Here is a 55,956-nt window from a genome sequence, read left to right as displayed (position 1 = left end):
GGTGGGATCATCTCTGCATGGTAGCTTGTAATCGCGACATAGATGGCAGAAGTAAAAATAGTGATAAAAAGGGCAACCATCCTTAATGCTCTTGTAAAATTGCCATAATGAATCCTTAAATAATGGTCTTCAGGACTATGAAAGAATGACCAGAACGTCGCCGGCAGAATCAGGCAGTCTGGTGAATTATCCATTAATAAAGCAATATATCCGTCTTCCAGGAAGGAAGCTGCCCGGTCAGGACGCTCGGTTGTTAAAATACTGGGGAACAAAGAGTAATTCCGCTCCTCGATATACTCTTCGAGAAGGGGCAGATTCTGAATTGCATTCGTTTCGAGACTGCCCAGTCTCTCCTTTATATTGTCAATCAGTTTTTCATTAGCAAGTCCGCGAATGTAAAGGATAAATACATCATTATGAGAGCGCTGTGAGACTTCTGCGGCTTCCACTATAAGGTTTTCATTCCTGACCTTTTTCCTCAGCAGTGATATATTGGCGACTGCCTTTTCATTGAACGCCTCCTTTGGACCTTTGATCAGGATTTCATTATCAGGCTTTTCAATTGCCCTGCTTTGGAAATCAGGACAATCGAAAATGTATGCCTTTGCTTCCCCATCCACAATGAAAAGCGCATTTCCTTTATTTATGTCCCTGACAGCATCCTTCATCAATGAAATTTCATGGACCATTTGTACAGATACAACATCTTTAATCTTTTTATGTGAAGAGGTATTTTCAGTTAATGGCTTAAGGATGTTTTCCTCTATACTCTTAACATCCGAAATCGTGCTGATGAATAATAGAGCAGCTTCCCTGTTGAATCCATCAAGAAATAATTTTCTTAACTTTACATCCCTGTTATCCGGGATGCTGTAAAGCCTTTTAAGTACGGACAAATTATCTTGGAGATTGCTGCTGAATTCTTTTTCCTTTAGGGCTGTTTGCTCCCCCTCAATCTTTTTCGCTGGAGAAGATGACTTCTTTTGCTGTTTCTTGAACAGCCTCAACATTTCCTTCAACATCTGATATACTCCCTGCTGGTCCGGTTATGTCTTTTCCTTTTCTTAACTTTTACTAATCTGCTATGTTTTATGAGCCTTTTTAGTAAATACATTCACTTAGTTGGAAAAGAAGGCTCAGCTTGGCAGGAAAACAAAAAAACTCAGGTTCAACACCTGAGTTTATCGTCAGTTCTTTTTCTTTGAGGCTAGCAGATAGACAATACCTGCTCCCAGTGCAATGATGCTGACCGGGATAATGTACGGTTTTGCAACATCCTTGATTCCGGCCCAATTTTCACCCAGGACGATTCCCAGGTATAGAAAGAAAATTGTCCACGGAATGACTGCCGCAACAGTGTAAAGCGTGAATTTCAAAAACGACATTCTAGCAATTCCAGCTGGAATGGAAATGGCGTGCCTGACCACGGGAATGAATCTTGCGGAAAAGATCACACCTGGCCCATATTTGTTGAACCATTGTTCAGACAGGTCAATATGGTGCTTATTGATCAGCAAATATTTCCCGAATCTTTCAAGCACCGGCCTTCCTCCGTAATAACCCAGCCAGTATAAGAACAGCTGTGCAATCGTGCCTCCAATCGTGCCGGCAATGACCGCTCCCGTAAAACCAATCGTCCCCTGCGATATCATAAATCCCCCATAGCCAAGAACAATTTCACTAGGAATGACTTCAAGCATCAACCCGAGGGCAATTCCAAAATATCCAAGGCTGGATAGCCAGTCCAATACATTCAAAATAAACTCCTGCATGGAAAACCTCCACTCCAATCTTTGCATACTTGTTTCATTATAGTTCTTAATAGATTTTTATGTAAATAAGTGGGTGGATATTTTCGTGAGTTATTTAAAGCGTAAATAAGCACAATATGGTTATGAATTTTTTTATAGGAGTAGATGAGTTTGGAGAATGAGAATAAATTAGGTGTCTGGATTTTAACTGCGCTAGTGGTGGGCAATATGGTTGGGTCCGGAATCTTTATGATTCCACGTTCCCTTTCTGAGGCAGCAAGCCCGCTCGGTGTTTTGCTGGGTTGGATGCTTACTGGTTTTGGTGTATTGATGACTGCCCTCGTATTTGGTAATTTAGCTCTGCGCAAACCGAAGCTGACAGGAGGACCGCAAATTTATGCTAAAGAATTATTCCCTCCCGGTTCGCATGCCGGCACACTTTCCGGATTCATGGCTTCATGGGGCTACTGGATTGGAAATTTTGCTGGAAACATTGCAATCATCACTACCTTTGCCAGCTATCTTTCCACGTTCTTCCCGATTTTGACGAGCAAAACAGAGCTCTTTACAATTGGAAATGCTGTTGTTACTGACGGAAATCTAACGACATTCATTGTCTGTACTATACTTTTATGGGGAACACACTTCATCATTTTGACTGGAATGGAGCATGCCGGAAGAATAAATTTCCTTGCCACTGCTGCAAAGGTTTTAGGTTTCTTCCTGTTCATCATGATTGGTTTATTTGCTTTTCAAAAAGCGAATATCCTGCCATTCTCAGCACCTAGATATGATGAAGCTGGCAACTCCATCGGCTTGTATGGCCAAGTCAATAATGCAGCGATTACCACACTTTGGGCATTCATTGGAGTAGAATCTGCTGTTGTTTTTGCTTCCCGGGCGAAACGCCCTGCAGATGTTAAGCGTGCAACAGTACTGGGCTTAATCATTGCATTAGTCATATACATCGGAATCTCCATGCTGGTTATGGGAATGCTTGATCAAAAAACGCTCATTGCTTCAGAAAAGCCTTTGATTGATGCCATTGAAACAGTGCTTGGACCAATAGGGGGAAAAGTTTTGGCCATACTGGGCCTGATCAGCTTGTTTGGCTCTACCATTGGCTGGGTCTGGTTAAGCGCAGAAGTGCCCTATCAGGCGGCAAGGCAGGGCCTTTTCCTGCCGTCATTCTTAAAAGAAAACAAAAAGGGACTTCCTTCTTTTTCACTCGTTATCACCAACGTTTTAGGACAGCTGTTTATTTTTTCAACTATATCCAATTCGATATCCAATGCTTTTGACTTTATTATTTTTATTGCGACATTGTCCTATTTAGTCCCCTATTTTATCTCTTCTGTATTTCAATTAAAACTTGTCCTGACCGGGGAAACCTATGCTGATATGAAATCAAGAATTATGGATGGCATAATTGCCGTGATTTCGACGATTTACTCCATCTGGGTGATCATCGCGGGCACATCAGATATTAAAACTTTTACCTTTGGAGTCATTCTTCTCGCCAGCGGTATTTTCTTTTACGGCAGGGTCGCATCTCTGAGAAAGAAAGAATTAACATAAATTAAAGCAAGAACCTGCCACGCTGGCAGGTTCTTTTGTCTATTTAGCGCCAGCCGCCGCTAAACAGGACCCTGAGCCCAATATATATGATGACAAATGCAAATAGAACGATGACAATAACTCCGATCATTTTAAAAAAGGTTAAGCCAGCCAGTGTGAAGAGCAGCGGGCCGACTTCCATCAAAGCCCAGCCGGCAAGCATGCAGGCAAGGAACAACAGCACATTCGAACCAGAATTGAATGACATATCATTAATCCCTCCTTTACTTGTCAGCATATGTCCAGAAGGTAACTGAGGTACGTTCTGGTTTGGATTTTGGGCTTTTCAACCCAAAACTCCTGGTTAAAAATCTTCTTGTTCGCTAAAAATAGAATTACATAATTCTAGTTTTGGCTTGTTTTTGATAATGAGAATAGGGGAAAAGGATGAATAATTTTCTTACAAGATATAGGGGGAAAAAAATTGACGAACCAGATTTATATCCGTTTCATACGGCTGCCGATTTTAACGAGGTTTCTAGTCATTGCGGCCTTCATTATTCTTATATTTGGCGCGACGGTACACTTTATTGAACCGAATAGCTTTCCGACGATATTCGATGGAGTCTGGTGGGCTATTATCACAGCCTCCACAGTGGGATATGGAGATTTTTATCCGACAACATTGGCGGGGCGGATTACAGCAATGCTGCTTCTCCTCGTAGGAACGGGCTTTTTATCTTCCTACTTCATTCACCTTTCTGCTTCAACCGTCAACAAACAGAATGAATATTTAGAAGGGAAAGTCGCTTTTAAGGGAGACAGCCATATTATTATCATTGGCTGGAATGAGAGGTCTCGGTCGATTATCCGATCTCTTTCAGAAACTGGTCAACCAATTATTTTAATCGATGAATCACTTGGAGCAAATCCATTACAAAATGATAAATTGCATTTTATCAGAGGGAGAGCGAACAGGGATGATGTATTGCTGAAGGCAAAGATTCAGTCTGCAAAGAAAGTCATCATAACATCTGATCAAAACCTGGATGAACTCCAGGCCGATATGAACACGATTTTGACATTGCTTGCAATTAAGGGACTGAATCCGGGAATTCGTTGTATCGCTGAAATCCTCACAAGCGAACAGGTTAATAATGCACGAAGGGCCGGAGCTGATGAATTGATCCTGACGAATGCATTGACAAGCGCTGTATTCCTGAACAGCATTCCTTCCTCAGATTTCGTCAATCCGCTCCTTGATTTGTTGGGGAATTTTGATGGGAAGCATTTGTCGTACATTTCGGTTGGACCTGAATTGATTGATAAACAGTTTCACGAGGTGAGTGAGTTTTTACGAAGGGAACGCAATATTACATTAATTGGTGTAAAAAAAGGGGATGACATCATCGTCAACCCCATTAACAATATCAAAATTGATTTCGATGACCAGCTTCTGGCCATAACTAACGGTCAATGATTCAGAAGTGAAGACTCTACTTCACGGACGAGCGATTTCCCAACCTCTATATATTTTTCAGGAAAACTGGCATCCTTGTCCACCGGCTCCTGGAATTGATTGAAGGAAGCACTGGCGTTCCCGATGTTCGCATGGTCATCGATGCCCCGCTGATATTTATGCGAGAGCAAAAACGGACGCTGCAATTGGACCGTGCAGCCCCTGGAGTCCAGCTGCCCGTCGATTGATTTAAAAGGAATACGTAAAAATTGATAGCCCACCTCATCATCAATTTTATAATCAAATGCACCATGATCGTAATCCCAATTGCCGCCGATGGTGTATCCTAAAGGTTTAAGCATTTGTTCCAATTTAAAAAGGTCAAAATGTTTACCCTCAAGCTCAGATTTTATCTCAATCAATGGTCGTTCCGCCTTTCCATACGTTTTAGCTTAGTTTTAACCAAAACGGTGGATTTAATGAGCGGGGTTCATGTGAAGGATGCGGGAAAAGCTGTCTGGTCACTGAATGACGGACAAATTCGATTCACTTCTCGCCATTTCTGTCCGTCATGAGCTTGATGACGGACACTTTCGGGTTTCTTTTCGCCATTTCTGTCCGTCATGGGCTTGATGACGGACAGTTTCGGCTTACTTTTCACCATTTTTGTCCGTCATGGGCTTGAGGAAGGACACTTTCGTCTCGCTTTTCTCCAATTTTGTCCGTCATGGGCTAGATGACGGACAAATTCGATTCACTTCTCGCCATTACTGTCCGTCATGGGTTTGATGAAGGACACTTTCGGCTTACTTTTCTCCATTTCTGTCCGTCATGGGCTTGATGACGGACAGTTTCATCTTGCTTCTCTCCATTTCTGTCCGTCATGGGCTTAATGACGGACACTTTCGGCTCGCTTTTCGCCATATCTGTCCGTCATGGGCTTTATGACGGACACTTTCGGCTGGCTTTTCTCCATTTTTGTCCGTCATGGGTTAGATGACGGACAAATTCGATTCACTTCTCGCCATTTCTGTCCGTCATGAGCTTGATGACGGACACTTTCATCTCGCTTTTCTCGATTTCTGTCCGTCATGAGTTTGATGACAGACACTTTCGTTTCGCTTTTCGCCATATCTGTCCGTCATACACGCAGTGACGTCCAGGGCCATCTGATTTTCCTCATTATATGAAAAAGGAGTACCCGCTCGAATGGGTACTCCTTTTGACTATTATTTATTTAAGTCGCTTTTCCAGTTCTGCTTTCTTTTCCTCGAATCCTGGTTTTCCAAGCAGAGCGAACATGTTCACTTTGTATGCTTCAACGCCTGGCTGGTCGAATGGGTTTACGCCGAGCAGGTAGCCGCTCATCGCGCATGCTTTTTCAAAGAAGTATACAAGGTAGCCGAATGTGTACTCATCCAACTGAGGAATTGTCACGACAAGGTTCGGGACGCCTCCATCAGTATGAGCCAGCATTGTTCCTTCGAATGCCTTGTTGTTTACGAAATCAACTGTCTTGCCAGCAAGATAGTTCAAGCCGTCAAGATCATTGGCAGCTTCTTCGATCACCATTTCATGGCGAGGCTTTTCGACCTTGATGATCGTTTCGAACAGATCACGGCGTCCTTCCTGGACATATTGTCCAAGTGAATGCAGATCAGTCGAGAAGTTCGCAGAAGAAGGATAAATTCCCTTCTGGTCTTTTCCTTCACTTTCGCCGAACAACTGCTTCCACCATTCAGAGAAGTACTGAAGGGATGGCTCATAGTTGATCAGCATTTCGATTGTTTTACCTTTATTGTAAAGCGCGTTACGGACAGCAGCATATTGGTAGGCAACGTTTTCTTCCAGCTCAGAATTGCTGAAGTCTTCCCTTGCCTGTGCCGCTCCCTTCATCATTGCTTCAATATCAGAACCGCTTACCGCGATTGGGAGCAATCCTACTGCTGTTAGAACAGAGTAACGCCCGCCAACATCATCAGGAATCACGAATGATTCAAAGCCTTCTTCGTCAGCAAGAGTTTTCAGTGCACCGCGTGCTTTGTCAGTTGTTGCGTAGATGCGTTGGCGTGCCTCTTCCACTCCGTACTTCTCTTCAAGAAGTTTGCGGAAAATGCGGAATGCGATCGCTGGTTCAGTCGTTGTACCTGACTTGGAAATGACATTGATGGAAAAGTCTTTTCCTTCTAAAAGATCCATTACATCCGTCATATAACTAGAGCTGATGTTGTTCCCGATAAAGATGATTTGTGGAGTCTTGCGCTTCTCTTTCGGAAGAGCGTTGTAGAAGCTGTGCTGCAGGAATTCCAGTGCAGCGCGTGCTCCCAGGTAAGAACCGCCGATTCCAACCACTAGCAGCACATCAGAATCGCTTTTAATTTTCTCAGCTGATTTCTGGATACGTGCGAATTCTTCTTTATCATAGTCCACTGGCAGGTCGATCCAACCTAAAAAGTCGCTGCCTGCTCCCGTTTTTTCGTGCAATGAATGATGGGCTACTTTTACAAAATCCCTTAAGTATGTAACTTCGTGTTCACCAAAAAAGCTTAACGCCTTTGAGTAATCAAAACGAACATGTGTCATGTCTGATCCTCCATTTAATTGTATTCTCTATCACTTTAACGAAAGCTCAACCAAGAATCAAGAATCACACTGTAGTGTAAGCGTGACCAATTGTGAAATATTTTCTAAACTTAATGACTACGTTATTTTTTTCCTCGAAAATGATTTTTAAACCCTAAAAAGAGTCCGAATACACAGGACTCTTTTTAGGGCAGCTTGGCTTTGACAATTAATCGGTGCGTAGCTGTATCAATCGGTGTGCAAGTGATTAGTGTCAGGACTTTTTCATCGTCACTTCCATTGAGTACGGAAAGGTCATCTGGTTCGACCACCAGGGTTTCATACACTTCATATTGATATGTCTGATTTTTATCTTTTACGGTCACGATATCTCCTATGCGGATTTCATTTAGTCGGTTGAACATCTGGCCAAACGCCCTGCTGCGATGGGCTGCGATTGCACTGTTGCCGGGCATTCCCGGATTCGCAGTGCCTTCCAGCAGTCCCGAACCTTTATCCAAATTGGACATTGAAGCTCCATACAGAATCGGAAGTTTTAAGTCTATTTTATCGATTTGGATCACACCCACCATACCCGGGGGCAGTGTTTGAATATTTTCTTGGACAGCTTGCTGTTTTCCATCCTCATCAGACAAGCTTTCCGGTTCAATTGTGTCAGCGTGGGTTTTCATACTAAAAACTTCTTCCAGTTCACTTAAACTCTCAGCAGGTTTCACTTTAGATTCTTCCCACTGATCAATCATTTCCTTCTGGTTATTAGAGGTATAGAGATCTTTTATTGAAGGATAAAAAAAGATCGAAAAGCCTGTTAGAATCAAAATTAATGACAATGTTTTTTTCACGTTATCACCCCTTACATAATGAAAGAGGGGAATCTCTTCCCCTCCATTTTGTCTGTTTAATTCTTCAGTGGATTCTTGAACCTAAGTAAAACTCCTCCTGCAGCAATCAGGAAACCTAGTACATAGAACATCATCCTGCTGCTCTCTCCTGTCTGAGGAAGTTCCCCACTTGCCCAATCCTGTTGATTCGATGTACCACCAGAATCAGAATGATTCACTGGAACCGCTGTAGAAACATCCTCATCGTCTTCTGCCTCAATCGTTTCATTCTGCAGGGTCCATTTCATTTCGAGAGTCAGCACACCCCCTGCAATTTCAATCGTACTCTCTTGAAATTGCGTTAGCTGGATGAACTTGATTACGCTATTGCTTGTAATTTCGATTCCCCGAATAGCATCCAGTTCAATATCTTCCGGTAGACTCAGACTAAAGACGTTATTGGCTCTCTCGAAACCAAGCCTCTTTCCGTTCATCATTATCAATGTCATATTATCAATCTTTTCATGATTTTCATTCACCATGACATTAATTGTTGAAAATGCTGATAAGGTTTGGGCTGGTTCCTCTGGATCTGCTGCAGGGAGTTCGCAATTTTCGAGCCAGTAATTAACGGAGCCTTCTGCTTCCACTCCTTCTCGTACTTCATCGACTGGAATGACAAGCTCTTCCCCTGATGTAAAAACAAGTTTAAAAGCGGCGATATCATCCTTCACGAACTCTCCATCATCGAACATTTTGAATAACGGGGAACTCCCTGGGTTCGTCATTTCATGCCATTCGCTATTCACCAGGACAAATCCTGATTCGACTGGTGCCATACACTTATCTATATGAAGGTGAATTTGGGTGCTTTTGTTTGCATCCTTGCTTGCTGGAGGTGCAGGTGTTGAATCATTTTCTCCTTCTTCTGTTGAAGGAGCATTCTCATTTCCCTCATCTTCCACTGGATTATTATCTTCATTCCCTGGGTTTTCATCTTCTTTTGGCTCATTGGAAAATTGCTGGTTGGTTTCTTCATCTGCTTGCTCAGCATCTCCACTATCCTCATTAGTTGAAGAATTGCTTTCCTTCGATGGCTCAGCTTCATTTTTATTAGTGAATGCTTTAACGGCTGGCTGTGCCTTGTCCTTTTCAGGATCTTGCGGCGATTTTTCAGCTTGTTTGCCATTTTGATCCTTTTCTGCTTTTTGACTGTTAATATTCTGCTGTGCCTTGTTTTCCTCAGCAAACGTCCCTGAGCCTGGTAATGTAATCATAAACACGAGCAAAAATGCGAGAATCATGGAGAAAAGCTTGTACATTTTCAATTTCCTGCCTCTTTTCTTGTTAAAAATTTGAGCACACTAAATAAACTGAATATTCAGTCATTTAAAAATAAATGCACCCCTCCCTACATTTCAATTGAACTGTTATCATCGGACATAAAAGCCACAGGAATGAGTTCTGTTTCAATGGTGGCTGGAAGATCGTAGCTGGATTTTTGCAGCCTTAGACTCCTGGCTTTGCGTCACTGCTTTTCAACAGGTTTGCTTTTTACATGAAGGATGAAGGATGAAAGTTAATTATGTAAATTATTCCTCAGGCTCCATTGTCTTACATTTAGTGACTTACCACAGTTAGCCCAGCACTTAAACATTTAGACCTATAAAATAAATTGGTAATTTTTTCTCTAATTTCATTTTTCCACCGAAATATATGATTATTTAAGTGATAATTGAATATGTAACTTACTTTTGCAGAGAGAGTTTTGTCATGCTATATAGACAAAGGACCCAGGAAATATCCTGGGTCCTTTCAGTTTTTATAAAGACATGCGATAGATTTCAAGCACATCATCGCGTTTCAATTTAGCAAAATTGCCGAACTCTCCATTGACCATTGCCTTGTCAGCCATGATTTCCAGCTTGCTGTCATCAATATCGTAATCGGCAAGTCGTGATGGTGCATCAATGCTGTTCCAGAATTCCCGAAGTTTTTCGATGCCTTCCAATCCAGCTTCTTCATCAGTCTTCCCATCGGGATTCACACCGAAGACTCTGACAGCTATTTTCTTGAAACGTTCTGGTTTTACCTTGAGGTTATGCTTCATCCAGTTAGGGAACAGGATTGCCAGTCCGCCGCCATGGGGAATATCGTACACGGCTGATACGGCGTGTTCGATATTGTGAGTTGCCCAGTCTCCACGGTACCCCATGTTAAGGATTCCATTCAATGCCATCGTTCCTGCATAAAGGATGGTTGCACGGTATTCGTAATTTTCAAGGTCCTCTAACAGTTTTGGAGCTGTTTCCATCACTGTCAGCAGCAAGGATTCGCACATTCGGTCCTGGAATTCCGTATTCTCTGTCAAATGGTAGTAATGCTCGAGAACATGGGACATCATGTCGACAATCCCATAAATCGTTTGGTCTTTTGGAACTGTGAATGTATTTACAGGATCCAATATAGAGAATTTCGGGAATGTTACCGGGCTGCCCCAGCCGTATTTTTCATTCGTTTCCCAATTGGTGATGACGGAACCTGCATTCATTTCCGAACCTGTCGCTGCCAGTGTAAGTACGGTTCCGAAAGGAAGTGCTTCTGTTGCGAAGGCTTTCTTTGTGACAAGGTCCCAGGCATCTCCGTCATATTTTGCTCCAGCTGCGATCGCTTTTGTACAGTCGATGACACTGCCGCCGCCCACTGCCAGCAAAAATTCAATTCCTTCTTCTTTGCAAATTTTCACGCCTTTATGAACAGTCGACAGGCGGGGATTCGGCTCAACACCCGGAAGCTCGAATACCTCCGCATCTATTTCTTTTAAGTTGGTCATAACAGCATCATAAAGCCCGTTGCGCTTAATGCTGCCGCCCCCATATACAAGAAGAACCTTTTTCCCATACTGAGGGACTTCATTCTTCAATTCTGCAAGCTGGCCTTTGCCAAAAATCAGCTTAGTTGGATTATGAAACGTAAAGTTATCCATTTAAATCACCTTCCTCTAAGGGTAATTATGTTCTTTTTTAAAAGGCAATGCAAAAAATTACACTTCTTAATCTTCTCCAATGTGCTCTAAAATGTTACAGGTTTTTATTATGGGGAAAAATAGAATGAATAATTTTTTCGCAGCTGAATCACCCTATATACGAACCAAGTTAATTTTAAGGGAGGAAAGGTCCATGAGCGGTATTCAACGAATAGCATTGGTTCTAACAATTATCGGAGCCATCAACTGGGGCTTAGTCGGATTCTTCCAATTTGATCTTGTCGCAGCAATTTTCGGTGGCCAGGATTCTGCATTGGCCAGGATCGTCTACGGTCTTGTTGGACTTGCTGGTTTAATAAACCTTGGTCTTCTTTTCGCACCAAGTGAAAGAGAAGAAAGAGCTGCTGAACCACGGGCAACTCGTTAACAGAATGAAAAAATCCGCCTGGAATGGCGGATTTTTTTTGTTATGATAATACCTTTTGGATTCGTTCAATCGCCCAGTCCAAATCTTCCTGGCTGATGACAAGCGGAGGAGCGAAACGGATGACAGTGTCATGTGTTTCTTTGCATAGTAGTCCTTCTTCTTTCAGATCTTCACAATACTTGCGGGCAGGTTCTGTCAGTTCAACCCCAATAAACAATCCGCGGCCGCGAATATCCTTGATGATTGGGTTGTCGATTTCACGTAGCTTGCTGATGAAATATTCTCCAAGTTCAAGAGAACGATCAGCTAACTTTTCGTCAATCAATACGTCAAGGGAGGCAATTGAAACGGCACAGGCCATTGGATTTCCTCCAAAGGTAGAACCGTGGGAACCAGGGTTGAAGACGCCGAGTACATCATTGTCTGCTACGACACATGAAATCGGGAATACCCCGCCCCCAAGCGCTTTGCCAAGGATGTACATATCAGGCTCGATTCCTTCCCATTCGCAAGCGAACATTTTACCTGACCGCGCTAATCCTGCCTGGATCTCATCGGCGATAAAAAGAACATTGTTTTCTTTACATAGATTATGTGCAGCTTTCATGAAGCCTTCAGGCGGGATGACAATCCCAGCTTCACCCTGGATCGGTTCGATCAAGAAAGCAGCAGTATTAGGAGTGATGGCTTCCTTCAATGCTTCTAAATCACCGTATGGAATCAACTTGATTCCTGGCAGCATTGGTCCAAAGCCTCGCTTGTATTCTGCTTCTGAAGAAAGTGACACCGCCGTCATTGTACGGCCGTGAAAATTGCCGATGCATGCGATGATTTCAGCCTGATCCTCTGCTACCCCTTTTACATCATATGCCCAGCGACGAGCGGCTTTCACAGCCGTTTCCACTGCTTCTGCACCCGTATTCATTGGCAGTGCCATCTCTTTATTTGTCAATTTGCAAATTTTTTCGTACCATGGTCCGAGCTGGTCATTGTGGAATGCTCTTGAAGTAAGCGTCACGCGATCAGCCTGGTCCTTAAGCGCCTGGATGACCTTCGGATGGCGGTGCCCCTGGTTGACTGCAGAATACGCACTCAGCATGTCCATGTATTTATTTCCTTCAGGATCTTCTACCCAAACTCCTTCTGCCTTTGAAATAACAATTGGCAGTGGATGATAATTATTCGCACCATACTTTTCAGTTTGTTCAATCAGAGAATTCGTTTTTGTGGTCATGATACTTCCTCCGTTCCAATGAAAAAATCGGTTAGACATTCATATTGTAACCTGTAAGCTCTTTCATTTTAACCCCCTTGAGAAAGAAAAACCTGATTTATCTGCTTTTTCAAAAAGCACTCCTGATTGAGCCATAAAAAAAAACCGGATTTCTCCGGTTTTTTCATTACTTCTTAGCCATATCAGACTGGTCGATCCACTCTTGAAGCTTATCCTTCAATGTGTTAAAACCTTGTGCTGAATCATCCTGGTATTGGACAACTGCAGCTGGACGCTTGTTGCGTGGCTTCTTTGGTGCGCGTTGTACTTGTTCTGGTGCTTCTTCAGTAGCACGGATTGACAAGCCAATTTTTCCAGCAGCTTCATCAATTGACAAAACTTTCACTTTCACTTCATCGCCAACTGTAAGATGCTCGTTGATGTCCTTAACATAACCGTGTGTAATTTCGGAAATGTGAACTAGACCTTGTGTATTTTCATCTAATGCTACGAAAGCGCCATATGGCTGAATTCCTGTTACTTTTCCTGTTAAAACGCTGCCTACTTCGATTTTCTCTGACATGGAAACACTCCTAAATATTGTTTTATTTTATCCCATTAATACGCAATTAAAAATTATATCATATATTATAGTTTTAATCAAAAGGAATAAGATAATTCTTATTTAGGCTTCCATATTTAAACTATTGCAGCGGCATAAACCTTACTTTCCATATTCCCTTTTCCTGGACCATCTGGAATACCAATGAATCCTGGCCAGAGAAATGCAATTCTATCCCAGATATTTTTTCAGGCTCGTTGTCAGGATGGTAAAGTGTCGCATATTCATACCCTTTTAGTAGATCGCCAAGGTCAAAGCCTGCTTCCTGCTGTTCTTTTATATATTGCTTCTCAGAAGGCTTTGCATCGTCCTGGCTGTACAATGCATACTTTGTTCCAAAATCTTTTTGGCTGTCCGCTTGGAAGTACAGCTGCATAATTTCAAACGGACCATAGCTTTTTAGGATATTTGCATTCTTTTTAGCCGCAAATTCTTTGTAGGCTGACTGCAGTTCATCAGACAGCATGTGAATGCTCTGTGTGAACCCTTCCTCAGGTTTATTCAGTCCAGATGTAATGTGCAAGTATTTAGGATAGATTCCATCCACTTCAATTTCTACAATTTCCTTGAAATCCGTTTTTTCCAGCTGCTGATAGTATATTCTCAACGCTGCACCTGTATCGGTATTTGGATAATTGTTCATTACATGCTGATATGCCTTTTTAACATCTTCTTTTAGTACATTATTTTCATCAAAGATCGGATTTGATGGAGAGCCTAGAATAAATAGCATATATAGTGATTGGGCATCATTTGTTATCCATTGCGATACCTTATAATCGCGGACAATGTTGCTCTGCTTCTCAAGATTGACCAGAAGTTCACCCAAATTTTGATAGGACATTACAATCCCTTGCTGATTTTGGACTTTGTTGCTTCTCAACTTTAAATAGATGCGATAATCTTCATTATTGCTTTCCTTTAAACGATCCGCTACACCATTGAAATCAATATAAGGAACGATACTGCCTTCCTCTTCACGGAAAGCATAACCATTCTCCACGGCAGCTGCCGCCAATTTTCTCAAACCTTCATTCGAGAAGTCTTTTCCTCCTGCATTTAGTTTTCCGATGACAGATGATAGGCTTCCCTTTTCAATCGCCTGTTCCAAATCCCATTCATAAAGAACCATTGATTGAAATAATGCTCCCCAATATGATTCAAGCTGTCTAAGCAGATGCTCTTCTCTCAGTCCGACTTCTTGATGACTGTCATCTTTAGATATTTCCTCGATAATTTCAGAAGGAAGTGTGAAAGCATCATCAACTGTTCCTCTGAGCTGATTTAGCACCAGTTCAAATTTTTCCTGATTATAGTTCTCCGGATTTTCTAGCATGTCATATTCGGCTGCTTCGATTTCAAGAGGAATGTTCTGGTACAACCAGCTTTCATAACCATACCCTAGACCCAATTTTTCTTTTGTTTCCTTTTGTTTTTCAGAATAATATTTCCTCACACTATCAAATTCCGCTTTCACTTCTGATTCATCAAGCAGTTCTTCATTATGTTCCGAAGCCTTCGAAAACTCGGTTCTCTCAGGGTATGCATCGTTTTCCCCGATGTACTGCATCATTAAAATCCCGGCAATCATCCCTACTCCGATGAAGCTTGCGGCATAAGGGAGGTGAATCCATTTATTCTTCTTTTTACTCTTCTGATCTTTTTTAATGGCCGCAAGGATTGCTGAGCGATTTTCTTCTTCAGGTATATCGTTATAAGCCTTTTTCAGACTTTCCAGACGTTTTTCCAACAACTGATCATCCATGGTTTTCACCTTCCCTTTCCTCGGACAGGACAAGTAGCTTTTTCAAGTGTTCCTTCCCTCTTGAAAGACGCGTTTTCACATTCCCCAATGAAATCCCAGTTATTTCGGCAATTTCATCATAGCTTTTATCATGGAAATAAAAGAGGACGATCGGAATCCGGTACTTTTCATCAAGTTTTTGGATGCACTCATGGAGTGTTCTGTCTTCCTCATAACGAAGGACATTTTCTTCAGCCGTTTTCCCGTTGAACGTCCTTTCTTTACCGAATTTCAGAACCTTTTTGATTTGCCTTTGTTTATTTCGGGCAAAATCCCTGGTTACGTTCAAAGTAATTTTATAAAGCCAAGTTGTGAATTTCGCTTGCGAAAATTGATCAAGGAAGCGGTACACCCTGACAAACACTTCCTGGGTAATATCATCGATATCGTCATATTTGTTTCCGAGCTGGAAGGCAAAGCGTTTGACAGTGGGAGTGTGGATATCAATCAACTCCGCAAAAGCCTGCATATTGCCGTTCCGAGACCGGAAAACTAATTCTTCATCATTCATTTGGATCCCCCAAACTGATTTTCATCAATAATCTCTTTGTTTTTGTCGGCCTTGTATCGAATTTGTTAATACTGATACGAATAACGATTGAAAACTAACTATTTGTCTGTAAAACGATGGAATTCCGTATTTGTTTCAAAAAAATAACAAAAAATTAAAATATAGGGTATAGCATGAAATTGCTAGGATTTTATCAGAAAGAATAGTAACATGGAGAAATAATTTTCTGTTAAATCAGAAAATCGTTTTTGGAATAATTAAATTTTTTATAAAGGAGTTTTTTCATGAATAAGCACGAACAATGGACCTCCAAGCTTGGGTTCATCCTGGCTGCGGCGGGATCTGCCATTGGACTCGGGGCAATTTGGAAGTTCCCATATATGGCAGGTACGAATGGCGGCGGGATTTTCCTGATCTTCTTCCTGCTAATGACGATTTTTATCGGTGCGCCGATTCTATTAGCCGAATTCATTATCGGCAGGAACACCCAAAAAGATGCTGTCATGTCATACAAGCACCTCGCTCCCAAAAGCGCGTGGCCATTGCTGGGATATGGCGGCGTCATCGCATCTTTCATTATCCTTTCGTTCTATAGCGTAGTCGGTGGCTGGATCCTTTCTTATCTGGGCAGAAGCTTCACGGGATCTTTGTCAGGATTGACACAGGCAGAGTATGGAGCTGCTTTTGATAAAATTATCTCCTAGCCAGTCGAGGCAGTTGCTGTACAGTTCCTCTTCCTGCTGCTGACCATATGGGTCGTCCAGGGCGGTGTACAGCAGGGCATTGAAAAAGCCAGTAAATATATGATGCCAGCCTTGTTCATTCTTTTTATCATCCTCGTCATCCGTTCCCTTACACTTGAAGGAGCGATGGCAGGGGTCGAATTTTTCCTTAAACCAGACTGGTCCGCTGTTACTGGCCAAACCATCCTTTTGGCACTCGGACAGTCCTTTTTCGCCTTAAGCGTCGGGTTATCGGTAATGGTGACATACGCTTCATATTTATCAAAGGGTGAGAGCCTCGCCAAATCCGCTTTCTCAGTAGTAGGTCTGAACATCATCATTTCTCTGCTGGCCGGACTGGTGATCTTCCCTGCTGTATTTGCACTTGGCTTCGAGCCTGAAGCAGGTCCTGGACTAGTGTTCGTAGTTCTCCCGGCCGTGTTTGATCAGCTGGCATTCGGCGGAATATTTTTAACGATTTTCTTAATATTATTGCTGTTTGCGACACTGACTTCAGCTTTTTCCATCCTGGAAATCATCGTGGCTGTCCTCTCTAAAGGCGACAAAATGAAAAGAAAAAAATATTCCTGGATTTCAGGAATGCTCGTTTTTGCTGCAGGCATTCCGAATGCACTTTCATTTGGCGTATTATCAGAGGTGAAGTTTTTCGGTAAAACCTTCTTTGATCTGGCCGACTTCCTGACAAGCAATATCGCCCTGCCGCTTGGCGCCTTATTCATCGCCATATTTGTCGGCTATGCGCTGCCGGGAAAATTGGTAAGGCAAGAGCTGGAGGAAGGCTCAGGAAAAAGTGCATTACTATTCAGAATCTGGTACTTTTCCATCCGTTACATCGTACCAATCGGAATTGGCATGGTGTTCTTACAGTCAGTTGGCATCCTCTAAAGTTAAGAAAACGTTCACATCATTGTCGATATTTTCAAAAATTTAATGATAAAATTATAGTAAGAGATATTGATGGAGGTGAAGAGCAATGACTGCAATTGGCCAAAATATCAAGAGTTGCCGTGAAAGGGTCGGAATTTCCCAGGAGGAGCTCGCTTTAAAAATCAGGGTAGGTACGCAAACAATCAGAAGGTACGAAAGCGGTGAGCAGCTCCCTAAATTGCAGACCATTCTAAAAATCTCAACAGCCCTCGATGTCCCAGCGTCGGAGCTAATGGGAGAATTTTATTACGCAGCACCGCCAGAACATGACCAGAAGCATAGTACCTTGTAAGAGACCGCATCGAGCAGGCAGTGAAGTCCTGCTCTTTTTATTTTGAAAATTTTTTTAAAATAGGTATATCAGTCTTGCAAACTGGTTAACCTAATCCCATAAGGCTTTCTAGTATTCCCCCTTTTTTAATGGGCACCTGATCAGGTGTCCATCTTTTTTTGTTGTCTTCAGTTTAAATCACCAAATTTTGTGTGTGAACTTCCGATTCGCGGGGAAAATAAATGGCATACCTAACGAATTTCACAAAAATGTCAGGAGTGAAAGCCGAATGGAATTTGCCAGGAATAAAACGGTAAAAGGAATCGAGCTTTATTATGAACACTACCAGCACCCAGAGCCAAAGGAAACGCTCGTGCTGCTCCATGGTTTTCTTTCCTCTACTTTCAGCTTCAGGCATTTGATTCCCCTGCTGAAAGAGGATTATAACGTGATATCAGTGGACCTGCCGCCTTTCGGAAAGAGCGGAAAGGTTCCCAGTTTTAAATACTCGTATCATAATCTGGCGACTACGGTTGTTGAATTGATGAAGTCCCTCGGGATTCCTGAATTCAATGTTGTTGGCCATTCAATGGGCGGGCAGATTGCCTTGAATATTCTGTTGCATTACCCTGAACATGCGAAAAAGGGCATATTGCTTTGCAGCTCGGGCTATTTGAAAAAGGCGAAGCTCCCGCTTGTATTATCAAGCTACATTCCTTATTTTCACCTCTATGTAAAGTTTCACCTTGCCCGTTCAGGTGTGAAGCAAAATTTGCAAAACGTCGTATACGACCATTCGATGATCAATGACGAAATGCTGTACGGCTATCTGACTCCTTTTCTGGAAGATGATATTTTCAAAGCATTGACGATGATGATCCGGCATCGCGAAGGTGACCTTACATCCGAGGAATTAAAAAAAATCAATGCACCATGCCTGATGATCTGGGGTGAACACGATAAAGTCGTGCCAGTGAGTGTTGGAAGACGATTGAATAATGATTTGAAGAATTCGGAGCTGGTCATCCTGAAAGAGACCGGCCATCTCGTACCCGAGGAACGGCCAGAAGAGGTACATCAGCTGATTAACAGCTTCATTGCCGAAGAGAGAATAGTGGAAGCAACAGCAAACGGCAGCCACTGATGGCTGCCGTTTCAGTAATTTGTTTGAAAAATATTACTACAATGTTATAAAGAGCAAACATCCTCGTTTTTGATTTCCAGCAGTGTGTTCGCGATTGCAAGACAATCAGTGTATGGCAACACCTGTTCAAACGAAAACTCAAATACAGACTGGATTCTTCTTGCGATTTTATCCCCATCATCATAATCATGGACAGCCTGGAGGATATCCGCGATTTCCGGGTCGAATTCGCCTGCACCTATTTTAAAAGGATCCCATTTATTCAAAACATCAATTAATTTATAGGTAAGTTCTTTTGATTCCAATCCAATCACCTGATTATTTTTTAAAAATATTTTATCATAAACATAGGGTAAGATAAATTTTTCAGGAAAAGGCGGTGCGTACATAGTGGAAAGAATTGATTTTGACAAAGTGGTCGACCGTAACAAATCACATTCTGTAAAGTGGGACTCAATTGAAAAGGTTTTCGGGACAGGTGATGTCCTGCCGATGTGGGTTGCGGACATGGATTTTCATCCTCCCAAGGCCGTAATGGATGCCTTGAGAGCGCGGATTGAGCATGGTGTGTTCGGTTATACATTCGTTCCTTTATCAGTGACAGAAGCCATCCAGGACTGGATGAAGAAACGCCATAACTGCGATTTCAAAAAATCATCCATCGTTTTTAGCGAAGGTGTGGTGCCATCCATCAGCACAGCAATCCGTGCTTTCACAGAAAAAGGCGACAAAGTACTGGTCCATTCTCCTGTGTACCCACCCTTTTTCAATATGATTAAAAATAATGACCGTACGCTCGTTACTTCAATCCTAAAATATGATAACGGCCGTTACGATATCGATTTTGCTGACTTTGAAGCAAAACTGAAAGATGGCGTGAAAATGTTTATTCTCTGCAACCCGCATAATCCAGGCGGAAGGGTCTGGACAAAAGCCGAACTCGAAAAAATCGGGGACCTGTGCGCGAAGCATGACTGCCTGATCGTTTCAGATGAAATCCACTCCGATCTAGTATTCGAGCACAATGTCCATACGCCAATTGCTTCAATTAAAGATGAGTACAAGGAAATCACAACGACGTTCATCGCACCTAGCAAAACCTTCAATCTCGCCGGGCTGCAGGCTTCTGCCGCGCTGATCCCGAACAAGGAATTGAAGAGCAAATTCAAGGAAATCCAGCAGCAGCAAGGCTTCTTCACCTTGAATGCATTTGCTATAGCCGGGATGGAAGCTGCCTACCGGGAAGGCGAGCCGTGGCTTGAGCAGCTGTTAACTTATCTGGATGAAAATATGAAAGTGGCCACCGATTATATCAAGGATCACCTTCCTGCGCTCAAGCCAATGAAAGCCGATGCCACTTACCTGCTGTGGATCGACTGCCGCGACCTTGGATGGAGCGATGAAGAAATCAAGGAAAAACTACTGTACAGAGGGAAGCTCGGTCTTGAACCCGGGACGAAATATGGTGAAGGCGGAGAAGGCTTTGTCAGGATGAACCTCGCCTGCCCGCGCGAAACCTTGAATGAAGGACTTGAGAGGCTGAAGAAGGCATTCAGTTGATCGACTAATAGAAATGGAGCCTCCCTTACAAGGGATGGCTCCATTTTTATTAAGCACTGATTTCCAGCGCATCGTAATATGGCTGTAAGGAATAACGGATGATTGTATCCATGAAAGGATGCAGCTGCTCCGGGATCAGCTGTCTTGCGTATTCCCAAGCATTCTCCTCAATTCTGAGTGCGATTCCTTTTTTCGAGTATTCGTTGCTGCATGCATCCATCTGGTCGATTAATTCCGCGAGCTGACTGTCTTCGGCATGGCCAATTTCATGTGCGAAAACAACGGCCAGATAATCTTCAAAATGATCCAATGATGAGAAGATTTGCAGGCACTGGGCCTTAATTTCTTCAATATATAATGTGATAGTATGAGATCCAAAATTATATTTCCCGCCCGCAAACCGGTCTCCAGGAAAATATGACTCAAGCATAACTGTAACACTGCTGCCAGATTGGATAAGAATCTGTTCGACGACATTCTCTATGTGTAAATCCTTCAATTTTTACCCCTACTCATAGTTTTAGAATATAAAAGGTATTATAACGCGTTAGTAAAGTAAAGAAAACATGACTTTTACCCTGATTTTTAGACATCAAAACATTTCTAAAAATGAATCATATAAAAAAGATTCTATAGAGTAGTTATCGACAATTCTCATAAATTTATTCAACATATATTTATTGATGTAGATACCAAGTTATAAAATTTATCTTATTTAAATCGACTATTAGATAAGAAAATAAAATATAATATTCTCTATAAAGAACAAAATATTAAAGGAGGTATGAAATGCTGTCTTTAGAGCAAAAGAGAGAAATTTTAAATTCCTTCGATGAACTTAGAGAACACAAGGATAAGTTTGGACGTTACTTTTATTATTACGATAAATCGCCATCGCGAAAAAAGATTGTAGGAAGAGAGTTTGTAAAATCAGGTAACGGATATATATTTGGTTTATTAATACCTGAATGTAAGAATCAACTTTATAAAGATGGTTCTGTATGTGTAAAGAAATTTTCTGCACTCGAGTTAAGGGAGATCGTCAGAAAATCTATTAATTCGTTAAATATTAAATAAGAGAAGAAAAACTGTTTTAATTCCTATAAATATTTCGATAACAGGAGGTTTCCATATGAAGAAATCCTTTGATTCATTAGTAAAAATTTATAATACAATATTCGAACAAATAGCAAATACTTCACTTACAGTTTATGATAATGGTTGGCAAGAAACATTTGAAATTCGTTATCCTAATTCAACAAAGGCGTTTGGTTCTATTCAATTTTGTGGAGGAAATAAAAAGCGTCCTTATTTAGAATTGAGATTTAAGAGGGTTCATTTAAGAGCTGCAGATCTATTTGAAGTTTTAGACAGTATTAATGAAAAGCCCTTTAGAAGTGATGTAATTAGAAAAGATGGCAGTGAACCTGAAGCAATCAGATATCATTTTTACGAAGATTGCCTAGCCGCTAGACAAATAATTTGTAAGATTTTTAATCAATTTGATAAATTGGCTGGATAATTCAACACTACAAAACAAAGTACAGATTCAATAAAATTACTAAGTCCCTACCCAAAGGGTCCCCATAGCCCTTTGGGGTTGGTTATAAATCGTAAACTTTTGTTGCATTACCCTTAATTAATTTATACTGCAATTACAGTTAAATTCATCTTCCTAAAACATTATCAAGATTTTTAAAAAAAGTAAGTTTTCTCCTATTCCAGCTTTATAAATTGAATTAAAAAAAGAACAGCCGGTTTCAGCTGTTCTCTTTGGTATCTTCCATCTGTTTCATGACCGCCTGCTCGTATTCCTTTGCCTTCTGGGCTTCTCTCTTCGATACTTTGATGATGAATCGCATCGTCAGGATCGCACCCATCAGGAAAACGAATGAGGTAATCGCGGCCGGTATATATTCAGTCTTATCTTCTGGAAAATATAAAAACAATGAGATGACAAACCAGTTACTCATTCTCATCTTCCTTTCTTCTGCTGGGAACACTTTCTCCAAACATTATAGCAAGCTTTAGCATTTCGTCCAACATGAAGAAACTCCCTACTTCAGTACATTGATTTTTTCGATGACAACGTCTTTATCAGGCTTGTCCTGTGCGCCTGTTGGTGTCGAGGCGATTTTATCAACAACATCCATTCCTTCGACTACATGCCCAAAGACTGTATGCTTGCCATCGAGGTGAGGCGTACCGCCATTTTCATACATCTTGATGACTTCTTCAGGATATCCTGCCTGCTCCATTTGCCCTGGCAAGCTGGAATCAAGCTCTTTATTCTGGACAATGAAAAATTGGCTTCCATTTGTATTTGGTCCGGAATTGGCCATTGATAAAGCTCCGCGGATGTTAAAAAGCTGCCTTGAAAACTCATCTTCGAACGGCCCATCGTAAATGCTCTCGCCGCCCATTCCGGTACCTTCAGGGTCGCCACCCTGGATCATGAATCCATCGATGACACGGTGGAAGATAACACCTTCATAGTATCCTTCTTCGCTATGCTTGATGAAATTTTCAACTGTTTTTGGCGCCTGCTCTGGGAAAAGCTTGATTTTAATGCTGCCCATTGTAGTGACCATTTCAACAAGCCTTTCCTTCCCCTGCGTTTCAGGTGTCAGCTGAGGATAACTGATGTCCTCATCCGCCTGGCCAGCTTGTCCACCATTCGTTTCTTCCTTCGCTTTTTCCGCTTCCTGTTTCTCGCCGGATGTACCGCAGCCAGCAAGAACAAACATCATCGCAATTAATACTGCTACTATTCTTTTAGTCATTGTATGTATCCCTCCTATAAAACACTTTAATGGATTGCCAAAATTTTTGCACTTTGTTTTTTTCCATAGCATAATGAAAGAAGCACTCCCCTACCTGAAAGGAGATTTTAACATGGCCGAATTGAACATTGGCGATCAAGTAACCGCCATTTATAAAACAGGAAAATACATAGGTGAAATCACCGAACGCCGCCCGCTCCACTATCTTGTCCGAGTTTTGGCAGTCGTAAAACACCCGATGCAGGGCGATTTGCATAACCCCAAGGATGCCGAAGTTGGTTTTTTCCATGAAAGAAAGGCACTCGCCTTCCGAGAACAGGCCAACATTCCGGAAAAAATGGTGAAGCCATTCGAGGGTGAAATTCCGGATTACATTTCATCATTAAAAGAGGCGGCCAGCAAACTCCGCTCAGAGCTCGAGGGTGACGATTCCGCATGGGCACAGCATAGCTTAAGAAACCTGGATTCGCTTGAGAAGGATTACTTCAAAAGTTAAAATCCAGAACGCCAAAAGCCAGATTGTTTTTACCCAATCTGGCTTTTTTATGCGAATTTATTAAGCAGTTTAGAGAAATCCACCATGTCTCCGATTGTTGCAGGCTCCGGCTTGCGCAAATACTGTTTGTCTTTCTCTACCAATTTGTAAATATGATAGGTCGTCAGCGCATCATCAAGTGCGCGGTGATGTTTCCCTGTTCCCTCACGCCCGTACTCCTGAACAGCTTTCCAAAGCCCGGTCTGATTCTGGTCACCAAAGAAGCGCTTATACTCCATTGACAGATCGATCTGTTTTCCTGGCAGCGGAAAGGAAACGGAAGCCTGCTGGCAATTTTGCTGCAACACCTTCATGTCCATATTGCCCCAGGTAACAATTTCGCAGTCCCTGCTGCCTCCCATCGACTTCAGCTTTTCCACCAAGTCCTTGAACGGGATTCCTGAATTCACCTGCTCCTGGGAAATGTTCAAGAAGGACCTGCAGCGCTCTGTCAAAACAGGAAAGCGCATCGGCCGCACATAGGAAGAAAACTGCTCAACCACCTTGCCGTTTTCAACAAGGACAGCTCCGGCTTCGATGATTTCCTGGTAGAAGCCCCGTCTCCTGCTGTTCCGGTCAGGCATCGTAAATTCAAAATCGATGAATAATGTCCTTTCTTTTTCGCTCATGCTTCCCCAACTTTCTGAAAAGCCAGTAGTTGTATGTAACCAGTATATGCTTTTCGGTCGATTATTTTTTCTATTATAGCACGTTTCTTTAAAAATTTTTAAATTTTCTGCATTTTAATTTGTCCATTTTTTTATAATTTGCTTTGTCATTAAATTTTCGGTGAATGATTCCGATATTAATCGTATGTCAACCGAGAAATGTCTGATGATACATTGGACTGCAGAAAGGATTTATTGTGAGGATTATTACAGGTTATTTACTGATTTTTCTATTGGTACCCGCATTCATCGCGGTTGTCATTTTAACTTTTAACGAAGCTGGCAAGGCCAAAAGCTTCAGCGAAACTCTTGATAAAAAGATCAATTTGAATGAGACAAAGCTTTCACAGACAAGCAGGATTCTGGCAAACAACGGTGAGGTCTTTACCGAGATCCATCTTCCTATGAACAGAAGCTATGTAGCGGGCAATGAAATCCCCGATTTTATCAAAGATGTATTCATCATCTCTGAGGACCGCAGTTTTGAAAAGCACCCAGGTTTCGACTTACCGGCGATCGGCCGTGCACTTGCGATCAATATCCATTCCGATGGCATTGAGCAAGGTGCGAGCACGATTACCCAGCAGCTTGCGCGAAACCAGTATTTGAACCATCACAAGTCGTATAACAGGAAGCTGAGCGAAGTGTTGTATGCATATCAGCTGGAGAGAACTTTTTCAAAGGCTGAGATTCTGGAGCAGTACCTGAACGCGATTTATTTCCACAATAACGCTTATGGACTCAAAGCTGCGGCTTCCTTTTATTTTAAAAAAGAACCTGCAAAATTGTCAGAAGCAGAACAGGCTTTTCTTGCAGCCATCCCTAACAATCCATCATACTATGATCCAATCAGGCATTTTGAGCGGACCAAAAAACGGCAGGAGCTGCTCATCGACCAGTTTGCAGAGCACGGGAAAATTAAATTGGAAGAAGCTGAGAAGCTGAAAAAAGCGCGGATCCAGTTAAAGGTCACTCCGCGGAAAAATTCGTATCCGGATTACTCTTCTTATGCGCTGCACGAACTGAAAGAATTGATTTCCTGGCAGGAGAATATGGATGATCATGACAAACTTGATGGTAAGGTCGAGGAGTTGCTGCGCTCAGGAATCACCATTCATACCAGCCTGGATCCCGGTTTGCAAAAGCGCGCTGTACAGGCTGTTGCTGACCATATACCCGATGGTTCGATTCAGGGAGCTGCGGCTGTTGTAAATCATGCGAATGGACAAATTGTCGCTCTTGCAGGAGGCAAGCATTATCAAAGTGTTGACTTCAATCGGGCATACCAGGCATTTCGCCAGCCGGGCTCAGCGATCAAGCCTTTGCTTGTCTATGCTCCTTACTTTGAAAGGGTTGATGCCAGCATTGATGCGCGCATTAATGCCGGTTCGCTCTGCATCAAAGGGTATTGCCCCAAAAATTATGGAGGTTCCGTCTATGGAATGGTCACACTCGAAAGGGCGTTCATCCATTCCTATAACACTCCTGCCGTGAGGATTCTGCAGCAGGTTGGAGCGGACGAAGCATTCGGCGACCTGCAAGCATTTCAATTTGAAAAAGTAACCTTACAGGACCATGTACCATCATCGGCTGTAGGCGGATTCACGACCGGGGTGAGCCCATTGGAAATGACATCAGCCTATTCGGTTTTCAGCAATAAAGGTTTGTATCTCAAGCCCCGGGCAATCGTAAAAGTAACCAGTCATTCCGGTGAAGTACTTTATAAATGGAATGACAAACCTGTCCAGGTGTGGAAGCCGGGTACTGTGGAGAAAGTGAGAGAACTGATGCAAAAGACTGTTGCTTCGGGGACAGCAAGGAAAGCTGCGATTGCTGGCGCTGCTGCCGGAGGAAAAACGGGGACAACGAATGATTTCAAGGATTTCTGGTTCATCGGTTTCAACGGACCGCTCACAGCAGGAGTCTGGGTCGGCAAAGACCAGCCTCAAAGCATGGAAGCCATCAACAACCAATCGCCACATCTATTGATTTGGCGTGATATTATGAAAAAATGAACCTGGCTGAGTACCAGGTTCATTTTTTTTGGTATGAATTCTGTTTCCGTTCCCTTTGGAGCTTGCTTCCCCTTCGTTCGGGCACTGAAGGCCTGTTTCCGTTCCCTTTCAAGGTCGTTTCTCACCCGTTCGGGCACTGAAAACCTGTTTCCGTTCCCTTTCTAGGTCTTTCCCCAGCTGTTCGGGCACTGAAAACCTGTTTCCGTTCCCTCTCAAGGTCGTTTCTCACCCGTTCGGGCACTGAAAACCTGTTTCCGTTCCCTTTCAAAGTCGTTCCGCACTCCTTCGGGCACTGAAAGCCATTTCCCAAATCTCGCACGGACCAAATTACCCTAAACACGGCAAGTATACAATTTCTAAATCGGCAGGCTTGCGAGGATGCTGTTATAGACTTTTACGGCGAGATATATGATTCCCAGCACGAGTGTGCTCCAGATAATGACCTGGAAGAACACGGTGCCGAATAGGCCAGCCATTGTCAGGTTAGGGCTAATTTTATAAACAAAATAGATGAAATAGATCATCGTTGCGACAGCGAATATCACGCCAATTCCGATGAAGCTGTAGATGCTGAACAGAGAGGCAACGCTAGCAGCAAAATAAATCGTTGCACCGCTGCGGATCATTTTTAAGCTTTCTCCTTCACGATCCTTTGAAAATAACAACAAACTGACCTCGTTAATTGTATCGGCAATCAATTTCAGGGCAGCAAAAAGCATGAAGTATATGACCATCAACAGGGCAAGCAATGATAATTTAATTCCGGTTTCAGAGAAAAACTCAAGCATTCCTTCGTAAATTCCGGCATTCTTCAGAATCGAGATCAGCTCGAATTCTGTGCGCAAGGAAAAGGACAAACTGAACAAAATAATGGACAGGAGCGGAAAATAACTTGTTAAGTAAGGATTTTTCATGATAGATGCTTCACTCGATTCTTTCGTATTCCTACTGAGTAGTATGAAAGAAAAGGCGGCTCCCTGCAACAAAAAGAAAAAGCTCCTGATTAAAGGAACTTGAAACTTTTTGAAACCTATTTGCATTTCATCCGTAGAAATAGTTTGGTGCTATCTAGGCACAATCCGGACGTATTCCCTTGCACCAAAAGGAATATATGTTTTTGCTGTTTCAACCTCGTCCAAATCTGATTGCTGGATTCCCAGCACACCAGGTCCTTGTTTTGACAACTCCTTGTCATCCCTATTATCCAGGATTACGAATCCCATTAACAAACTAAGGAATATCCCTGTGCATACAATGAGTTTTCGGGCCATGGTTTATCCCCCCTATTCACTGTTAGTATGCAAAAATAACGTCAAAATTATTCAATGGTGTGAAAAACCCTTGTTTTTCAAAGTAGGATGACATGCATCCCCATCTTTTTTACGTTATAATTTTTACATCAGTGAGTTGAAAGCATGAACTTGGTTTAATTGGCAAAAATATAATGTTAAACCATGAAATTGGAATTATAAGGAGGTACTATCTTTTGTCTTTACTTCATCTTGCAGTTGTATCACCGCTTTTACTCGCGTTATTAATTCCATTTTTACATAAGAATTTCAGAAGAATTCATACCGGCTGGTTCCTTTTGCCGCTGCCTGCAGTGTTATTCGCTTATTTTCTGCAGTTCATCAGCACAACCAGACACGGAGGAACAGTCATGGAAACTGTTCCATGGATTTCTTCACTCGGAATTAATTTTACGTTGAAGGTTGACGGCCTCGGGCTATTATTCGCGTTGCTGATTACAGGTATTGGTGCTTTAGTTGTTCTTTATTCGATTTACTATTTGTCGCCGGAAAAAGAAAAACTGAATACTTTTTACATATACCTGCTTTTATTCATGGGTGCGATGCTTGGAGTGGTCTTATCGGACAACCTGATCGTGCTTTATACTTTCTGGGAGCTGACTAGCTTTTCGTCATTCCTGCTGATCGGTTACTGGAACCATCGCGAACGTTCACGTTACGGTGCGCAAAAATCAATGCTGATCACTGTTTTTGGGGGATTATCGATGCTGGGGGGCATCCTGCTGCTTAATCTCATCACAGGTACCTTCAGCATTTCAGAAACAATTGCCATGTCCAATGAGGTCGTGAACCATCCATTGTTTACAGCGACACTCATCTTATTCCTGCTTGGCGCTTTTACAAAATCTGCTCAGTTCCCATTCCACATCTGGCTTCCGGATGCGATGGAAGCACCTACTCCTGTCAGTGCGTATCTGCACTCGGCAACGATGGTAAAGGCGGGCATCTATCTTGTGGCCCGTATGACACCTGTGTTCGCGCATTCCGGAACATGGGTATGGCTCGTAGCCGGCATTGGCGTGCTTACACTGTTCTGGGGTTCTTTTTCCGCTGTAAAACAGACAGATTTAAAAGCGATCCTGGCATTCTCAACTGTCAGCCAGCTTGGTATGATCATGTCGCTGCTTGGTGTAGGCGCAGCAGCGCTCCATTACGGGACGATCAAGGATGGATACTATCTTGTCGCTGTCACTGCAGCGGTATTCCATCTCATCAACCATGCTACATTCAAGGGAAGCCTTTTCATGGTGACAGGGATCATTGACCATGAAACCGGGACAAGGGATATCCGCAAGCTCGGCGGGTTGATGAACTTCATGCCAATCACCTTCACGCTTGCGATCATTGGTACATTCTCAATGGCGGGGATCCCTCCGTTTAACGGATTCCTGAGCAAAGAGATGTTCTTTACAGGAATGCTCCGCGTTACTGAAATGGATATTTTCAGTTTGGAAACATGGGGAATCTTGTTTCCGGTCATTGCCTGGACAGCGAGCGTGTTTACGTTCTTGTACAGCATGATGTATGTATTCAAGACGTTCACCGGTAAATTTCAGCCAGAAAAATTGGAGAAAAAACCGCATGAAGCCCCGATTGGGATGCTGATTTCACCTGTCATCCTTGCATCGCTTGTTGTGATCATCGGTTTCTTCCCGGACGTCATTTCTGGACGCCTGATATCACCTGCTTTAAGAGCAATACTTCCATCTTTACTGGATGACGAAACTGCGTATGAAGTACATATTTCTCACTGGCACGGATTTTCGCCTGAATTGTTCATGACGATTGGCGTCATCGTAATAGGGTTCCTCCTGTACAAGACGCTTCCAAAATGGACAGGGGTTTATCAAAAGTTCCCTGAGCGTCTGGCTCTTAACCGTATTTATGACCGTGGCTTGGACGTTATCCAGCTAGCGTCAAGAAAAATTACCAGGACCTATATGACTGGATTTATCCGATCCTATCTGGTTTATATTTTTTCATTCTTTATTTTGATTCTTGGTTCAACTCTCATTTATAAGAATGCGTTCAAGCTTGATTTCAGCAAAATAGCTCCAATCCGTTTTTACGAAGTGGTGCTTGTCTTGATCATGGCTGTTTCCGCGATTACGATCCTGTTCGCTAAATCCAGGCTGACTTCCATCATCCTGCTTGGTGCAGTCGGCTATACGGTTGCGTTATTCTTCGTCATTTTCCGCGCGCCGGATCTTGCACTAACACAGCTGGTCATTGAAACTGTTTCTGTTGCATTATTCCTGCTGGCATTCTATCACCTGCCGCAAATGAGGCGTAACGAGGAACGTATCCGCTTCAGGCTGACGAATGCACTGATTTCTATTGGCGTAGGAGCGACCGTGACGCTGATTGCATTATCTGCACACAGCAACAAAATATTTGGGTCGATTGCAGAGTATTATGTTGAAAATACTTATAAGAAGGCCGGCGGGGAAAACATGGTCAATGTTATCCTTGTTGATTTCCGCGGCTTTGATACGATGTTTGAAATAACCGTGCTTGGCATCGCTGCCCTGGGCATTTTTGCGATGATCAAGCTGCGTCTGACAAGGGGGAAAGAATTGGATGAAAACAAATGATGTCATCCTCCAGACAGTTACGAAATTCACTTTGTTTGTCATCATCCTGTTTTCGATCCACCTGTTCTTTGCCGGACACTATTATCCAGGTGGTGGATTCATTGGCGGATTGATGACATCCGGAGCGATCGTCCTCCTGCTGCTGGCCTTCGATATTAAGACAGTAAAAGCGATTTTGCCAGTCGATTATATTAAGATCGTAGCTATAGGACTGCTTTTTTCCATTGGAACAGGTACAGGAGCATTGTTTTTCGATATGCCTTTTTTGACACATGCTTTTACTTATGTCGATTTGCCGCTCCTTGGCAAAACCTCTTTGCATACAGCTGTATTGTTTGATACAGGAGTGTTCCTCGTCGTCATTGGCGTGACAATGACCATTATTCAAACGATTGGAGAGAGCGAATAATGGAAATCTTAATGGCTTTTCTAATAGGAATCTTATTTATGACAGCCACCTATCTCATGCTTTCTAAAAGCTTGCTCAGGATCATCATTGGTACAGGCCTGTTGAGCCATGGGGCCCATTTATTGATTTTAACAATGGGAGGGTTGAAGAGAGGTGCTGCTCCCCTGCTCGGCGAGCATGCCCCATCATATGTCGATCCGCTTCCTCAAGCTCTGATCCTGACAGCGATTGTTATCAGTTTCGGAGTAACTTCCTTCTTCCTTGTATTAGCCTACAGGGCTTACCAGGAGCTTGGAACAGATAATATGGATCGCTTGAGAGGAAAGGAAGGACATGAATAATTTAATCATCTTACCCATCTTAATTCCTCTGATTACAGGGGTCGTACTTATTTTTTTCACGAAAAATATCCTGGCCCAGCGGTGGATATCGGCAATAAGCGCAATCATCACCATCATCGCCGCATCCATGCTGGCTAACCATGTCTATCAAAACGGCATCCAGACAATGGATGTCAGCAACTGGGAAGCACCTTACGGAATCACTCTCGTTTCGGATATGCTATCAGCCCTGCTTGTATTGACAACAAGCATCATCGCTTTCGCAAGCTTGATTTACTCATTTAAATCCATCGGCGAAGCCCGTGAAAAGTTTTATTACTATCCTGTTGTCAATTTCCTGCTGGTAGGCGTGAATGGCGCTTTTACGACGGGGGATATTTTCAACTTGTTTGTATTCTTTGAAGTCATGCTTATGTCTTCATATGTATTGCTTGTATTGGGCGGTACGAAAATCCAGCTCCGGGAATCAATCAAATACATCCTGGTGAATGTCATTTCGTCCGCGCTGTTTGTCATTGCTGTTGCTTATTTATATTCAGTGGTCGGCACCTTGAATATGGCGCATATTTCCGTCAGGATCAGCGAGATTGGGAATGTTGGAATCATTACGGTCATCGCTGTATTGTTCTTGATCGTATTCGGCCTTAAAGGGGCGATTTTCCCGCTTTATTTCTGGCTCCCAGGATCTTATTATGCACCGCCAGCTCCAGTAATGGCTTTGTTTGGCGCACTCCTGACAAAGGTCGGCGTCTACTCGATCACCAGAACCTATACATTGTTCTTTTACCATGATGCGGGATATACGCATCAATTGCTGCAAGTCCTTGCTGTTCTGACAATCATCGCAGGTGTTATCGGGGCCATCGCTTATTCTGATATTAAAAAAATCATTATTTATAACATCATCGTAGCGGTCGGTGTTATATTATTCGGTGTATCCGTCCTTACACCAGAGTCACTTACTGGATCTGTTTTTTACCTGATCCATGATATGAATATCAAAGCGACGTTGTTCTTGTTGATCGGCATCATCGTTGCGATCACCGGTACCAGCGACCTGGACAAGATCAGCGGTTTGCTGCACAGATATCCAGGATTGGGCTGGACGTTCTTCATCGCGGCACTGGCACTTGCCGGCATTCCTCCGCTGAGCGGATTCGCAGGCAAACTGATGATTGTGCGCGCAGGATTTGAGGCTGAAAGCTATGTTGGCGCTGCTGTGGTGCTGATGTCGAGCCTGTTCGTATTATTTTCTGTCATGAAGATTTTCATCAGAGGCTTCTGGGGGACACCAAGAGCTTATAAAAATGAAGAAAAATCTCCGGTAAAATGGCTGCTTGTTGCACCAGCAATCTTGACAGTATTTGCCGTTTTATACGGGTTCGGGACAGAAGCAGTCTATCCGGTCATTACAGAAGCCGCTGAAACTCTGGCAAATCCGGAAATCTACATCAATGCTGTTTTAAAGGAGTGATGAGTTATGGCTTTCCAAATCTTGCTGAATTTCATTCTGGCATTTGTCTGGATGTTCCTTAAGACATCCTACTCTCCGGCTTCCTTTTTCGTCGGGTATTTCTTCGGCCTGCTCATCATTTACATGTTCCGCCGGTTTTTCAACTCTCGGTTTTATTTATTGAGGGTAGTAGCCGTCTCCAATCTGATCTATATTTTTTCAAGGGAATTACTCCTTTCAAATATAGCGGTTTTAAAGGCGGTCCTAAGGCCCAAACTTAATATAAAGCCTGGAATTTTTGCTTATCCTACTGAATTGCAGCAGGATTGGGAAATTACTGTCCTTGCTAATTTGATTACATTAACACCAGGCACCCTGGTGGTTGATATATCGCCAGATAACAGAGTGCTATACGTCCATGCAATGGATATTGATGATGCCGAGGAATCCATTCAGGGAATCAGAGATACATTCGAAAAAGCAATCATGGAGGTGAGCCGATAATGTTCCAAGCTGTCATGTGGATTTCAGTTACCTTCATTTCACTTGCGATGATTGGCCTGATTTATCGTGTCATTAAAGGGCCCACTGTAGCGGACCGGGTAGTTGCCCTTGATTCGATCGGCATCAGCCTCGTTTCCGTAGTAGCTTTAGTATCCATTTTGCTTGATACGAGTGCTTTTCTCGATATCATCCTGTTAATTGGAATCCTTGCATTCATTGGAACAGTTGCCTTTTCAAAATACCTTGAGAAGGGAGTAATCATGGAATATGACAGAAATGGAGATCGCTAAGTTTTTTGCAGGCTTGTTCATATTGATTGGTGCCTTTCTCAGTCTTGTAACGGCCTTTGGGCTGATAAGGCTTCCAGATGTGTATACGAGGAACCACGCAGCCTCAAAAAGCGCTACAATGGGAGTCATGCTTGTGCTCCTTGGAACCTTCGTTTACTTTTGGATCATTGAAGATCATTTCAATTCCCGGCTTTTGCTGGGCGTCGCATTCATTTTCCTTACTTCACCTGTCGCTGGGCATCTGATTGCCCGAGCCGCATATAATTCTGGAGTAAAGCTTGCCGACCGGACCGTACAAGATGATCTTGCTGAAGCGCGAAAAAAGATGGGAGCACCAGATCAAACAAAATAACGCATTATGGCCATCAGGATGACCCCTGGTGGCTTTTATCTTTTATGCAACAAAAAATCAGCCATTAAGGCTGATTTATTTTTTGCGCTTGATGACGGCAATGGTGCACCTGGAAACGCATATCAATTGTTCATTTTCATCGGTAATTTTTATATCCCATACCATGGTAGTCTTCCCATGGTGCAGGACGGTGCCTAAGGCTGTAACCATTCCATCTTTCTTGGCCCGAATGTGATTGGCATTGATTTCAAGGCCCACAACGACTTCATTTTCTTTGTCGACTAATTCGAATGCTCCAATGCTGGCGACTGTTTCTGCGAGTGCTACAGAAGCTCCACCATGCAGCAAGCCGAAGGGCTGCCTTGTCCGGTCGTCGACTGGCATAGTCGCGACTACCTTGCCTTTTTGCAGTTCTGTTACTTCGATTCCCAACGCACCGAGTAATGTGTTATTCAGTTCCATTCTTTTTTCCTCCTTACATTTGGCAAACAAATCGGGATGATTCCGGGAAAAACTATAATTGTCCTTAAAGGACATATTCTATTATATGAGGTGAACTTGGTTGAATCGAATTCGCGAAGGCATGATTCCGACTGTTCTTGGTACAGCTGTTACTGCCGCTGGATATGCAATGAAGCAAAACCGCAAAATCGATAAAATGATTTCCAACACCTTATTTGGTTTCGGATTAGCTCATATCGTGCTTGGTGCGATCGATTTGGTTGAACACCGCAATGACTTTTAGGGAACTGGGATATTGACGATTTACTAAAACAAGAAGACTTTGGATGAAAGGCGGCTATTTTTGCTGCCTTTCCTGTATGAAGGCATTCTCCACACTAATGTCGGAGGGAGTTCGATTCCTCAATTTTTTCCTCCAGTACATTATAATAGCTGCCCCTAGAGCAGCCAGCAGCAGGACAGCCAGCCACATTTCTTTATTATAATTCATAATAAGGTCCATTTTATCACCAAACTGGTAGCCCAGTAAAAAGATGATGGAAACCCACAAAAAAGCGCCTGTATAGGTGAAAATGGCAAATGTCCTAAAGGGGAGTCGGCTGAAGCCATACAACAATGGAACGAGGTTTCGGGCGCCAGGAATAAAACAGCTTAGAAATAATGAAAAGGCATGATATTTTTCCATCAGTTTCATCGAGGATTCAATTGTACTGGCAAATCGCTTCTTTTTTTCCAGGTAGCGGAGAAGTCTTCTGCCGATGATTCGTCCAAGGAGATAGCTGGTGGTAAAAGCAGATGCAATGCCTGCGAATGAGACTAAAAAAGCCGGGAACGGAGATAGTGCGCCATTTGAAGAAGCAAGACCAATAGTCATGAGAAGCACTTCATTCGGAACAGGAATCACAAAAATGCCGAACCAGAGCCAAAAAAACAAGCCCATATAGCCGTTATCTTCTATAACATTGATTACCAAATCCAAATCCATCAGGCTTCCCCCCTTACTATCCACCTTGGTCAGATTCTATTTCACAATAGAAGTATATATGTATTACATTTCTCCTTCCCTCTTTATTTCCCTCTTTTTTTATTTTCAAGCCCGTTTAGCTTAATCCTGCTTCATACATCAGCCCTTTTGTTCATACACTGAAAAAGGTTAAACTACCTGAAAAAGGAAGGAGAGCTCTATGCACTCTTTGTTTTATTGGAGAAATGGATCTGCGAGTCCTGGTGATTTTCCGTCCTTCCGTCCCTTTCCAGCTGTAAATACCACATTATTTAAAGCATCCGCCTCCAAAGCGATCGCGTTAATGGAGGACGCCAATTTAGTGATGAAGAAGATCAACGCTACCACCTCCTATTCCAATGACCTCATGTCAGCAGCACAGCAATCAAACCAGAAGGAAGTGGAGAGGCTGGTTATGGAAGCCGGAATCAAGAAAAAACCGAAAATCACCTATAACCCCGATGGACTAACGTTGAACTTTGTGGATTATGTCGGGGAAAAAGAATGCTGCCATATCATTACACAATTGAGGTGGGAATGAGAAAAGCCGCTGTTTGCTGAACAGCGGCTTAATTCCTTAATTCCTAATTAATAGTAATAACCATAAGGATAACCGTATGGAGGATACCCATAAGGATAATATCCCGGATAAGTGCCTGGATATAATAGTGCGCTGCCTAAAAGGCCTCCTACCACACCACCTAAAAATGGTCCGCCAAACCCAAAGCCAAATGGGCGCCTGCCAAATCCACCACCGTAAAAGGGCCTTCTTCTATTTTGCATCAAGCTGCCTCCCTCATATTTTTGCCTACAATACTTCTTATGCAAAAATAAAGTGGGATGAGTGGGCGTTTGTCCTGTTCATTCTGAAAAAAGCCTAGTCCCAGGTCATTCGCTGTTCTTTCCATGGATCACCATACATATGGTATCCATTTTCCTCCCAAAATCCTGGTCGGTTCTCAGCGGTGAATTCAATGCCCCTGAGCCATTTCGCGCTCTTCCAGAAATATAAATGTGGAATGACCGCTCTTAAAGGGTAGCCATGTTCTGGGCTCAATTTCTCTCCATTATGGGCATGCGCGAGCAGACTTTTTTCTTTGAGAAAATCCTCAATCAGCAGGTTGGTCGTCCATCCTTCTTCAGCATGGAGGATGACATATTTCGCAGCTTCTTTTGGCTTGGCCAGCTCGGCAATCTTCTGTGCGGATACCCCTTCCCAGACATTATCAAGCTTCGACCACCCAGTAACACAATGGATATCGCTGCCAGATGTTGTTTGCGGCATAGCCATTAATTCTTTGAATGTTAAAATCATTTCTTTGTCGACCAGGCCAAAGATCTTCAATGTCCAATCGTCGAGATCTTTATAGAATGGGACATTGCCATAATGCAAAACTGGGAATGAAGACGTCACATTCTGGTTTGGCGGCACTCTGTCTGAAGGACCCTTTTTCCGCGGTTTCCCGAAGTACATGTATATCACCTCTTGGTTATATCCTACCGAATTCTTTTTATAAAATAAACAAAGCCGTCCTGCCTGGAAAGGTGGACGGCGATTTCAATTTATAAAATCATTGCGGCAATCCAGCCGAAAATGATCAACGGAATATTGTAGTGAACAAATGTTGGAACGACCGTGTCCCAAATGTGGTTGTGCTGCGCATCAGCATTCAAGCCGGCAGTCGGCCCAAGTGTACTGTCCGATGCAGGTGAACCAGCATCACCAAGTGCAGCTGCCGTTCCGACAATCGCAATGGTAGCCATTGGGCTGAAACCCAATTGAAGGCTAAGCGGAACGAAAATCGTAGCAATGATGGGAATGGTCGAGAATGAAGAACCAATCCCCATTGTTACAAGCAGCCCTACAATCAGCATCATCATAGCGCCGAGGCCCTTATTGTTTCCAATGGTGTCAGCAGCCTGCTTTACAAGCGTGTCCACATCTCCTGTCTCTTTCAATACATCAGCAAATCCGAAGGCAGCAAGCATGACGAATCCGATGAAAGCCATCATTTTCATACCTTCAGTTAAAAGATGATCTGCCTCGCGCCATTTGATTGCCCCGCTCGCATACACGACAAGGATACCTGCTAGCGCACCAATGATCATGGACTCAAAAATGATTTGAGCCGCTAATGCAGCGACAATCGCGATGAATGAGAAAATGATTCCTGTCTTTGAGTATTCATTTTTCTCTACCTGAATGATTTGGTTGTCCTGATAATTTCTAGGTTTGCGATAAACAAAAATTGCAACAGCCAAGCCAATGACCATCCCTGCAACAGGAAGCATCATAGCGGCAGGAATATCCGCCATTTCTACCTTCAATCCACTGTCAGCCATATTTGTAGCCAGGATTTCATGGAATATCTTCCCGAAGCCCACAGGAAGCAAAATATATGGTGCTGTAAGACCGAATGTGATCACGGAAGCAATTAAACGTCTGTCTATATTGAGTTTATTAAAAATGATTAATAATGGCGGGATCAAAATCGGGATAAATGCAATATGGATTGGAATCAAGTTCTGCGAGAAAATGGACATCATCAAAATCAAAATGATGATAATCGCTTTCGAATAGGTCTTCGCTTTCGACTCGCCCTTCCTGGCAATCAGACCAATCATCCAATCAACAATCAGATTTGGCAGACCAGTCTTGGAAATCGCAACAGCGAAGCCACCAAGAAGCGCATAGCTTAATGCAACCTCAGCACTTCCTCCTAGCCCGACTGTAAACACTTCAATTGTTTTCTCTATACTTAAGCCGCCCGTCAAGCCGCCAATCAGCGCTCCAGCAATCAATGCCAACACAACATTGACACGAAGCAAGCTAAGGATCAGCATCGCCAGGACAGCAATAACAACTGCATTCATTATGAGTTCCCCTCTCGATGTATATGTTTTTTACTTTAGTATGGTAAATTGGTAGAGAATTAAAATGACAAGTATTAAATTATCATAGATTTGTTTTTTGCGCAAATGTTTTTTAGTATATTAGCGAGATGAAGTGTTTTTTGTACAGCAAAAACCCCAAAACCGCTCGGGTTTTGGGGTCAAAAAATTTAGCTCTGTTAAATTGGGCTGTTGATTTTCGTTCCAGGCGCATCGCTTTCCGCGGGCAGTCTGGGAGCCTCCTCGACGCTTTACGCGTCTGCGGGGTCTCCCATGACTTGCTCATCCCGCAGGAGTCTTCGCGCCTTCCACTACAATCAACAGGTAATAAAAATCAACATTGGGCAATAACAGAGCCAAAAATTTAAATCTTATTTATCTGCGGGTTCAAATCTTTCGACCAGCAATGCGAGTGTCCGGGCCATCACACCAGTTGCTCCTGACGGGCCGAGGTCGTGTTCCTTGCTTGTTGTTGCAGTGCCTGCGATATCGAGGTGCACCCATGGAGTGCCTTCTGCAAACTCGCCGACAAACGCTCCGCCCATGATCGCATGGCCTTCTGCACCTGGAGAGTTGTTCAGGTCCGCAATTTTGCTGCTGCGGACGCGCTCGATGTCGCGTTCGAACAATGGCAGGCGCCAGATTGGCTCTCCTGATTCATAGGAAGCCTCAAGAACTTGTTCGAAAAGGTCTTCGTTGTTCGTCAAAGCACCGGATGTGTGCAGACCTAACGCTGTAATGACTCCCCCTGTCAGGGTGGCGATGTCGACAAGATAGTTCGCGCCATGATGTTTCGCATATGTCATTGCATCAGCTAACACCAGTCGGCCTTCTGCATCTGTGTTCAATACTTCAATCGTTTTTCCGCTCATTGAAGTGATGACATCGTCCGGCTTAAAGGCTGTACCGCTGATCATGTTGTCTGTTGATGGGATTACTGCTACGACGTTCTGTTCAGGCTTCAATTCACCAATGATTTCCATCGCACCTAGCACAGCTGCTGCGCCGCCCATGTCGGATTTCATACCGACGATGCCTGCTTTCGTCTTGATGGAGTAGCCGCCTGTATCAAATGTGATTCCCTTGCCGACTAGGCCGATTACATCTGTCCACTCTTCTTTGCCTTGGTATTTCAGGACAATCATTTTTGGCGGCTCTGCAGACCCCTGGTTGACCGCAAGCAATGCTCCCATGCCCAGCTTTTCCATCTCTTCTTTTTCCAGAATCTCTGCTTCAAATTCATATTTCTCTGCAAGCTTCAGAGCATATTCAGCCATGTCCGCCGCAGTCAACAGGTTGCCTGGCGTATTTACGAGCGTACGGGCTGAGTTCGTTCCCTTGCCGAAGACATATCCAACCTCAGCTGCTGCCTCAACCTCGCCTTCTTCATCGGCGCTGTAGACTGTCAGGCTTTCAATGCGTTTTTCAGGCTCATTCGATTTTTGCTTATACCCTTCAAATACATAGGTTGCCATCGGGAATGCTTCCCCTAATGCATGCGCCGCATCACTAATCTCAACATTTGCACTTGTGAAAGTATCCAGAAGCACGGCAGCTTCTGTCCATTTTTCCTGCTTTGCCGTCTTGAATACGCGGCCAAATGCGTCTCTCAACGTTTCAAAGCTGTATTCCTTTTCATGTCCCAGGCCGACAAAATAAATTTTGCGTGCGCCGATTTTCCCGAAAGTATGTATCTTTGAAACTGCCTTTTTCTTTGCTGAAATATCACCGCTTTTGATCAGCTCAGTCAGCTGCCCGTCAAATAGCTGGTCCGCTTCTCCAACAAGTCCCTCAAGCCCAGACGGCTTATTGAACAAGCCAATTATTAGACAGTCATGGCTGTTTGTAAAATTAAATTGTTCATTTACTTTAAACAAATTCCTTCACCTCCGAATTTATAGTTTCATTATATCGAAACCATTAAAATATTTCGACTTCCTAATTGCTTGTTTTCCAAATTAATCTTCCAGATACAAATATAAAACAGGCAGTTCAGGCAGCAATGATACATCCTCATATGGAACCCGATCCAGTTCAAAAGGGAATGTCCTTAGGCACTCCTCGATGAAAGGGTAAACTTTTTCCAGATCAAGACCCCAGTGAACTGGGCGATAAGATTGAAGGTAGTCATAGGCCGCTTGCATCATCAGCCTTGCACCTTTTACATTTCCGTAACTGTAATGGTAAATGGCGACACTCATTTGCAGCAGTCCTTTTAAAAACAGATTGCCCTTGTCGGTCATCCACATATCTTCAAGCAAGTCATGGCAGGTATAATAGTCGCCTTCGTTGAATTTAATAAAGAACTCATAGTATTCATCCGGGTAATCCGTCAATTCCCTCACCCCAATCAGAATGGTTAGAACTATTTTATCAAACCTGGGGAATGCTGTAATGAAACGAGTAGTCTTGGGTATAACTTGATATGGGCATTATTTTTAACAAAAAGGGGATCAACTATGGAATTATTAACGAATTTCCCATTATGGGCTTCACTGGCTGCGATTTTTTTCGCTCAGTTTGTGAAAGTCCCGATTCAATATATCGCAACACGAAAGCTTGACTGGTCGCTGCTGACGAGTACAGGCGGCATGCCGAGCTCCCATTCAGCTGCCGTTACGGCATTATCGACCGGGGTTGCGCTTCAGGCTGGGCTTGATTCGGCGGTATTCGCTGTTTCGGCCGTTTTTGCAATCATCACGATGTTTGACGCATCAGGAGTCCGCAGGCAGGCAGGCGAACAAGCCATAGTGCTGAACCAGCTCGTCTCCGATTTCAGCAGGTTCGCCCAGGAAGCAAAAGGCTGGCAGGATAAGCCTGAGCAGGAAAAACAGAAAGAACTGAAAGAGTTGCTTGGACACAAGCCAATCGAAGTATTTTTCGGTGGATTGACTGGCATTGCCCTAACATTGCTGCTGCATTACCTCATTTAGGAGAAGGTGAAATTCATGAGAGTCATTTCTTTATGCCCGAGCAACACAGAAATCATGGAATTCCTCGGCCTGACGGAGCTGCTTGTCGGGGTTGACGATTTTTCAGATTGGCCGGAGACGGTAAAATCGCTGCCACAGCTTGGACCGGACCTTTCGATTAACTTGGACCTTGTTGAACAGTTAAAACCGGACCTGGTACTCGCCTCGCTCAGCGTTCCAGGGATGGAGAAGAATATTGAAGGCTTAAAGTTACGCAAGATCCCTCATATCATCCTGAACCCCCAGTCGCTTCAGGACATAGAAGACGACCTGATCACAACTGCCAATGCCTTGAATAGGGCTGAACACGGCAAAAAAGCGGCAAAACAATTCAGGAAAAGGCTTGATGCAATCAAGCAAAAAGGCTCCCTTGCAGGCAAAATACCCCGTCTGTACTGGGAATGGTGGCCAAAGCCCGTTTTTACACCAGGCAGCATGAACTGGCTGACTGAAATATCAGAAGCTGCGGGCGCAGAAAACATCTTCAAAGATGTCGAGCTGGCAAGTGTCCAGACGGACTGGGATGACGTGAAATCCCGCAACCCCGATTACATCTGCATTGCCTGGGTCGGGGTCAGAAAACAAAAAGTAAAGAAGGAATTAATCAGTAATCGTCCGGGCTGGGATGAACTCGAGGCAATCAAGAACGACCGCATCCTGATACTTGAGGAGGAGCTGTATTGCCGCCCATCGCCACGGCTTCTTGATGGTCTGGAGAAGCTGTATGGACTCATACATCGCTAAATAGAGTGAAAGTCAGAAAAGGCACTCTCCTTATGGAAAGTGCCTTAGTAATTATGATTTTTTGCCGCTGATATATTGCTGGCGGAATACTTGCATTGATTCATTTTCATTGAGTGCTTTGAGGTCGGCTTCTGTCAGTTTGCCATTCCCCATTTCGATCACGTATACATCAAGCGTCTTTTTGCCCCACTGCTCGTAAACATCCTTCACAGTGTCATAATACAAATCTACTTTATTTCCTTTTATTGCGCCGCCCTTATCAGCGACTACACCGAATCCGTAGCCAGGAATAAAAAGGACTGTCCCGATTGGGAACACATTTAAATCCGCTGCGACAGTTGAATATAAGTCCCGTTTTACTTTAACACCTGAGTATGTAATTCCATATTCCGGATGTCCTGGATTCTTGCCCGTCGATTCTACCCCTGCTGTATACCCGGTTGCGATGATCGTCTTTTTAGTGTATTGAGACCAGTTCATTGATTCCTCCAAAGTTGGCGCTTTACCAGCAACCTTTTCACTTGAGGAAATCTTGGTAGTGAAGTCAGAGACTTTTTTCAAAAACTTCATGGCAAGTCCGACTGATTTCTTTTTATGTTCATATTGTGAATTTCCATCTTGTTGGTGATCCATTACATATGTAGCAAATGTTGAAGCTTCAACTCCAGAGATTGATTGGAACGTTGACGTTATGGCAGCAAAAAATAAAACCGTCATCGCTGAACGTCTGGCCCATGTTTTTAAAATTTTCATATAATTTTTCACTCCTCCCAAAACTATTAATTTCCCATTGTCACAAGAAATATTCCAAAAGGAGCAAAAAAGTGCCTATAGACCTATTTACACTTCCAGTAAAAGTAATTTAATTGTGATATTATTTTTTCCAACAAGTTTATTTATATGCACAAAAAAACCTTCAATAAAAATTGAAGGCCTGGTTCGTTTAAAACATCTGGTATCCTTTTTTGCGCAGCAACCTGATGACAATACCCGCGAGAATGGCGCCTGCCATACCGCTGCTTAAAATCAGGACATCTGCAATTGCAAGTTGTGATAGTCGCTGTCCGAGATCACGGAATGCTTCGCCGCTATTTGTAAAGTATTCAATAAACCGATACTTATCAATAATGAAAATCGCAATTAATGGATAAATCACAGCCATGATCCATGACATGCGCAGAAGCATATTCAATAAAAAGCCAATCCCGAAAAACAGGACAAAAAATAATAACATCGAAATGATCAGTGTGACAACCGTCATCATGTCAAAATCCCCCCATTACACATCATTTCTAGTTTACTGTTTGTCCTAATTTGAGTCAATGTTGGGTTCAATAAGGTGATGATAAGTTTTTATAATGCAGAAGGAATAAATTGGAAGGCCGGCGAATTCTTTATAGAGATAAAAATATAGGAAGGAGTAATTCTCCATGCAACTGATTCTTCAGAAGTATAAAACATTATTTTTCATATCACTGCTGATCCCTTTTACTTTATATTTCACCGCATATGGGAATGAGTTTATTTTTCAAAGAGGGGTTCTATTATCTATATTGGTTTATTTCTTGATTTCTTATTTTGGGCTGGTGAAAGATTATCCATATGCCCAGTTTGCAATGAAGGTATTTTTATTGCTTCATTTCATCGCGCTGCTTCTTTCTGTGATAGGATTTTTCTTATTTTTTTAACCGAAAAAAAGATTAACCTGGCAAAAGAAAAAACCCCGCATGTGCGAAGGTCCAAGATGCCCTGCTATTATTTTTTTGATTTGCCGGAACCGCTGCAGCATGAACATGTTTCTGAGCCGCCAAGAAGCAATTGGAAATATCCTTTACCTGAGCAATAAGTACATTCTTTTGATTCGTGGTTATGCATTTTCATTCGAGAATCTCTCCTTTATATTATTGAATTTTCTGATAATATAACAGAGATTCTTGATTCTTGAAAAGGTTCAAATTTGACCGAAAATCCACCTTGAAAACGGATACATCTTGTTTTTTCTTTAAATATCTGTCACTTTCTCAAAATTTCAGAAAATTATAAAAATAATGCGTATACACTATAATTTTGACCGTGGTCTCCCTTTTGTTCAAAAAAAACAGGCCTCAATCAGAAGCCTGTTTCCCAAAAACTTATCTTAAAGAACGTTGAATTTGCCTTTTTTAAGGACTAATGAAGGTCCGCCGATCATTAATAGTGCACGGTTGTCGATCATCTTCTTCATGAATGAAGCTTTTGTGCCGAACATCTTCTTGCCGAATGCTACGCCAATTGCGTCATCTTCTCCAAGAGAACATACTGTTCCTTTGATATCAGGAGTGAATGTTTCCATTTCAGACTTTCCGCGAACTAGTGCGGCGATGTTTCTTGCGCAAACTTCCCCTTGCTGCATAGCGATTTGTGCAGTTGGCGGGTATGGACGGTTGATTTCTTCATTGATGATCAATGAGCAGTCTCCAACGATGAAGACATTGTCAGATCCAGGAATACGTAGATCTGGCTGGACTTTTACACGACCGCGCATTGCTTCGATACCAGATTTTTCGATAATGGAGCTTCCACGGACACCTGCTGCCCATACAACTGTGCCTACTTTGATTTCTTCGACTTCTTCTTCACCTTTTGCAACGAAGATTCCTTCTGGAGTTGCTTCTTTAATGGCTGTACCGATGCGGAATTCTACACCCTTTTTCTCAAGCTGCGCTACTGCGTAGTTGACAAGCTCAGGGTCGAATCCAGGAAGAACCATTGGCGCAGCTTCCACGCAAACGATTTTCACCTTGTGGTAATCAACATCGTATTCACGGCAAAGCTCAGGAACACGATTTGTCAATTCTCCAAGGAACTCAATTCCAGTGAAACCGGCACCGCCGACAACGATTGTCAGGCGCTCGTCTTTCTTTTCCGCTTCTGTGTTATATGTCGCAAACTGATATTCAATATGTTCGCGGATTTGTCTTGCCGAGTTGACGTTAACAATCGAGAAAGCGTACTCTTTCAAGCCTTTAATACCGAAAGTTTCAGGTTCAGCACCGAGGGCAATGACTAGGTAATCATAAATGATATCGCCGTTCTCAAGGATTACACGCTTCTCATCCATCTTGATTTCTTCAACTGTTCCCTGGACGAATTCAACTTTATGACGGTCGATTACATCGCGGATATCGTAACGGACTCTGTCATGATGCAAAGTTCCTGCTGATGCTTCATGCAGCCATGTAGTTTCATAGTGGTAATCATTTTTGTTTACAAGGACAATGTCCGCCTCGTTTACACCAACAGCTTTTTGCAAACGGGTAGCTGTCATTAATCCCCCGTATCCTGCTCCTAAAATTACGATCTTTGGCTTTCTCAAAGTGATCACTTCCACCTTTTTATTATATTTTTGGTCGAATGGCTCATCTCTATCTGCCGCCATCTATTCGCATAAGTTTGTGATATTATTCACTAAAAAGTTCAAAAAAATGTCCTGAAAATGTCACAAAATCTTAACATTCTTGCCTACCATACATAATATTCTTTTTGTGGCTGATTTTCAAGCGATTAAGTTAACTTGGAAATATTCAGAAAATAGGTTGATTTCACTATTTTATCGATATAATAAGTGATTTTTTGATAAATATATTGTTCCACAGCGGTACTTCCTTTATGATTAGGAGTTTATTTTTTCTATTTATGGTATTATAAAAATTGGAGCAATTTTACTACATAGTGAGGGGGATATGGAGTGAAAGAAGATCAAAAAGTTTATGACATCACGATTATCGGCGGGGGGCCAGCTGGTCTGTTCACTGCTTTCTACGGCGGAATGAGACAAGCATCAGTTAAGATCATTGAAAGTTTGCCACAATTAGGCGGGCAATTATCAGCGCTTTATCCAGAAAAGTACATATATGATGTTGCCGGTTTTCCAAAGGTCCGTGCACAGGAGCTGATCAACAACCTTAAAGAGCAAATGGCGAAATTCGAGCCAGCGACTGCTCTTGAACAGTCTGTTGAAAAACTGGAAAAGCTGGAAGACGGAACAATTAAGTTAACGACTGATAAAGAAGTTCATTATACAAAAACAGTGATTATCACTGCAGGAAACGGTGCGTTCCAGCCACGCAGGCTTGAACTTGAAAGCGCTGCTCAATACGAAGGCAAGAACCTGCATTATTTCATTGATGATTTGAACCAGTTTGCAGGCCAGAAGGTCGCAGTATTGGGCGGTGGCGATTCAGCTGTTGACTGGGCATTGATGCTTGAGCCAATCGCTGAGCAAGTAACGATTGTACACCGCAGGGATAAATTCCGTGCACATGAGCACAGTGTTGAAAACCTTCAAAATTCAAAGGTTGATATCAAGACTCCTTATGTACCAACTGAGCTTGTTGGCGATGGCAATGCAATCAGCCAGATTGTTCTAAAGGACGCTAATGGTGACGACACTGTTTCAGTGGATGTTGATGCTGTCATCTGTAACTTCGGTTTCGTATCATCACTTGGACCAATTAAGGAATGGGGACTTGAAATAGAAAAGAATTCCATCGTCGTCAACTCCAAGATGGAAACAAATATTCCAGGCGTATACGCTGCAGGCGATATTTGCACATACGAAGGTAAAGTAAAGCTGATCGCGACTGGTTTCGGTGAAGCTCCAACTGCTGTAAACAACGCAAAATCCTATATGGATCCAAAGGCGAAGACACAGCCGCTTCACAGTTCTTCCATGTTCAAATAAGTAAGAAATGCGTAAGCGCCTTGATCAGCCCCGACAAGCGTTGGAGGGCCGACCGGTGAAGTCGTTCTTTGACTTCATTGGGCGGACCGAAATCGAAATGTGTAGCCGACTGCCCAGAAACGCAGAAACTGGAGACTCCGACAAAGAAGCGCTTTTTGCTTCTGCCGGCGGAGTTGAAGTTTCGGGGTTTCTAGGAGGCGCAATTAGACAAACGTCTCGAGGGGCTAGGCGCTGGAGCTGGACAATTCTAATTTCTTTCTCTAAAAAAAGCAAGGTCCGAGGACCTTGCTTTTTGTTTAGCACTCTTCAGGCGATCCTTCACGAGTTGCCGTTTTGAAGCTTGAACCGCAGCCGCATGAAGCGATGGCATTCGGGTTGTCGATTGTGAATCCGCCGCCCATTAATGACTGCTTGTAGCTGATTTTTGTTCCCATCAAAACAGGTGCGCTTTCCTTGTCAACAAGAATGCGAATGCCATGCTGCTCCAATTGACTGTCCCCTTCTTCTACTTCATGAGCAAAACCCATGCCATAAGAAAGGCCGCTGCAGCCGCCGCCTTTTACAGAGACACGAAGGAATGCGTCCTCGGTTTCATTTTGCTTCATCATATCTTTAATCTGCAATGCAGCTTCTTCAGTAAGAATCACAATGTTTTCCACTTTTTAGACCTCCTTGATCCCTTTCTTATAGTATACTCACTGTGTTTCCAATCCTCAACCAATCAATCTTAAAAATGAGATATGTGAATATTTTCCCACCACACCATATTGATAACTGGTATAATATACCCAAAGCAGTTACTAGGACATTTGGCAGGTGATGAAAATGGCTCAGTTAGAACCTCTCTATGATAAAAAGTACAAATGCACGATGTGCGAACATTCTTTTACTACTAAAAAGGTCCGTTCCCGCTTTGTGAAAGTTCTCTCTTTTGACACTGACTTCGCCCCTCTGTATGCCGAAGGATACGAAAATCCAAATCTATATTATGTAAACGTCTGTCCGAATTGCGGCTATTCCTTTACTGAGGATTTCAGCACTTATTTCCCGCCTGGTACAAAACAATCCATACAAGATAAAATTACGAGCCAATGGGTTCCGCGTGATTTTAGCAATGAGCGTTCAATCCATGAAACACTCAACACCTACAAACTTGGAGCCTATTGTTCGATCCTGAAAAAAGAAAAGCATATTGTCACAGCAGGGTTATACATCAGGCTGGCGTGGCTGTACCGAAATCAGGACAACCATGACCAGGAAACGCGTTTCTTAAAATTAGCACTTAAGGAATATACAGAATCTTATAGCACCGGCGACTATAAAGGAACACAGGTATCCGAACTCCGTCTGATGTATCTGGCTGGAGAACTCTCAAGAAGAACCGGCCAAACCCAGGATGCGGTTCGCTTCTTCTCAAAAGTAATTGAAAAACAGCGGCAATCTGTGGAACCACAGATCGTCCAGCTCGCCAAGGACCGCTGGCAGGAAATGCGTGAGGAACAGGGCGTAGCAAAATGATTTAATTATAAAAAGGCTGGCCATGGAGCGATCCATGCCAGCCTTTGTTTATATTAAAACATTGGGTTTTCATCCAAGTATTGGTATATATTCTCTACAAGTTCTTCCGGAGTTTCCCCCACTACCGGATCCCCGTTTACGAGCGCAAACATCGACTGTGCACACTTTCCGCAGTACCCAAGACAGCCGTATTCAATCACGTCAAGGTCCGGGTCTCTCTCCAGCTCCTGCCTTGCTTTTTGCGCACCGCTCGCAAGGTTGCTGATGCAAAATTCAATGATCGGCTTTATCATTCTGTTTCACCTCTCTACTAATTTTTAATCGTACCTTTTTTCTGGTAAATCGTCAATTTCCAATACTTGTAGCTCCCATAAAATTGTTGTTATTTTGTCACAATTTCGATATACTTTTTATGGTGTTTCATCGAAACAGAAAAATATTGTAGAATAATTTCAAAAAATGTATCCGTTTGCGGATTTTGAAGACGAGTTGAAAAAACTTCATTAACTGTCTTTTGAATAGTTAAAAAGGGGAAATTCACATGAAAAATCTCGTTATCCTTGGCGGCGGCTATGGCGGCATGCGAGTCCTGCATGAATTACTGCCAAATGACCTGCCTGATGATGTATCCATCACTCTGATTGACCGCGTCCCTTACCATTGTTTGAAAACTGAATACTATGCACTGGCTGCCGGTACGATTTCAGACCAGCATATCCGTGTATCATTTCCTGAGCATCCCCGCCTTCAGGTTAAATACGCCGAAGTCACAGCGATCAACATCAATGAGAAGAAGGTTGAGCTGAAGGGCGGCGAAGCACTCGAATTTGACGACATTATCATTGGCCTCGGCTGCGAAGACAAATATCACAATGTGCCTGGTGCAAACGAGTTCACTTACAGCATCCAGTCCATTGAGAAGTCACGCGCAACTTACCAGGCCCTGAATAATCTGCCAGCAGGATCATCTGTTGCGATTGTCGGAGCAGGATTGAGCGGTGTTGAGCTTGCCAGCGAATTGGCTGAAAGCCGCAAAGATTTGAAAATCAAACTTTTTGATCGCGGCAACCACATCCTATCCGCCTTCTCCGAACGCCTAAGCACTTATGTGGAAAACTGGTTCGACAATCATAATGTTGAAATCATCAACAATGCAAACATTACGGAAGTTCAGAAAAACGTCCTTTATAATCATGATGAGCCGATCGTTTGTGACGCCATCGTCTGGACCGCCGGTATCCAGGCCAATCGACTCGTGCGCGAAATGGATGTTGAAAAAGACAGCATGGGCCGTGCAGTGCTGACACCTCAGCATAATCTCCCTGGTAATGAAAATGTGTATGTAGTCGGTGACTGCGCAAGTCTGCCACATGCACCTAGCGCTCAGCTCGCTGAAGGTCAGGCAGAACAGATCGTCCAGGTTCTTCAGAAGCGCTGGAACGGTGAACAGCCACCTGAATCCTTCCCTGCGATTAAACTGAAGGGTGTCATCGGTTCACTCGGCAAGAAGCACGGCTTCGGCCTTGTAGCAGAGCGCCCGATCACAGGACGCGTAGCTCGCCTGCTGAAATCAGGAATTTTGTGGATGTACAAATATCATAATGGTTGATACTTGAAACCGGGCTATGCCCGGTTTTTTTATGTTTATTTTACTGACGCAAAATTGATAAAAACCGAATTTAATTTCCATGTCGCTATATAAATTAGAATTTCGTTATTAAAAAGTAATTTTCGCTATTAAAATTAATTTTTCGCTATAAAAAGATTCTCTGCATTGAAATTTTCTCTCCACTCAAGAGAAAAAGCACCCCAATAAGGATGCTTGCGTAGAAATATTCAATTAAGAAGCAGAAACATACCCGTATTTCTCTAATTCTGCGTAAATGGTTTTCAATTTCGGATTTCCTTCGCCGACGATCTTGCCTTCGAGGAGGACAACTGGGTAAAACATATCTTCTTCAATCACTCTTTCGGCGAATTTCTTTTTATCTTCTTCAGCTGGAGGATTATAGATATCTACATAGGAAATTCTGAATGGCTGGTCTGTAAATTTTCGGCTGATTGCTGCCTCAAGCCACTCATAGGTTTCTTTGGAAGATGGCAGGTTCACACAGCTTGGGCAGAGCACTTCAGCACCGTAAACGACAATTTCAACTTCTTTTCGCTCCATTATCAATTACCCCCTGTTATTTTCTTTTATTTTACTATAGGATGAAAAGGATGCATAAGGAAAAAACTGTTGTTTACTGGTTTTTCAGTCAATTGGATAGATTTTTCTGGCTGATGAGATTATAATAAGTATTATGAAAGGAGTCGATTTGCATGACTGAACAGCAAATGTTTGAGCAAGTACAGGAAGTATTAGATAAATTGCGCCCATTCCTTCTTCGTGATGGAGGAGACTGTGAACTAGTTGACATCGAGGATGGCGTTGTTAAACTTCGCCTGCTAGGTGCATGCGGAAGCTGCCCGAGCTCCACAATCACGCTTAAGGCTGGAATCGAACGCGCACTTTTAGAGGAAGTACCTGGTGTTGTTGAGGTCGAACAAGTATTCTAATTAACCAATAATAAAGCGGTTTTGCCATTGTCGGCAAAACCGCTTTTTTTATTGTACCTGTGTTTTTTTAGGATCGTGACACTCTGCATCCTTCCCTGGCGATTTTTAAACTGTATACTTCCATGCCAGTAAGCTTAGACTTCAATTCTTCTGCTACCAGCTCGCCCTTCCCCGGTTCGGCCAGGCAAAGGATGGACGGACCTGCCCCGCTAAGTGCTGTGCCAAATGCCCCTGCCTGCAGAGCCATTTCCTTCACTTCATCAAAGAATGGAACGAGGGCCTTCCGATATGGCTGATGGAATAAATCCGCTGACATCATCCTTCCGGCAAGCTCCCATTGCTGAGTGACTAATGCAGCAAGGAGCTGGTTCGAAATGGCACTCGCCTTGACGGCACGCGGAAAATCAATTACAGCTGGCAGAACATCACGGGATGTTTCCGTCAACAACTCCTCCTTCGGTACGACAAGTAAGGGATCAAATTGGATGCAATCAAGCACTGTGACATCCACTTCTTCCCAAGTCTCACTGCCAACGACTACACCGCCATACAGGCTTGCTCCGGCATTATCCGGGTGACCTTCGAGCTTCGAAGCAATCGCCAATTTTTCCCGGCGTGACAATTGCAGCTTGCAAAATTCATCGGCAAGCTCCACTCCTGCGATGATGGCTGCAGCACTGGACCCAAGCCCCCTTGCAAGCGGGATATCACTTTTCACTGACATATGAAGCGGAGGCATCTCCTGCTTGTACATCTTTGCTATTTTGATGGCGACCTGGCAAATGAAATTTTTTTCATCCTGGGGGAAACTATTTAATGACTGTGATAAAGGCTTTACCTGCCACTTCTCGCTTCGTTCAGCCTGTAATTCCATGTAAAGGTTCAATGCGACTCCAAGAGAATCAAAGCCAGGTCCCAAGTTCGCAGAGCTTGCTGGAACTTTTATCGAAAAGACATGGCTTCTCTGGGCATGAAGGGCATTTGGTTCCTCGACTCCATTCATTGACAGACAACTCCCCTGATGTGTTCGCTCACAACTTTTTCATCATTCGGAAGCAGGATTGGAGAAATCGTGCTGTAATCCATGGCGGTAGCAGGGTCCTTCAATCCATTTCCAGTCAGTACGGCAACGATTCGGGATCCTCGAGGAATCTCGCCGCTTTTAATCAGTTTATGGATTCCTGCAAGTGATGCACAGGACCCTGGCTCGGCAAAAATACCTTCTGCAGACGCCAGAATTTTGTAAGCATCCAAAATTTCTTCATCTGTAACGGAATCGATTTTACCCTTAGACTCTTGCTGGGCTGCAACAGCCAAATCCCAGCTTGCCGGGTTGCCGATGCGGATGGCCGTCGCGATGGTTTCAGGCTGCTCAATCGGTTTTCCCTGTACAATCGCAGCAGCTCCCTCCGCCTCAAAACCAAACATCTGCGGTAATCCCGTATCTTTAGCAGAATGATATTCTTTGAACCCCTTCCAATAAGCACTGATATTCCCGGCGTTCCCCACAGGAATGGCCAAGATGTCAGGAGCTCCGCCCAGCTGATCACAAATTTCGAATGCTGCTGTTTTCTGCCCTTCCAATCGATAGGGATTCACTGAATTCACAAGGGTCACTGGTTCTGTTTCGCTGATTGCCCGGACCATTTTTAATGCTTCATCAAAATTGCCTTCGATCGATATAATGCTTGCGCCATACATCACGGCCTGGGCTAGCTTGCCCAGTGCTATTTTGCCTTCGGGAATGACAATGATGCACCGCAATCCCGCCCTTGCCGCATACGCAGCTGCGGATGCTGACGTATTGCCTGTTGAGGCGCAAATAACTGTATCGCTTCCGGCTTCCTTTGCCTTGGCGACAGCCATGACCATGCCCCTGTCTTTGAAGGAACCGGTAGGGTTTACTCCTTCCACTTTTACGTACAGGTCTATTTCCCACTCCTCTGACAGGTGATCAAGCCTGATCAGAGGAGTATTCCCTTCATGGAGAGTGAGCAATGGCGTTTTGTCATTGACCGGCAAGAACTCGCGGTATTCTTTTAACAAGCCACTCCAATTCATGCGCTGACACTCCCCTCGACCCTGTAGGAGCTTTTGATTTCTTTTACAACCGGAAGGTCACGAAGCTCCATTAATATATGTTCATAGTTTTTTAGGGATGCCTGGTGAGTAACGACGACAATCTCTGCCAGCTCTTTTTCCTTTAAAGGCATCTGCAGGATTTTCTCAAAGCTCACATCGTAATTTGCAAACAGGGATGTAATTTCTGAAAATACCCCCACTTCATCATGGACATGAAGTCGAAGGAAGTACTTTGAGTGTACTTCTCCATCATCCTTCAGCTGCTTAAGATATTGCGGAGTCACCGAAGAGCTGCCATTGACGCCAAGGCGCATGTTCTTGACGACCCCAACAAGGTCCGAAACGACGGCTGTCGCAGTTGGCAGGCTTCCTGCTCCCGGTCCGTAGAACATCGTTTCTCCTACCGCTTCGCCGTACACATATACGGCATTGTATTCATTATTGACAGATGCCAGCGGATGGGAGGAAGGCAATAATGCCGGCTCGACGCTGACTTCCACCTTATCGCCATCACGGTCAGCGATGCCGAGCAGCTTCATCGTATATCCAAGCTGCTTGCCATAATGCAGGTCTTCTCCCGTAATCGAAGTAATTCCCTTTGCCTTGACATCATCAAGGTCGATTTTCATAGAAAAACCAAGGGACGCCATGATTGCCATTTTCCTTGCTGCATCAAGGCCTTCCACATCGGATGCCGGATTGGCTTCAGCATATCCAAGCCGCTGTGCTTCCTTCAGCACGCTCTCATAAGCCAGCCCCTCCTGGCTCATCTTCGTTAAAATATAATTCGTGGTACCGTTCACGATGCCCATCATTTTCGTAATCCGATCTGACGCAAGACCATCTACAAGGCTGCGCAAAATCGGGATTCCGCCGGCCACGCTCGCTTCAAAGAAGAGGTCGCAGCCATTTTCATGGGCAACAGTCAGAAGCTCAGAACCATGTACGGCCATCAAATCCTTGTTCGCAGTTACTACATGCTTTTTCTTTCTTAACGCATGAAGCAAATGTTCACGGGTATTATCAATGCCGCCCATTACCTCGATCACCACTTCGATTTCGGGGTCGTCGATAATATCGGCTGGATCCACCGTCAGAAGAGAAGAGTCAACCTTTACGGATCTTTCTTTTACCGGATCCTGCACGAGGATTTTTTTCACCTTAATCGGGCACCCAACCTGGTGCATCAGTTTATCCTGGTGGTTTTCAATGATTCTGACCACCCCTGATCCTACTGTACCTAATCCTAATAGTCCAACCGAGATTGCCTTCATTCGCTCTTCCCCTCTCTTTATGTCTTTTCTAAAAATACAATTGTTTATATATAGTAGACATTATAAAGACCAGCAATAGCTTTTACAAGGAAAATTTAGCCACGTTTTTTCTTGTAAACGCTTAATCATATGCGGCTCTAGCGCAAAAAAATCCTTCCCATGTTTATGGAAAGGATTGAATGATTATTGAAGGACTTCTTTATTTACAATCGTTTTTGCTCTGTCTCCCGATAAAACAGCTTTGACATTTGCACAGCAAAGCTTGATCATCGTCGTTCTTGTTTCCGTGCTTGCGCTGCCGATGTGAGGGATCGCTGTCACGTTTGGAAGCTGCAGCAAGGGATGGTCAGCAGAAATCGGTTCTTTTTCAAAAACATCAAGCCCAGCTGCCGCTATTTCACCATTTTTAAGTGCCTCATACAGCGCCTGCTCGTCCACGATCGGACCGCGCCCCGCGTTGACAAATATGGCGCTTTCTTTCATTCTGCCAAATACTTCGGCGGTAAAAAGATTCCTTGTTTCAGCTGTCAGCGGTGCGAGCGTCACAACATAATCTGATCTTTCTACGAGGTCATCAAATGAACTATAGATTGCACCAAGCTCTGTTTCTGCCTCCATCTTCCTTGAGCGGTTATGGTATAGAATCTCCATGCCAAAACCTTTTGCCCTGCGAGCGACCGCCTCACCGATTTTACCCATTCCGACAATCCCGATTGTTTTTCCAAAAACATCATGTCCAGCAAGCAAATATGGACTCCATCCTTCCCACTTGCCCGCTTTTACATATTCAGCCGCTTCGACAATGCGCCTCGCTGCAGCCATCAAAAGCGCGAAAGTGAGATCAGCAGTTGTCTCAGTCAGTACATCGGGTGTATTCGTTATGATGATTCCATGCTTTGTAGCCGCCTGAAGATCAATGTTATCAAAGCCAACTGCCAGATTGGCAACCACTTTCAGGTTTTCACCTGCAGTCAATATTTCTTCATCAACCTTGTCGGAAAGCATTGTAATCAATGCACTGGCACTTTTGGCTTCTTTTAGTAAAATTTCTCTTGGCGCAGGAACATCTGCATGATCCCACATTTTCACATCGAATTGCTCTGTGAGCTCACGAATCGTTTCTTCCGGCAATTTCCTGGTAATATACACATATGGCTTCATTCTCATTCTCCTTCAGTGTAAGCGTTTAAGAATAATGTTATTTTAACATAAAACATTTACACTTAAGGTGAAAATGCTTCGATTACCGTAATAACCAATCAATAGCAGGAAGCTTGCCTGCCTTTATCGGAGCTTCACTCAACTGATAAAATTTGCTTAAAAACCGTTCATGGTCACTGCTTTGGTTCAGGTACTTCTTTAACTGGTCCTCCAGCTGTCTCTTTGTCTGCTCTGATTGGGTAATATAATAATTCTCAACCGTATCATAATAGTGGAGCGGGAACAGCAGCCTCGCGTACAAAAGCCTCCATGAGAATGGCGACAGGACTGTCATGCTTTGATAATCAGAAATAAAACTTTTGATTTCCGGCTGGCTCGTCTGGATATTTGCAAAATAGCGCTCCCTCACCCATTCAGCAATGTCACGGCTTGAATGGTCAAACACCCAATCGAATGGATTTTTGACAAAATAAGGCCCTCTCCATACCGTATTAGTGAACCTCTCATGGCAGACAGTACCATGATCGATTTTAGTCGGCTTATCATCAATCTCGGTATCAGCAAGATACTGGATTGCATTTTCCGATAATCCCATGTAGTAAGGAAAGGATTCCATGAACATCCTTTCAAAATCATTCTCCGGTTCAGTGTAAAGCTTTCCGCTCCAAACCTTCTCCATCTGGTCCAGCCTTTTTTCCCAAAGCTGTTTCCATTGGCCGACCCTGTTCATGGTTTCGACTTTGAATGGAATCTGCCTGCCCCTGGCGTGGAACTTTGCCAATTTTCTTCCCGTTTTCATCTTCTCTGGCATTGGAGCGGCACGGTTTACAAGCACACAATATTTATTTCCCTGCCAATCACAAATTTGCCTGCCTTCCTTGTCGGCCAGCAGCTTGGATACATTGCGGTCCCCAAACTTTTGCATTTGCTCAG

General features: G+C 43.3%; 64 protein-coding genes, 1 pseudogene and 1 riboswitch (2 of these 66 running past the window's edge). Of the genes and pseudogenes, 27 read left to right on the top strand and 38 right to left on the bottom strand.

Going from position 1 to position 55,956, the window contains the following annotated elements:
* Both ACXAEA_RS04985 and uptA read right to left on the bottom strand, forming a co-directional pair.
* A protein-coding gene (locus ACXAEA_RS04985; protein WP_475094832.1) for a spore germination protein crosses the window boundary here: on the bottom strand, positions 1–1,022 show its 5' portion. Its footprint begins 523 nt before the window's first position; 1,022 of the gene's 1,545 nt are visible here — the first part of the coding sequence; it begins with the start codon at positions 1,020–1,022; its stop codon lies beyond the left edge, outside the window.
* A 165-nt stretch (positions 1,023–1,187) separates the two neighbouring features.
* The gene (uptA, locus tag ACXAEA_RS04980; RefSeq protein ID WP_475094831.1) at positions 1,188–1,772 is read right to left on the bottom strand and encodes an undecaprenyl phosphate transporter UptA; all 585 of its coding nucleotides are present in this window, start codon (positions 1,770–1,772) and stop codon (positions 1,188–1,190) included.
* A 150-nt stretch (positions 1,773–1,922) separates the two neighbouring features.
* On the opposite strand from uptA, the gene ACXAEA_RS04975 reads away from it, so the two are divergent.
* On the top strand, positions 1,923–3,329 hold the full coding sequence (locus ACXAEA_RS04975) for an amino acid permease (protein ID WP_475094830.1): 1,407 nt from the start codon (positions 1,923–1,925) through the stop codon (positions 3,327–3,329).
* Between the two features lie 43 nt (positions 3,330–3,372).
* Here the strand turns inward: ACXAEA_RS04975 and ACXAEA_RS04970 are convergent, their stop codons facing one another.
* Positions 3,373–3,576 (bottom strand): hypothetical protein, encoded by a 204-nt coding sequence (locus ACXAEA_RS04970; protein ID WP_475094829.1) that lies wholly within the window; start codon positions 3,574–3,576, stop codon positions 3,373–3,375.
* A 216-nt stretch (positions 3,577–3,792) separates the two neighbouring features.
* Here ACXAEA_RS04970 and ACXAEA_RS04965 point away from each other — a divergent pair, with 216 nt between their 5' ends.
* A complete protein-coding gene (locus ACXAEA_RS04965; RefSeq protein WP_475094828.1) occupies positions 3,793–4,788 on the top strand; it encodes a potassium channel family protein in 996 nt (331 codons plus the stop codon).
* On the opposite strand, the gene ACXAEA_RS04960 is transcribed toward ACXAEA_RS04965, so the two are convergent.
* The 5 genes from ACXAEA_RS04960 to ACXAEA_RS04940 form a co-directional block, all read right to left on the bottom strand.
* Positions 4,782–5,189, bottom strand: a complete 408-nt coding sequence (locus tag ACXAEA_RS04960; RefSeq protein ID WP_475094827.1) for a YugN-like family protein — start codon at positions 5,187–5,189, stop codon at positions 4,782–4,784. The two genes, ACXAEA_RS04965 and ACXAEA_RS04960, sit on opposite strands and share 7 nt — an antisense overlap.
* Positions 5,190–6,000: 811 nt before the next feature.
* On the bottom strand, positions 6,001–7,350 hold the full coding sequence (locus tag ACXAEA_RS04955) for a glucose-6-phosphate isomerase (protein ID WP_475094826.1): 1,350 nt from the start codon (positions 7,348–7,350) through the stop codon (positions 6,001–6,003).
* A gap of 185 nt (positions 7,351–7,535) precedes the next feature.
* The gene (locus tag ACXAEA_RS04950; protein ID WP_475094825.1) at positions 7,536–8,192 is read right to left on the bottom strand and encodes a class D sortase; all 657 of its coding nucleotides are present in this window, start codon (positions 8,190–8,192) and stop codon (positions 7,536–7,538) included.
* A gap of 56 nt (positions 8,193–8,248) precedes the next feature.
* Positions 8,249–9,493, bottom strand: a complete 1,245-nt coding sequence (locus ACXAEA_RS04945; protein WP_475098056.1) for an LPXTG cell wall anchor domain-containing protein — start codon at positions 9,491–9,493, stop codon at positions 8,249–8,251.
* Between the two features lie 149 nt (positions 9,494–9,642).
* Positions 9,643–9,733: riboswitch (cyclic di-GMP riboswitch) on the bottom strand.
* A gap of 260 nt (positions 9,734–9,993) precedes the next feature.
* Complete coding sequence (locus ACXAEA_RS04940) at positions 9,994–11,157, bottom strand: iron-containing alcohol dehydrogenase (protein WP_475094824.1); 1,164 nt, start codon at positions 11,155–11,157, stop codon at positions 9,994–9,996.
* A 193-nt stretch (positions 11,158–11,350) separates the two neighbouring features.
* Between ACXAEA_RS04940 and ACXAEA_RS04935 the strand changes: the two genes are divergently transcribed.
* Positions 11,351–11,584 carry a DUF378 domain-containing protein gene (locus ACXAEA_RS04935; protein WP_475094823.1) on the top strand — a complete coding sequence of 78 codons (234 nt, stop codon included), beginning with the start codon at positions 11,351–11,353 and terminating at the stop codon, positions 11,582–11,584.
* A gap of 40 nt (positions 11,585–11,624) precedes the next feature.
* Here ACXAEA_RS04935 and ACXAEA_RS04930 read toward each other — a convergent pair whose 3' ends face one another.
* From ACXAEA_RS04930 to ACXAEA_RS04915, 4 genes are all read right to left on the bottom strand, one after another.
* Positions 11,625–12,818 (bottom strand): ornithine--oxo-acid transaminase, encoded by a 1,194-nt coding sequence (locus ACXAEA_RS04930; protein WP_475094822.1) that lies wholly within the window; start codon positions 12,816–12,818, stop codon positions 11,625–11,627.
* A gap of 166 nt (positions 12,819–12,984) precedes the next feature.
* Positions 12,985–13,380, bottom strand: a complete 396-nt coding sequence (gene yugI, locus ACXAEA_RS04925) for a S1 domain-containing post-transcriptional regulator GSP13 (RefSeq protein ID WP_423407965.1) — start codon at positions 13,378–13,380, stop codon at positions 12,985–12,987.
* 121 nt (positions 13,381–13,501) lie between these two features.
* Positions 13,502–15,184, bottom strand: coding sequence for a hypothetical protein (locus ACXAEA_RS04920; RefSeq protein WP_475094821.1), 1,683 nt, complete (start codon positions 15,182–15,184; stop codon positions 13,502–13,504).
* Complete coding sequence (locus tag ACXAEA_RS04915; protein ID WP_475094820.1) at positions 15,177–15,734, bottom strand: RNA polymerase sigma factor; 558 nt, start codon at positions 15,732–15,734, stop codon at positions 15,177–15,179. Before ACXAEA_RS04915 ends, ACXAEA_RS04920 begins: the two co-directional genes overlap by 8 nt.
* A 284-nt stretch (positions 15,735–16,018) precedes the next feature.
* Here ACXAEA_RS04915 and ACXAEA_RS04910 point away from each other — a divergent pair.
* The 3 genes and pseudogenes from ACXAEA_RS04910 to ACXAEA_RS04900 all read left to right on the top strand — a co-directional run bounded on the left by ACXAEA_RS04910 (position 16,019) and on the right by ACXAEA_RS04900 (position 18,819).
* A pseudogene (locus tag ACXAEA_RS04910) lies at positions 16,019–17,362 on the top strand (sodium-dependent transporter).
* Positions 17,363–17,450: 88 nt separating this feature from the next.
* Positions 17,451–17,696 carry a helix-turn-helix domain-containing protein gene (locus ACXAEA_RS04905; protein ID WP_475094819.1) on the top strand — a complete coding sequence of 82 codons (246 nt, stop codon included), beginning with the start codon at positions 17,451–17,453 and terminating at the stop codon, positions 17,694–17,696.
* A gap of 268 nt (positions 17,697–17,964) precedes the next feature.
* Positions 17,965–18,819, top strand: coding sequence for an alpha/beta fold hydrolase (locus tag ACXAEA_RS04900; RefSeq protein ID WP_475094818.1), 855 nt, complete (start codon positions 17,965–17,967; stop codon positions 18,817–18,819).
* A 44-nt stretch (positions 18,820–18,863) separates the two neighbouring features.
* Here ACXAEA_RS04900 and ACXAEA_RS04895 read toward each other — a convergent pair whose 3' ends face one another.
* Positions 18,864–19,124 carry a DUF1871 family protein gene (locus ACXAEA_RS04895; protein ID WP_475094817.1) on the bottom strand — a complete coding sequence of 87 codons (261 nt, stop codon included), beginning with the start codon at positions 19,122–19,124 and terminating at the stop codon, positions 18,864–18,866.
* An 85-nt stretch (positions 19,125–19,209) separates the two neighbouring features.
* Here ACXAEA_RS04895 and ACXAEA_RS04890 point away from each other — a divergent pair, with 85 nt between their 5' ends.
* A complete protein-coding gene (locus ACXAEA_RS04890) occupies positions 19,210–20,379 on the top strand; it encodes a MalY/PatB family protein (protein WP_475094816.1) in 1,170 nt (389 codons plus the stop codon).
* 49 nt (positions 20,380–20,428) lie between these two features.
* Here the strand turns inward: ACXAEA_RS04890 and ACXAEA_RS04885 are convergent, their stop codons facing one another.
* On the bottom strand, positions 20,429–20,878 hold the full coding sequence (locus tag ACXAEA_RS04885) for a hypothetical protein (RefSeq protein WP_475094815.1): 450 nt from the start codon (positions 20,876–20,878) through the stop codon (positions 20,429–20,431).
* Between the two features lie 290 nt (positions 20,879–21,168).
* Here ACXAEA_RS04885 and ACXAEA_RS04880 point away from each other — a divergent pair, with 290 nt between their 5' ends.
* The gene (locus tag ACXAEA_RS04880) at positions 21,169–21,456 is read left to right on the top strand and encodes a hypothetical protein (RefSeq protein ID WP_475094814.1); all 288 of its coding nucleotides are present in this window, start codon (positions 21,169–21,171) and stop codon (positions 21,454–21,456) included.
* A gap of 55 nt (positions 21,457–21,511) precedes the next feature.
* A complete protein-coding gene (locus ACXAEA_RS04875) occupies positions 21,512–21,901 on the top strand; it encodes a hypothetical protein (RefSeq protein WP_475094813.1) in 390 nt (129 codons plus the stop codon).
* A 238-nt stretch (positions 21,902–22,139) separates the two neighbouring features.
* On the opposite strand, the gene ACXAEA_RS04870 is transcribed toward ACXAEA_RS04875, so the two are convergent.
* A complete protein-coding gene (locus tag ACXAEA_RS04870; protein WP_475094812.1) occupies positions 22,140–22,352 on the bottom strand; it encodes a hypothetical protein in 213 nt (70 codons plus the stop codon).
* Between the two features lie 84 nt (positions 22,353–22,436).
* A complete protein-coding gene (locus ACXAEA_RS04865; protein ID WP_475094811.1) occupies positions 22,437–23,162 on the bottom strand; it encodes a peptidylprolyl isomerase in 726 nt (241 codons plus the stop codon).
* A gap of 112 nt (positions 23,163–23,274) precedes the next feature.
* Between ACXAEA_RS04865 and kapB the strand changes: the two genes are divergently transcribed.
* Positions 23,275–23,658: a kinase-associated lipoprotein KapB gene (gene kapB / locus ACXAEA_RS04860; RefSeq protein ID WP_475094810.1), complete on the top strand. Its 384-nt coding sequence runs from the start codon at positions 23,275–23,277 to the stop codon at positions 23,656–23,658.
* Positions 23,659–23,705: 47 nt separating this feature from the next.
* Here kapB and kapD read toward each other — a convergent pair whose 3' ends face one another.
* Complete coding sequence (gene kapD, locus ACXAEA_RS04855; protein ID WP_475094809.1) at positions 23,706–24,326, bottom strand: 3'-5' exonuclease KapD; 621 nt, start codon at positions 24,324–24,326, stop codon at positions 23,706–23,708.
* A gap of 236 nt (positions 24,327–24,562) precedes the next feature.
* Here kapD and ACXAEA_RS04850 point away from each other — a divergent pair, with 236 nt between their 5' ends.
* Positions 24,563–26,380, top strand: coding sequence for a transglycosylase domain-containing protein (locus tag ACXAEA_RS04850; RefSeq protein WP_475094808.1), 1,818 nt, complete (start codon positions 24,563–24,565; stop codon positions 26,378–26,380).
* Between the two features lie 356 nt (positions 26,381–26,736).
* On the opposite strand, the gene ACXAEA_RS04845 is transcribed toward ACXAEA_RS04850, so the two are convergent.
* The gene (locus ACXAEA_RS04845) at positions 26,737–27,294 is read right to left on the bottom strand and encodes a DUF5366 family protein (protein ID WP_475094807.1); all 558 of its coding nucleotides are present in this window, start codon (positions 27,292–27,294) and stop codon (positions 26,737–26,739) included.
* A gap of 150 nt (positions 27,295–27,444) precedes the next feature.
* Positions 27,445–27,651, bottom strand: a complete 207-nt coding sequence (locus ACXAEA_RS04840; RefSeq protein ID WP_475094806.1) for a hypothetical protein — start codon at positions 27,649–27,651, stop codon at positions 27,445–27,447.
* Between the two features lie 215 nt (positions 27,652–27,866).
* Here ACXAEA_RS04840 and ACXAEA_RS04835 point away from each other — a divergent pair, with 215 nt between their 5' ends.
* From ACXAEA_RS04835 to mnhG, 7 genes are read left to right on the top strand one after another with little or no spacing between them, the layout of a single operon-like run.
* Complete coding sequence (locus tag ACXAEA_RS04835) at positions 27,867–30,284, top strand: Na+/H+ antiporter subunit A (protein ID WP_475094805.1); 2,418 nt, start codon at positions 27,867–27,869, stop codon at positions 30,282–30,284.
* Positions 30,271–30,693 carry a Na(+)/H(+) antiporter subunit B gene (locus ACXAEA_RS04830; RefSeq protein WP_475094804.1) on the top strand — a complete coding sequence of 141 codons (423 nt, stop codon included), beginning with the start codon at positions 30,271–30,273 and terminating at the stop codon, positions 30,691–30,693. The genes ACXAEA_RS04835 and ACXAEA_RS04830 overlap by 14 nt, the downstream gene beginning before the upstream one ends.
* Positions 30,693–31,034, top strand: coding sequence for a Na(+)/H(+) antiporter subunit C (locus ACXAEA_RS04825; RefSeq protein ID WP_475094803.1), 342 nt, complete (start codon positions 30,693–30,695; stop codon positions 31,032–31,034). The genes ACXAEA_RS04830 and ACXAEA_RS04825 overlap by 1 nt, the downstream gene beginning before the upstream one ends.
* A complete protein-coding gene (locus ACXAEA_RS04820) occupies positions 31,027–32,508 on the top strand; it encodes a Na+/H+ antiporter subunit D (protein WP_475094802.1) in 1,482 nt (493 codons plus the stop codon). Before ACXAEA_RS04825 ends, ACXAEA_RS04820 begins: the two co-directional genes overlap by 8 nt.
* A 6-nt stretch (positions 32,509–32,514) precedes the next feature.
* Positions 32,515–32,991, top strand: a complete 477-nt coding sequence (locus ACXAEA_RS04815; protein ID WP_475094801.1) for a Na+/H+ antiporter subunit E — start codon at positions 32,515–32,517, stop codon at positions 32,989–32,991.
* Positions 32,991–33,281, top strand: coding sequence for a Na(+)/H(+) antiporter subunit F1 (locus tag ACXAEA_RS04810; protein WP_475094800.1), 291 nt, complete (start codon positions 32,991–32,993; stop codon positions 33,279–33,281). Before ACXAEA_RS04815 ends, ACXAEA_RS04810 begins: the two co-directional genes overlap by 1 nt.
* Entirely contained in the window at positions 33,259–33,633 is a 375-nt protein-coding gene (mnhG, locus tag ACXAEA_RS04805) for a monovalent cation/H(+) antiporter subunit G (RefSeq protein WP_475094799.1), read from the top strand. The genes ACXAEA_RS04810 and mnhG overlap by 23 nt, the downstream gene beginning before the upstream one ends.
* Before the next feature lie 75 nt (positions 33,634–33,708).
* Here mnhG and ACXAEA_RS04800 read toward each other — a convergent pair whose 3' ends face one another.
* Complete coding sequence (locus ACXAEA_RS04800) at positions 33,709–34,095, bottom strand: hotdog fold thioesterase (RefSeq protein ID WP_475094798.1); 387 nt, start codon at positions 34,093–34,095, stop codon at positions 33,709–33,711.
* Between the two features lie 121 nt (positions 34,096–34,216).
* Between ACXAEA_RS04800 and ACXAEA_RS04795 the strand changes: the two genes are divergently transcribed.
* Positions 34,217–34,378: an asparagine synthase gene (locus ACXAEA_RS04795; RefSeq protein ID WP_475098055.1), complete on the top strand. Its 162-nt coding sequence runs from the start codon at positions 34,217–34,219 to the stop codon at positions 34,376–34,378.
* A gap of 54 nt (positions 34,379–34,432) precedes the next feature.
* On the opposite strand, the gene ACXAEA_RS04790 is transcribed toward ACXAEA_RS04795, so the two are convergent.
* Positions 34,433–35,080, bottom strand: coding sequence for a DedA family protein (locus ACXAEA_RS04790; RefSeq protein ID WP_475094797.1), 648 nt, complete (start codon positions 35,078–35,080; stop codon positions 34,433–34,435).
* 199 nt (positions 35,081–35,279) lie between these two features.
* Between ACXAEA_RS04790 and ACXAEA_RS04785 the strand changes: the two genes are divergently transcribed.
* Positions 35,280–35,639 carry a YuzC family spore coat inner layer protein gene (locus ACXAEA_RS04785; protein ID WP_475094796.1) on the top strand — a complete coding sequence of 120 codons (360 nt, stop codon included), beginning with the start codon at positions 35,280–35,282 and terminating at the stop codon, positions 35,637–35,639.
* A 47-nt stretch (positions 35,640–35,686) separates the two neighbouring features.
* On the opposite strand, the gene ACXAEA_RS04780 is transcribed toward ACXAEA_RS04785, so the two are convergent.
* From ACXAEA_RS04780 to ACXAEA_RS04760, 5 genes are all read right to left on the bottom strand, one after another.
* The gene (locus tag ACXAEA_RS04780) at positions 35,687–35,881 is read right to left on the bottom strand and encodes a hypothetical protein (RefSeq protein ID WP_475094795.1); all 195 of its coding nucleotides are present in this window, start codon (positions 35,879–35,881) and stop codon (positions 35,687–35,689) included.
* A gap of 94 nt (positions 35,882–35,975) precedes the next feature.
* Positions 35,976–36,572 (bottom strand): sulfite oxidase-like oxidoreductase, encoded by a 597-nt coding sequence (locus ACXAEA_RS04775; protein ID WP_475094794.1) that lies wholly within the window; start codon positions 36,570–36,572, stop codon positions 35,976–35,978.
* Positions 36,573–36,661: 89 nt separating this feature from the next.
* A complete protein-coding gene (locus ACXAEA_RS04770; RefSeq protein WP_475094793.1) occupies positions 36,662–37,972 on the bottom strand; it encodes a Na+/H+ antiporter family protein in 1,311 nt (436 codons plus the stop codon).
* Between the two features lie 389 nt (positions 37,973–38,361).
* Positions 38,362–39,867: a leucyl aminopeptidase gene (locus tag ACXAEA_RS04765; RefSeq protein WP_475094792.1), complete on the bottom strand. Its 1,506-nt coding sequence runs from the start codon at positions 39,865–39,867 to the stop codon at positions 38,362–38,364.
* An 81-nt stretch (positions 39,868–39,948) separates the two neighbouring features.
* On the bottom strand, positions 39,949–40,326 hold the full coding sequence (locus ACXAEA_RS04760) for a DUF309 domain-containing protein (protein ID WP_475094791.1): 378 nt from the start codon (positions 40,324–40,326) through the stop codon (positions 39,949–39,951).
* A gap of 123 nt (positions 40,327–40,449) precedes the next feature.
* Here ACXAEA_RS04760 and ACXAEA_RS04755 point away from each other — a divergent pair, with 123 nt between their 5' ends.
* Both ACXAEA_RS04755 and ACXAEA_RS04750 read left to right on the top strand, forming a co-directional pair.
* Entirely contained in the window at positions 40,450–40,923 is a 474-nt protein-coding gene (locus tag ACXAEA_RS04755; protein ID WP_475094790.1) for a divergent PAP2 family protein, read from the top strand.
* A gap of 15 nt (positions 40,924–40,938) precedes the next feature.
* Positions 40,939–41,706 carry a cobalamin-binding protein gene (locus tag ACXAEA_RS04750; protein WP_475094789.1) on the top strand — a complete coding sequence of 256 codons (768 nt, stop codon included), beginning with the start codon at positions 40,939–40,941 and terminating at the stop codon, positions 41,704–41,706.
* Between the two features lie 51 nt (positions 41,707–41,757).
* Here ACXAEA_RS04750 and ACXAEA_RS04745 read toward each other — a convergent pair whose 3' ends face one another.
* Both ACXAEA_RS04745 and ACXAEA_RS04740 read right to left on the bottom strand, forming a co-directional pair.
* Entirely contained in the window at positions 41,758–42,459 is a 702-nt protein-coding gene (locus ACXAEA_RS04745; RefSeq protein WP_475094788.1) for a 3D domain-containing protein, read from the bottom strand.
* 190 nt (positions 42,460–42,649) lie between these two features.
* Positions 42,650–42,970 (bottom strand): YuiB family protein, encoded by a 321-nt coding sequence (locus ACXAEA_RS04740; protein ID WP_475094787.1) that lies wholly within the window; start codon positions 42,968–42,970, stop codon positions 42,650–42,652.
* A gap of 166 nt (positions 42,971–43,136) precedes the next feature.
* Between ACXAEA_RS04740 and ACXAEA_RS04735 the strand changes: the two genes are divergently transcribed.
* Complete coding sequence (locus ACXAEA_RS04735; RefSeq protein ID WP_475094786.1) at positions 43,137–43,394, top strand: hypothetical protein; 258 nt, start codon at positions 43,137–43,139, stop codon at positions 43,392–43,394.
* Positions 43,395–43,461: 67 nt separating this feature from the next.
* On the opposite strand, the gene ACXAEA_RS04730 is transcribed toward ACXAEA_RS04735, so the two are convergent.
* Together ACXAEA_RS04730 and ACXAEA_RS04725 are read right to left on the bottom strand one after the other, a co-directional pair.
* The gene (locus ACXAEA_RS04730; protein ID WP_475094785.1) at positions 43,462–43,587 is read right to left on the bottom strand and encodes a YuiA family protein; all 126 of its coding nucleotides are present in this window, start codon (positions 43,585–43,587) and stop codon (positions 43,462–43,464) included.
* A gap of 256 nt (positions 43,588–43,843) precedes the next feature.
* On the bottom strand, positions 43,844–45,061 hold the full coding sequence (locus ACXAEA_RS04725) for an NAD(P)/FAD-dependent oxidoreductase (RefSeq protein WP_475094784.1): 1,218 nt from the start codon (positions 45,059–45,061) through the stop codon (positions 43,844–43,846).
* Positions 45,062–45,433: 372 nt separating this feature from the next.
* On the opposite strand from ACXAEA_RS04725, the gene ACXAEA_RS04720 reads away from it, so the two are divergent.
* Positions 45,434–46,429: an NAD(P)/FAD-dependent oxidoreductase gene (locus ACXAEA_RS04720; RefSeq protein ID WP_475094783.1), complete on the top strand. Its 996-nt coding sequence runs from the start codon at positions 45,434–45,436 to the stop codon at positions 46,427–46,429.
* 296 nt (positions 46,430–46,725) lie between these two features.
* Here ACXAEA_RS04720 and ACXAEA_RS04715 read toward each other — a convergent pair whose 3' ends face one another.
* Positions 46,726–47,088, bottom strand: a complete 363-nt coding sequence (locus tag ACXAEA_RS04715; RefSeq protein WP_475094782.1) for a HesB/IscA family protein — start codon at positions 47,086–47,088, stop codon at positions 46,726–46,728.
* Between the two features lie 166 nt (positions 47,089–47,254).
* Here ACXAEA_RS04715 and ACXAEA_RS04710 point away from each other — a divergent pair, with 166 nt between their 5' ends.
* Positions 47,255–47,947, top strand: coding sequence for a DUF2225 domain-containing protein (locus ACXAEA_RS04710; protein ID WP_475094781.1), 693 nt, complete (start codon positions 47,255–47,257; stop codon positions 47,945–47,947).
* A 53-nt stretch (positions 47,948–48,000) separates the two neighbouring features.
* On the opposite strand, the gene ACXAEA_RS04705 is transcribed toward ACXAEA_RS04710, so the two are convergent.
* Positions 48,001–48,240 (bottom strand): YuzB family protein, encoded by a 240-nt coding sequence (locus ACXAEA_RS04705; protein ID WP_475094780.1) that lies wholly within the window; start codon positions 48,238–48,240, stop codon positions 48,001–48,003.
* Positions 48,241–48,488: 248 nt separating this feature from the next.
* Between ACXAEA_RS04705 and ACXAEA_RS04700 the strand changes: the two genes are divergently transcribed.
* Complete coding sequence (locus ACXAEA_RS04700; protein ID WP_475094779.1) at positions 48,489–49,556, top strand: NAD(P)/FAD-dependent oxidoreductase; 1,068 nt, start codon at positions 48,489–48,491, stop codon at positions 49,554–49,556.
* Positions 49,557–49,787: 231 nt separating this feature from the next.
* Here the strand turns inward: ACXAEA_RS04700 and ACXAEA_RS04695 are convergent, their stop codons facing one another.
* Positions 49,788–50,117 (bottom strand): YuzD family protein, encoded by a 330-nt coding sequence (locus ACXAEA_RS04695; RefSeq protein ID WP_475094778.1) that lies wholly within the window; start codon positions 50,115–50,117, stop codon positions 49,788–49,790.
* Between the two features lie 152 nt (positions 50,118–50,269).
* Here ACXAEA_RS04695 and ACXAEA_RS04690 point away from each other — a divergent pair, with 152 nt between their 5' ends.
* On the top strand, positions 50,270–50,506 hold the full coding sequence (locus ACXAEA_RS04690; protein WP_251478284.1) for a NifU family protein: 237 nt from the start codon (positions 50,270–50,272) through the stop codon (positions 50,504–50,506).
* Positions 50,507–50,573: 67 nt separating this feature from the next.
* On the opposite strand, the gene thrB is transcribed toward ACXAEA_RS04690, so the two are convergent.
* From thrB to yutH, 5 genes are all read right to left on the bottom strand, one after another.
* Positions 50,574–51,509 (bottom strand): homoserine kinase, encoded by a 936-nt coding sequence (gene thrB / locus ACXAEA_RS04685; RefSeq protein ID WP_475094777.1) that lies wholly within the window; start codon positions 51,507–51,509, stop codon positions 50,574–50,576.
* Positions 51,506–52,567 (bottom strand): threonine synthase, encoded by a 1,062-nt coding sequence (thrC, locus tag ACXAEA_RS04680; protein WP_475094776.1) that lies wholly within the window; start codon positions 52,565–52,567, stop codon positions 51,506–51,508. Before thrC ends, thrB begins: the two co-directional genes overlap by 4 nt.
* Positions 52,564–53,862 carry a homoserine dehydrogenase gene (locus tag ACXAEA_RS04675; protein WP_475094775.1) on the bottom strand — a complete coding sequence of 433 codons (1,299 nt, stop codon included), beginning with the start codon at positions 53,860–53,862 and terminating at the stop codon, positions 52,564–52,566. The genes thrC and ACXAEA_RS04675 overlap by 4 nt, the downstream gene beginning before the upstream one ends.
* A gap of 183 nt (positions 53,863–54,045) precedes the next feature.
* On the bottom strand, positions 54,046–55,023 hold the full coding sequence (locus ACXAEA_RS04670; protein WP_475094774.1) for a 2-hydroxyacid dehydrogenase: 978 nt from the start codon (positions 55,021–55,023) through the stop codon (positions 54,046–54,048).
* 82 nt (positions 55,024–55,105) lie between these two features.
* Positions 55,106–55,956: the 3' portion of a spore coat putative kinase YutH gene (yutH, locus tag ACXAEA_RS04665; RefSeq protein WP_475094773.1), read on the bottom strand. 157 nt of this gene lie beyond the right edge of the window; the window shows 851 of its 1,008 coding nt (coding positions 158–1,008); its start codon lies off the right edge, out of view; its stop codon occupies positions 55,106–55,108.

This window comes from Mesobacillus sp. ABV4_180, assembly GCF_056158485.1.
The sequence above is the reverse complement of the archived record's forward strand: the minus strand, read 5'-3'. Positions and strand labels throughout refer to the sequence as shown.

Coding starts and splice junctions, on each gene's coding strand:
- ACXAEA_RS04785 (WP_475094796.1), top strand. CDS start 35,280: ATGCACTCTTTGTTTTATTGGAGAAATGGATCTGCGAGTCCTGGTGAT.
- thrC (WP_475094776.1), bottom strand. CDS start 52,567: ATGAATTGGAGTGGCTTGTTAAAAGAATACCGCGAGTTCTTGCCGGTC.
- ACXAEA_RS04745 (WP_475094788.1), bottom strand. CDS start 42,459: ATGAAAATTTTAAAAACATGGGCCAGACGTTCAGCGATGACGGTTTTA.
- ACXAEA_RS04795 (WP_475098055.1), top strand. CDS start 34,217: ATGATTCCGACTGTTCTTGGTACAGCTGTTACTGCCGCTGGATATGCA.
- ACXAEA_RS04775 (WP_475094794.1), bottom strand. CDS start 36,572: ATGTACTTCGGGAAACCGCGGAAAAAGGGTCCTTCAGACAGAGTGCCG.
- ACXAEA_RS04930 (WP_475094822.1), bottom strand. CDS start 12,818: ATGACCACAAAAACGAATTCTCTGATTGAACAAACTGAAAAGTATGGT.
- ACXAEA_RS04955 (WP_475094826.1), bottom strand. CDS start 7,350: ATGACACATGTTCGTTTTGATTACTCAAAGGCGTTAAGCTTTTTTGGT.
- ACXAEA_RS04730 (WP_475094785.1), bottom strand. CDS start 43,587: ATGAAAATGCATAACCACGAATCAAAAGAATGTACTTATTGCTCAGGT.
- kapB (WP_475094810.1), top strand. CDS start 23,275: ATGGCCGAATTGAACATTGGCGATCAAGTAACCGCCATTTATAAAACA.
- ACXAEA_RS04675 (WP_475094775.1), bottom strand. CDS start 53,862: ATGAAGGCAATCTCGGTTGGACTATTAGGATTAGGTACAGTAGGATCA.
- ACXAEA_RS04915 (WP_475094820.1), bottom strand. CDS start 15,734: ATGAATGATGAAGAATTAGTTTTCCGGTCTCGGAACGGCAATATGCAG.
- ACXAEA_RS04700 (WP_475094779.1), top strand. CDS start 48,489: ATGAAAAATCTCGTTATCCTTGGCGGCGGCTATGGCGGCATGCGAGTC.
- ACXAEA_RS04735 (WP_475094786.1), top strand. CDS start 43,137: ATGCAACTGATTCTTCAGAAGTATAAAACATTATTTTTCATATCACTG.
- ACXAEA_RS04750 (WP_475094789.1), top strand. CDS start 40,939: ATGAGAGTCATTTCTTTATGCCCGAGCAACACAGAAATCATGGAATTC.
- ACXAEA_RS04970 (WP_475094829.1), bottom strand. CDS start 3,576: ATGTCATTCAATTCTGGTTCGAATGTGCTGTTGTTCCTTGCCTGCATG.
- ACXAEA_RS04830 (WP_475094804.1), top strand. CDS start 30,271: ATGAAAACAAATGATGTCATCCTCCAGACAGTTACGAAATTCACTTTG.
- ACXAEA_RS04810 (WP_475094800.1), top strand. CDS start 32,991: ATGTTCCAAGCTGTCATGTGGATTTCAGTTACCTTCATTTCACTTGCG.
- ACXAEA_RS04825 (WP_475094803.1), top strand. CDS start 30,693: ATGGAAATCTTAATGGCTTTTCTAATAGGAATCTTATTTATGACAGCC.
- ACXAEA_RS04875 (WP_475094813.1), top strand. CDS start 21,512: ATGAAGAAATCCTTTGATTCATTAGTAAAAATTTATAATACAATATTC.
- ACXAEA_RS04690 (WP_251478284.1), top strand. CDS start 50,270: ATGACTGAACAGCAAATGTTTGAGCAAGTACAGGAAGTATTAGATAAA.
- ACXAEA_RS04840 (WP_475094806.1), bottom strand. CDS start 27,651: ATGGCCCGAAAACTCATTGTATGCACAGGGATATTCCTTAGTTTGTTA.
- ACXAEA_RS04755 (WP_475094790.1), top strand. CDS start 40,450: ATGGAATTATTAACGAATTTCCCATTATGGGCTTCACTGGCTGCGATT.
- ACXAEA_RS04865 (WP_475094811.1), bottom strand. CDS start 23,162: ATGACTAAAAGAATAGTAGCAGTATTAATTGCGATGATGTTTGTTCTT.
- ACXAEA_RS04790 (WP_475094797.1), bottom strand. CDS start 35,080: ATGGATTTGGATTTGGTAATCAATGTTATAGAAGATAACGGCTATATG.
- ACXAEA_RS04770 (WP_475094793.1), bottom strand. CDS start 37,972: ATGAATGCAGTTGTTATTGCTGTCCTGGCGATGCTGATCCTTAGCTTG.
- ACXAEA_RS04900 (WP_475094818.1), top strand. CDS start 17,965: ATGGAATTTGCCAGGAATAAAACGGTAAAAGGAATCGAGCTTTATTAT.
- ACXAEA_RS04870 (WP_475094812.1), bottom strand. CDS start 22,352: ATGAGTAACTGGTTTGTCATCTCATTGTTTTTATATTTTCCAGAAGAT.
- kapD (WP_475094809.1), bottom strand. CDS start 24,326: ATGAGCGAAAAAGAAAGGACATTATTCATCGATTTTGAATTTACGATG.
- ACXAEA_RS04935 (WP_475094823.1), top strand. CDS start 11,351: ATGAGCGGTATTCAACGAATAGCATTGGTTCTAACAATTATCGGAGCC.
- yugI (WP_423407965.1), bottom strand. CDS start 13,380: ATGTCAGAGAAAATCGAAGTAGGCAGCGTTTTAACAGGAAAAGTAACA.
- ACXAEA_RS04905 (WP_475094819.1), top strand. CDS start 17,451: ATGACTGCAATTGGCCAAAATATCAAGAGTTGCCGTGAAAGGGTCGGA.
- ACXAEA_RS04800 (WP_475094798.1), bottom strand. CDS start 34,095: ATGGAACTGAATAACACATTACTCGGTGCGTTGGGAATCGAAGTAACA.
- ACXAEA_RS04740 (WP_475094787.1), bottom strand. CDS start 42,970: ATGATGACGGTTGTCACACTGATCATTTCGATGTTATTATTTTTTGTC.
- ACXAEA_RS04710 (WP_475094781.1), top strand. CDS start 47,255: ATGGCTCAGTTAGAACCTCTCTATGATAAAAAGTACAAATGCACGATG.
- thrB (WP_475094777.1), bottom strand. CDS start 51,509: ATGAATGGAGTCGAGGAACCAAATGCCCTTCATGCCCAGAGAAGCCAT.
- ACXAEA_RS04815 (WP_475094801.1), top strand. CDS start 32,515: ATGGCTTTCCAAATCTTGCTGAATTTCATTCTGGCATTTGTCTGGATG.
- ACXAEA_RS04705 (WP_475094780.1), bottom strand. CDS start 48,240: ATGATAAAGCCGATCATTGAATTTTGCATCAGCAACCTTGCGAGCGGT.
- ACXAEA_RS04780 (WP_475094795.1), bottom strand. CDS start 35,881: ATGCAAAATAGAAGAAGGCCCTTTTACGGTGGTGGATTTGGCAGGCGC.
- uptA (WP_475094831.1), bottom strand. CDS start 1,772: ATGCAGGAGTTTATTTTGAATGTATTGGACTGGCTATCCAGCCTTGGA.
- ACXAEA_RS04940 (WP_475094824.1), bottom strand. CDS start 11,157: ATGGATAACTTTACGTTTCATAATCCAACTAAGCTGATTTTTGGCAAA.
- ACXAEA_RS04695 (WP_475094778.1), bottom strand. CDS start 50,117: ATGGAGCGAAAAGAAGTTGAAATTGTCGTTTACGGTGCTGAAGTGCTC.
- mnhG (WP_475094799.1), top strand. CDS start 33,259: ATGACAGAAATGGAGATCGCTAAGTTTTTTGCAGGCTTGTTCATATTG.
- ACXAEA_RS04820 (WP_475094802.1), top strand. CDS start 31,027: ATGAATAATTTAATCATCTTACCCATCTTAATTCCTCTGATTACAGGG.
- ACXAEA_RS04920 (WP_475094821.1), bottom strand. CDS start 15,184: ATGGATGATCAGTTGTTGGAAAAACGTCTGGAAAGTCTGAAAAAGGCT.
- ACXAEA_RS04880 (WP_475094814.1), top strand. CDS start 21,169: ATGCTGTCTTTAGAGCAAAAGAGAGAAATTTTAAATTCCTTCGATGAA.
- ACXAEA_RS04670 (WP_475094774.1), bottom strand. CDS start 55,023: ATGAAGCCATATGTGTATATTACCAGGAAATTGCCGGAAGAAACGATT.
- ACXAEA_RS04845 (WP_475094807.1), bottom strand. CDS start 27,294: ATGAAAAATCCTTACTTAACAAGTTATTTTCCGCTCCTGTCCATTATT.
- ACXAEA_RS04945 (WP_475098056.1), bottom strand. CDS start 9,493: ATGTACAAGCTTTTCTCCATGATTCTCGCATTTTTGCTCGTGTTTATG.